Source organism: Ruegeria sp. D3 (assembly GCF_056534465.1).
Genome location: NZ_JBQFPK010000008.1, coordinates 1 through 57671 on the forward strand (window position 1 = coordinate 1; position 57671 = coordinate 57671).

A 57671-nucleotide genomic window follows, 5' to 3' on the forward strand; every position below is an offset into this window, starting at 1 on the left:
CTGCGGTCAGCGTGGTTTTACCATGGTCAACGTGGCCAATCGTGCCGATGTTGACGTGCGGTTTTGTACGCTCAAACTTTTCCTTTGCCATGATGGCCTCCTTTTTCGGTAATGAAGGGAGCCCGTGAACCGGACCCCCTCAAATCTTTGGTTATGCGTATTTCGCCTGGATCTCGTCCGAGATGTTCTGCGGAACCGGATCGTAGTGATCGAACTGCATGGTGAACTGGGCACGGCCCGACGACATCGAACGCAGAGTGTTGATGTAGCCGAACATGTTCGCCAGCGGAACGAACGCATCGATCGCGATCGCGTTGCCGCGCGGTTCCTGACCAGACACCTGGCCACGACGCGAGGTCAGGTCGCCGATAATACCGCCGGTATATTCTTCCGGGGTGATCACTTCGACCTTCATGATCGGTTCCAGCAGTTTCGCGCCAGCTTTGCGCATGCCTTCACGCATACACATACGGGCCGCGATTTCGAACGCCAGAACGCTCGAGTCAACGTCGTGGAACTTACCGTCCAGCAGGGCAACCTTGAAGTCGATCACGGGGAAGCCAGCCAGCGGGCCGCTATCCATGACCGAGTTGATGCCTTTTTCAACACCCGGGATGTATTCCTTCGGAACGGCACCACCAACGATGCGGCTTTCGAACGAATAACCTTCGCCTGGCTCGGTCGGCTGGATTTCCAGCTTAACTTCACCGAACTGACCCGAACCACCCGACTGTTTCTTGTGGGTGTAGGTGTGCTCGACCGGCATCGAGATGGTTTCACGATAGGCCACCTGCGGTGCACCAATGTTCGCTTCAACCTTGAACTCGCGCTTCAGACGGTCAACCAGGATGTCCAGGTGAAGTTCGCCCATGCCCTTCATGATGGTCTGACCGGATTCCAGGTCAGTTTCCACACGGAAGGACGGGTCTTCGGCGGCCAGACGGGCCAGACCCTGGGACATCTTCTCTTGGTCGCCCTTGGTTTTGGGCTCAACCGCGATCTCGATCACCGGATCGGGGAAGGTCATGGTTTCCAGAACGACCGGCTCTTTCGCGTCACACAGGGTGTCACCGGTGGTGGTGTCTTTCAGACCCGCCAGCGCGATGATGTCGCCTGCAAACGCTTCTTCTATCTCTTCCCGGTTGTTCGAGTGCATCATCATCATACGACCGATGCGCTCTTTTTTACCTTTGGTCGAGTTCAGGATCGAGTCACCCTTGTTCATGGTGCCCGAGTAGATCCGGGTGAAGGTCAGCGAGCCAACGAAGGGGTCGTTCATGATTTTGAACGCCAGACCCGAGAAGGCCATGTCGTCATCAGCACGACGGGCGATGTCACGAACTTCTTCCTCGTCGCCGGGTTTAAAGCCCATGTAATCAACAACGTCCAGCGGGCTGGGCAGATAGTCGATCACAGCGTTGAGCAGAGGCTGAACGCCTTTGTTCTTGAACGCCGAACCACCCAGAACCGGAACGAACGCGATGTCCAAAGTACCTTTGCGCAGCAGGGCGCGCAGGGTCGGAACGTCGGGCTCATTGCCTTCCAGGTATTCCATCATCGCGTCGTCGTCCATTTCGACGGCCGCTTCGATCATCTTGCCGCGCCATTCGTCAGCCATGTCTTTCAGGCTGTCGCGGATCGGCGCTTTGATCCAGCTTGCGCCCAGATCTTCGCCCTGCCACAGCCACTCTTCCATGGTGACCAGATCGATCAGACCTTCCAGCTCGGACTCGGCGCCGATCGGAATGCCAACCGGAACAGCGCGTGCGCCGGTGCGCTCTTCGATCATGCGAACGCAGTTGAAGAAGTCTGCGCCGATCTTGTCCATTTTGTTGACGAAAACCATACGCGGAACCTTGTAGCGGTCAGCCTGACGCCACACAGTTTCGGTCTGGGGCTCAACACCAGCGTTTGCGTCCAGAACGCAGACGGCACCGTCGAGAACCGCCAGCGAGCGCTCAACTTCGATGGTGAAGTCAACGTGGCCGGGGGTGTCGATGATGTTCAGGCGGTGCTTGGGGGTATCGGCGGTTTTACCGTCCTCGGTGCGCTCCCAGAAAGTGGTGGTCGCAGCCGACGTGATGGTGATGCCGCGTTCCTGCTCCTGCTCCATCCAGTCCATGGTGGCTGCACCATCGTGCACCTCACCGATGTTGTGGGATTTACCAGTGTAATACAGGATACGCTCCGAGCAGGTGGTCTTACCTGCGTCGATGTGCGCCATGATACCGAAGTTACGGTATAGTTCGAGCGGATATTCGCGTGCCATTTTGGATAAGCCTCTGGATTACCAACGGTAGTGGCTGAAGGCTTTGTTCGCCTCGGCCATCTTGTGGGTGTCTTCGCGCTTCTTCACGGCAGTACCGCGGGACTGTACAGCGTCCAGCAGCTCACCGGCGAGGCGTTCTTCCATGGTGTTTTCGTTGCGGCCACGGGCGGCGGTGATCAGCCAGCGGATGGCCAGTGCTTCGCGGCGCTCGGGGCGGACTTCGACCGGAACCTGATAGGTTGCACCACCAACCCGGCGCGAGCGAACCTCGACCGACGGTTTGATGTTGTCGAGCGCTTCGTGGAACACTTCGACAGGTGCGCGCTTGATCTTGTTCTCAACGCGATCAAACGCGTTGTAGACGATGCGCTCTGCGACCGACTTCTTGCCGTCGATCATCAGGTTGTTCATGAATTTGGTCAGAACCTTGTCGCCAAATTTGGCGTCAGGCAGGACTTCGCGTTTTTCGGCGGCGTGACGACGTGACATATCAGCCTCTCCTTCTTACTTGGGACGCTTCGCGCCGTATTTCGAACGGCGTTGCTTACGATCTTTGACGCCCTGAGTATCCAGAACACCGCGCAGGATGTGGTAACGCACACCGGGAAGGTCTTTTACACGGCCGCCACGGATCAGAACAACCGAGTGTTCCTGCAGGTTGTGGCTTTCACCGGGGATGTACGAGATGACCTCGAACCCGTTGGTCAGGCGCACCTTGGCAACCTTACGCATAGCCGAGTTCGGCTTTTTCGGTGTGGTGGTGTACACACGGGTGCAGACGCCGCGTTTCTGCGGGCACTGCTCCAGGTGCATGGACTTCGAGCGTTTTACTTTGGGCTGCCGCGGCTTGCGGATCAGCTGTTGAATAGTTGGCATTCCGGTTTCTTCCCCGTTTTGCAACACACATGACATGCACGCGCATTGCGTGCGGTTAAACTTTGCTGCACTCATGCGTCCACAAGCGCAAAACCCGCGAGCGTTCCCATTCCGAGGTGAACGTCGCGGTTGGTTATCAGAGGACGCGAACTGCAAAATTGTCCGGGTCTTGACCAGTCCATTACTGAGATCGGTTTTGGGGCGGCCCCCGGTACCGAGATGGGCGCGTAATAGGGGGAGTCGGCGCAAGTGTCAACAGTACACCGGACCCACCGCACGACAGGCCGCTTTGCGCTCATATACCCGGTCCGATTGTCGGCCGCCAGTGCTGCTAACCATTGCGGGCTCTGGGGCGCAGGGGCATAGTCGGGCGCAACGCCACGCACCACGGATGACCCATGCAAATCATCGGCCTGTGCCGCTTTTCCTACCCCGCCCATGGCGGCTTTCAGGTCGAACATGACACGACCGAGGAACGGCGCGCCTATCTCTACCACCCTACCCGGCTGGAAGAGAGGTTTCGCCTGTTCGAAACCACCACCCTGCCCTGTCTGCGCGAACAGACGGATGAGGATTTCCAATTGTTCATCGTGATCGGGGATTGCCTGCCGAAACCCGCATTTGATCGGCTGCACGACCTGACCGCAGGCATGAAACAGGTGCAGATCATCGCCCGTCGTCCCATGCGCCACCGCCGGGTGATGAAAGAGATCCTGAACGCTGCGCGTCACGATCCCAACGCGCCCTGCATCCAGTTCCGTCATGATGATGACGACGCCGTGTCGGTGGATTTCGTCGAACGGCTACGAATCGCCGCTGACGAAGGCGGCGCGCTGATGCGCAACCACAAAACGGTCGCCATCGACTATAACCAAGGGTTCCTGGCGCGGTTCGGGCCCGAGGGCATTCACGCCGCGCAGGTGTTTCAACCGCTGCTGGGGATCGGGTTTGCCATGTACGTTCGGGGCGGAAGCGATCTGACAATCATGAATTTCGGGCATCACCGGATCGGAAACTACATGCCGGTGATCAGCTATCCCGATGCGCCGATGTGGGTGCGCACACTAAATTCGTTCAACGATTCACCTCATGCCCGCAAAAGCAACACCCAGCTTGCCCCCCTGACCCTCGAACAAGAGGGCGAGTTCATCGCCCGCTTTGCCATCGATCAGGACGCCGTGCGGAAAGTTCACTCGGCTGAATGAGCCGCGCGTTCGCGGAATAGAGTAAACAGCCCGGCGCCCACGACCAAAACGGCGCCAGCCATAGTGACGGCATCAGGCCAATCTCCGAATACGACCCAGCCCAACGCAAGCGCCCACAGCAGACTGGAATAACGGAAAGGAGCGATGAAACCCACATCGCCCTCACGCATGACCATGACGCTGCACAGATACCCGATCAGCACAAACACCGCAGCGCAGGCGATCATCACCCCCGCGTCGAATGGGACAGGTTGCCAGCCCGTGGTCGCAGAGGCGATCCCGGCCGACACCGTAATGGTAACCGATGTCGCCAGCGTCACCGTCAGCGAAGGCACATGAACGGACATGCGCCGCGTGAACAGATCCCTCACAGTGACGGACAATACCGCAATCAGAGCGTAGATGGCATAGATGCTGAAACCTTCGGGGCCCGGCCGGACGATCAGCAGCATGCCAGTAAAGCCCAACCCGATAGCCACGATCCGCCGCCAACCGATTTTCTCCCGAAAGAACAGCACCGCGCCCAAAGTCACTGTCAGTGGTAGCGCCTGCAACACAGCGGTCACATTGGCCAATGGCATGTGCAACAACGCAGTCAAAAAGAAGAACGTGGCCGACAACTCGGCTAGACAACGCGCGGCGATCAGCCATTTGTCGTGGCGTGGAAAGTTCAGATGCAAAGCCCCCAAATGCCGCGCCAACAGATAGACCAGCACTGTCGCCAAAGCCCCGCGCATCGCCACCATCTGGAACAAAGGCACCTGCTCCCCTGCCAGCTTGATCAGCGTATCATTGATGGTAAAGCCCGCCATGCTGCCCATCATCAGCAGGGCGCCTTTTACGTTTGGAGACATGGAAACAGAACTCAGATATTTTCGTGTTCATTCGCGGGGATGACGCGCTGCAAGTCAATAGACGTGGCTGGAAAAGTGAATTGCAAATCGCGCCAATGTGTTGAACGGTTTGACCATTCTAAAGCCAATTTTCTGGAGACACTGTGTTTGAGAAGAATTCTCAAGGTTTTGGTCAGCGACCACATCGCTACCAAACCCGTGGTGATCAGCCGCAACCAAAGGCGCCCGTGACACAGTCGAAAACCCGCAGACCTCAGCCTGGCCCGACCCCTATCAGATTTGACTTAGTGTTTTGGGGCGCTCTCAGCTCGTTTGTTGTGTTTTTCCTATTTTTCAACCTTCAAGCAATTTCTGATCTGGCACCGGAATCCGTGAAAAACGGTGACACGCCGGGCGCGTTTGGAGTGCCTGCTGCCATATTGACCATTGTTTGGATCGCCGCCATTCCAGTCTTGTTTGTTCGCGGCGTCTATCGAAGTGCGCTAAGCGGAAAACTACTTCTTAATTGGTTTGCGACGGGCGCGTTTGTGGGGGTTGCGCTTGGCGTTCTGTTCCTGAATCTGAGCACTTGAACGCACATCTGTCGCATTGCCTGAGCCCACCGCGCGCCTTTTTTTGATACGATCGGCGCTCTGTTCGGCAAGACCACAACAACAAAAAAGGCCCCGCGTTTCCGCAGGGCCTGTTCTTTGTTCTGAAACCGCGTTTATTCGCGGCTTTCGGGGGCGTCAACCACGATGTCCAGCTCATCACCGACCATGTCGTCGTCAATAACCGGAGCAGCCAAAGCAGCGGCTGCTTCGGCCTCTTCCCGGCGCGCCTCGATGACGACGTTGTCGCGACCTTGGGCCACCTGACGCACGGCCTGCGTCGCGCCACCGGTACCAGCGGGGATCAGACGACCAACGATGACGTTTTCTTTCAGGCCAACCAGCTTGTCCTTCTTGCCCTGAACCGAAGCCTCGGTCAGCACACGGGTGGTTTCCTGGAACGACGCCGCCGAGATGAACGAACGCGTTTGCAGCGAGGCTTTGGTGATCCCCAGAAGGATCGGCTCGCCCTGTGCCGGACGACCACCGCGGGCGATGGTCTTCTCGTTGGCCGCGTCGAACTCTTGCTTGTCGACATGTTCGCCTTTCAGCAGGGTGGTGTCGCCTGAATCCAGGATCTCCCACTTCTGCAGCATCTGGCGCACGATGACCTCGATGTGCTTGTCGTTGATCTTCACGCCCTGCAGACGATACACGTCCTGCACCTCGTCGATCATGTAATCCGCCAGCGCTTCGACACCCATGATGGACAGGATGTCATGCGGAGCCGGGTTACCGTCCATCAGGTACTCACCCTTCTGGATGAAGTCCCCTTCGGCGACCGGGATGTGCTTGCCCTTGGGCACCATGTATTCAATGGTCTCCAAGGACTCGTCAGCCGGTTCGATGCTGATGCGGCGCTTGTTCTTGTAGTCGCGGCCAAAGCGCACGTAACCATCGGCTTCTGCGATGATCGCGTGATCTTTCGGACGACGCGCTTCGAACAGTTCGGCCACACGCGGCAGACCACCGGTGATGTCCTTGGTCTTGGCACCTTCACGCGGGATACGCGCGACAACGTCACCAGCTTCGACAGTTTGACCATCTTCGACCGACAGGATCGCATCCACCGACATCGGATAGTGAACCGGGTTGCCCGCATCGTTGCGGACTGGTTCGCCATCTTCACCGACCAGAATGATCTCGGGCTTGAGGTCGCTGCCTTTGGGGGCGGCGCGCCAGTCGATCACGATCTTCTGGGTCATGCCGGTTGCATCGTCGGTCTCATCTCGGACAGCGATGCCCGAAACAAGGTCAACATATTTCGCGGTACCGGCTTTTTCGGCGATGATCGGCAGAGTGTAGGGATCCCATTCATACAGCTTGTCGCCGCGAGCAACCTTGTCGCCATCCTTGACGAACAGCTTGGAGCCGTAGCCCAGCTTGAAGCTGGCCCGCTCTTCGCCGTGTTCGTCGTTGATCACCAGCTTCATGTTCCGGCCCATGACCAGGCTTTCGCCTGCGGCATTGATCAGAATCTGCGGGTTCTCGAACGCGACAACACCTTCTTGGTTCGCTTCCTGGAACGACTGCTGACCACCTTGCGCAACGCCACCGATGTGGAAGGTCCGCATGGTCAGCTGTGTACCGGGTTCACCGATCGACTGCGCGGCGATGATGCCGACAGCCTCACCCGTGTTCACCATGGTACCGCGTGCAAGGTCACGGCCGTAGCAGGTGGCACAAACGCCTTCCTCGGACTCACAGGTCAGAGGCGAGCGGATGCGCATCGAGGCAACGCCAGCTTCGTCAATGGTGTCGGCCATGCGTTCGTCGATCAACTGACCGGCTGCAACCAGAACCTCATCGGTGCCCGGACGCAGAACGTCGTCGGCAGATACACGGCCCAGCACGCGCTCGGCCAGCGAGGCAACAACCTCACCGTCATTCACGGCGGCTTCGGCAGTGATCGCACGTTCGGTGCCACAGTCGATCTCACGAACGATACAGTCTTGCGCCACATCCACCAGACGACGGGTCAGGTAACCCGAGTTCGCCGTCTTCAGAGCGGTATCCGAAAGACCCTTACGGGCACCGTGGGTCGAGTTGAAGTACTCGAGAACGGTCAGACCTTCTTTAAAGTTCGAGATGATCGGCGTCTCGATGATGTCACCGTTCGGCTTGGCCATCAGGCCGCGCATACCGCCCAGCTGTTTCATCTGAGTGACCGAGCCACGCGCACCCGAGTGGGCCATCATGTAGACCGAGTTCGGTTCCTGCTCAGAGCCATCCGCTGCCCGATCCGACGACGAAATCGTCGACATCATGGCCTCGGTGACGCGGTCGTTACACTTCGACCAGGCATCGACAACTTTGTTGTACTTTTCGCCCTGAGTAATCAGGCCGTCCATGTACTGTTGTTCAAAGTCCTTCACCTGACCGCGGGTGTCATCAACAATGCCCCACTTGTCGTCCGGAATGACCATGTCGTCCTTACCGAACGAGATGCCCGCCTTGAACGCTTCTTTGAAGCCCATCGACATGATCTGGTCACAGAAGATAACCGACTCTTTCTGACCGCAATAGCGGTAGACGGTGTCGATCACCTGCTGCACTTCTTTTTTCCGCAGCAGACGGTTGACCAGCTCGAACGGTGCTTTGTTGTTCATCGGCAGCAATGCACCCAGACGCAGACGGCCCGGAGTGGTCTCGAAACGCTTCTGAACTTCGTTGCCTTCGTCGTCGATCTGCGTGATCCGCGCGGTGATCTTGGAGTGCAGGTGCACTTCGCCGGAATCCAGCGCGTGCTGAACTTCGTCGATCGAACCGAACACCTTGCCTTCGCCCGGCATGCCTTCGCGTTCCAGGGTCACATAGTAGAGACCCAGGATCATATCCTGCGACGGAACGATGATCGGCGCGCCGTTTGCAGGCGACAGAACGTTGTTCGTCGACATCATCAGAACACGCGCTTCCAACTGGGCCTCAAGGCTCAGCGGGACGTGAACGGCCATCTGGTCACCGTCGAAGTCGGCGTTAAAGGCCGAACAGACCAGCGGGTGCAGCTGGATGGCTTTACCTTCGATCAGAACGGGCTCGAACGCCTGAATGCCAAGACGGTGCAGCGTCGGCGCACGGTTCAGCATGACAGGGTGTTCGCGGATCACCTCGTCGAGGATATCCCACACTTCGGGACGCTCTTTCTCGACCAGTTTCTTCGCCTGTTTCACGGTCGAAGACAGACCTTTGGCTTCGAGGCGCGAGTAGATGAACGGCTTGAACAGCTCCAGCGCCATCTTCTTGGGCAGACCACACTGGTGCAGCTTGAGTTCCGGACCGGTCACAATGACCGAACGGCCCGAGAAGTCGACGCGCTTACCCAGAAGGTTCTGACGGAAGCGACCTTGCTTACCTTTCAGCATGTCCGACAGCGATTTCAGCGGACGCTTGTTGGCGCCGGTGATCACGCGGCCGCGACGGCCGTTGTCGAACAGAGCATCCACGGATTCCTGCAGCATCCGCTTTTCGTTGCGGACGATGATGTCAGGCGCGCGCAGTTCGATCAGACGCTTCAGACGGTTGTTCCGGTTGATGACGCGGCGATACAGATCGTTCAGATCCGAGGTCGCGAAACGGCCACCATCCAGCGGAACCAGCGGACGCAGTTCCGGCGGAATGACCGGGATCACAGTCATCACCATCCACTCGGGGCGGTTGCCCGACTCGAGGAAGGATTCAACAACCTTCAGACGCTTAATGATCTTCTTGGGCTTCAGCTCGCCGGTTGCTTCGGCCAGATCAGCGCGCAGCTGCTCGGCTTCGGCTTCCAGATCGATCTGGGCCAGCATCTCACGGATGGCTTCGGCACCGATATTGGCGGTGAACGCGTCCATGCCGTAAGCATCCTGCGCATCCATATACTCTTCTTCGGTCAGCATCTGGCCATAGGTAAGGTCAGTCAGACCGGGCTCGATGACGACGTAGTTTTCAAAGTACAGAACGCGTTCCAGATCGCGCAGCGTCATGTCCAGCATCAGACCGATACGGGACGGCAGCGACTTCAGGAACCAGATATGTGCAACAGGCGCAGCCAGTTCGATGTGGCCCATACGCTCGCGGCGGACTTTCTGCAGGGTGACTTCCACACCACATTTCTCGCAGACAACGCCGCGATACTTCATCCGCTTATATTTGCCGCACAGACATTCGTAGTCTTTGATCGGGCCAAAGATACGCGCGCAGAACAGGCCGTCACGTTCAGGCTTGAACGTCCGGTAGTTGATGGTTTCGGGTTTCTTGATCTCGCCATAGGACCAAGACAGAATCCGCTCGGGCGACGCCAACGAGACCTTGATCTCGTCAAAGACCTTCGGGGGCGTCAGCGGGTTGAACGGGTTGTTGGTGATTTCCTGGTTCATTTGTTACCTCAAATCTTGCGGAAGGGGGGACGGGAGAAAGGGCAGCGCCCTTACTCCTCAACCTCCGCATCCAGGAGTTCCATATTCAGGCCGAGGCCACGGACTTCTTTAACCAGAACGTTGAACGATTCCGGTACGCCCGCTTCAAAGTTATCCTCGCCCTTGACGATCGACTCATAGACCTTGGTCCGGCCGGCGACGTCATCCGATTTCACCGTCAGCATCTCTTGCAGGGTGTAGGCGGCGCCGTAAGCTTCCAGAGCCCAGACCTCCATCTCACCAAAGCGCTGACCACCGAACTGCGCCTTACCACCCAGCGGCTGCTGGGTTACCAGGCTGTACGGCCCGGTCGAACGCGCGTGGATTTTGTCGTCCACAAGGTGGTGCAGTTTCAGCAGGTACTTGATGCCCACGGTGACCGGACGTGCAAATTGCTCACCGGTGCGACCGTCGAACAGAACCGACTGACCGCTTTCCGAGAAGCCCGCACGCACCAGCGCGTCGTTGACGTCCGCCTCTTTGGCACCGTCAAAGACCGGGGTTGCGATCGGAACACCGCGGGTCACGTTGCCCGCAGCCTCGATCAGGCCATCCTCGTCCAGACCGGTGATGCCTTCTTCGTAGACATTCTCGCCATAGGCCAGCTTCATCGCTTCGCGCACCGGGGTCAGATCGCCGGACCGGCGGTATTCACCCAGAGCCTCATCGATGTTCAGACCCAGACCGCGCGCGGCCCAACCCATGTGGGTTTCAAGGATCTGACCAACGTTCATACGCGAAGGCACACCCAGCGGGTTCAGACAGAAGTCAACCGGCGTACCATCGGCAAGGAACGGCATGTCTTCCATCGGAACAACCTTGGAGATCACACCTTTGTTCCCGTGACGACCGGCCATCTTGTCGCCCGGCTGCAGCTTACGCTTCACGGCGATGAAGACTTTGACCATCTTCATCACACCCGGGGGCAGGTCATCGCCACGGCGGACCTTTTCGACCTTGTCTTCGAAACGGGCGTCCAGAGCACGCTTTTGCACTTCGTACTGCTCGTTCAGAGCCTCGACGATCTGTGCGTCCTGCTCACCTTCCAGCGCCAGTTGCCACCACTGACCACGGGTCAGGGTTTCCAGCAGCTCCTCGGTGATCACCGAGCCCGGCTTGACGCCTTTCGGGCCTTTCACAGCGGTTTTACCCAGGATCAGGCCCTGCAGACGCGCATAGATGTTGCGGTCCAGGATCGCCAGCTCGTCGTCCCGGTCACGGGCCAGACGTTCGACTTCCTCACGCTCGATCTGCAGCGCACGCTCGTCTTTCTCGACGCCGTGACGGTTGAAGACGCGGACCTCAACAACCGTACCGTAATCGCCCGGCTTTACACGCAGCGAGGTGTCGCGCACGTCAGATGCTTTTTCACCAAAGATAGCGCGCAGCAGCTTTTCTTCCGGGGTCATCGGGCTTTCGCCCTTCGGAGTGATCTTGCCGACCAGAATATCGCCCGGCTCAACATCCGCACCGATGTAAACGATGCCCGCCTCGTCGAGGTTGCGCAGCGCTTCTTCACCGACGTTCGGGATGTCGCGAGTGATCTCTTCCGGGCCCAGCTTCGTGTCACGGGCGGCGACTTCGAATTCCTCGATATGGACCGAGGTAAAGACGTCGTCACGCGCGATACGTTCCGAGATCAGGATCGAGTCTTCGTAGTTGTAACCGTTCCACGGCATAAACGCGACGACCACGTTCTTACCAAGGGCCAGTTCACCCATATCGGTCGACGGACCGTCGGCAATGACTTCGCCCTTCTGGACGGTGTCACCCACCTTGATCAGCGGACGCTGGTTGATACAGGTGTTCTGGTTCGAACGCTGGAATTTGCGCAGACGATAGATGTCAACGCCAGCGTCGCCCAGTTCCAGATCCTCGGTCGCGCGGATAACGATACGCTGAGCATCAACCTGGTCGATGATACCGGCGCGTTTCGCCTGAATCGCAGCGCCTGAGTCGATCGCAACCTTTTCCTCGATCCCGGTACCGACCAGCGGCGCCTCGGCCCGCAGCAGCGGAACCGCCTGACGTTGCATGTTCGAGCCCATCAGAGCGCGGTTGGCGTCGTCATTTTCAAGGAACGGGATCAGCGATGCAGCGACCGAAACCAGCTGTTTCGGCGACACGTCGATCAGGTCAACATTCTCACGCGGGGCAAGCGTGTAGTCACCAGCCTGACGGGTCGAAACCAGATCGTTGATGAACTTGCCATCCGCATCCAGCGTCGCGTTCGCCTGCGCCACAGTGTGACGCATTTCCTCGGTCGCGGACATGTAGTGAACCTCATCGGTCACCTCAGCGTCTTTGACGACGCGGTACGGTGTTTCGATGAAGCCATACTTGTTCACGCGGGCAAAGGTGGCCAGCGAGTTGATCAGACCGATGTTCGGACCTTCGGGCGTTTCAATCGGGCACATCCGGCCATAGTGGGTCGGGTGCACGTCGCGCACCTCAAAGCCCGCACGCTCACGTGTTAGACCACCGGGGCCAAGCGCCGAGAGACGGCGTTTGTGGGTGACTTCCGACAGCGGGTTGGTCTGGTCCATGAACTGCGACAACTGCGACGAGCCGAAGAATTCACGAACAGCAGCAGCAGCCGGTTTCGCGTTGATCAGGTCCTGCGGCATGACGGTGTCGATCTCGACCGACGACATACGCTCTTTGATCGCGCGCTCCATGCGCAGCAGGCCAACGCGGTACTGGTTTTCCATCAGTTCGCCGACAGAACGCACACGACGGTTGCCCAGGTGGTCGATGTCGTCGATGTCACCTTTGCCGTCACGCAGTTCGACCAGCGCCTTGATGCAGGCCACGATGTCTTCGCGGCGCAGGGTGCGCAGCGTATCCGGCGCATCCAGGGCCAGACGCATGTTCATCTTCACACGGCCAACCGCGGACAGGTCATAACGCTCGCTGTCGAAGAACAGTGTGTCAAACAGAGCCGAGGCCGCTTCGACGGTGGGCGGCTCGCCGGGGCGCATGACGCGGTAGATGTCCATCAACGCAGTGTCGCGGCCCATGTTTTTGTCCTGCGCCATGGTATTGCGCATGTAAGGGCCGACATTGACGTTATCGATGTCCAGAACCGGGATGTCGGTGATACCGGCATCGATCAGTTCTTTGACGGTGCCACCGATCAGATCGCCGTCCTTGTCGTATTCAAGGGTCAGCTCATCACCGGCTTCGACATAAATCGCGCCGTTTTCTTCGTTGATGATGTCCTTGGCGACATATTTACCGACGATATTGTCGAAGGGCACCAGCAGGTCGGTGACCACGCCCTCTTCGATCAGTTTCTTGACCGCGCGCGGGGTAACTTTCTTGCCGGCTTCGGCAATCACTTCGCCCGATTTCGCGTCGATCAGATCGTATGTCGGACGGGTGCCGCGCACACGCTCGGGGAAGAATGGCGTGACCCAGCCTTTCTTCTTGTCCAGCTTGTAGGACACGGTGTTGTAATACGCGTCCATGATCGCTTCCTGATCCAGACCCAGCGCATAAAGCAGGGTTGTCACAGGCAGTTTACGGCGACGGTCGATACGGGCGAACACGATGTCCTTGGCGTCGAACTCAAAGTCCAGCCAGCTGCCGCGATACGGGATGATGCGGCAGGCGAACAGCAGTTTACCGGACGAGTGGGTCTTGCCCTTGTCGTGGTCAAAGAACACACCGGGCGAGCGGTGCATCTGGCTGACGATCACACGCTCGGTGCCGTTCACGATGAACGTGCCGTTCGGTGTCATCAGGGGCATATCGCCCATGAACACGTCCTGTTCTTTGATGTCTTTGACCGACTTCGCGCCGGTATCCTCATCGACATCAAACACGATCAGACGCAGAGTGACCTTCAGCGGCGCGCTGTAGGTCATGTCGCGCTGCATGCACTCTTCGACGTCGTATTTGGGTTTTTCCAGATCGTACTTCACGAACTCCAGCACGGAGGTTTCGTTGAAATCCTTGATCGGGAAAACCGACTGGAACACGCCTTTGATGCCTTCGCCGTCAGTGGGCTGTTCTGCATCGCCGGAGCGCAGGAAAAGATCATAAGAAGATTTCTGTACCTCAATGAGGTTCGGCATTTCCAACACTTCGCGGATTTTGCCGTAGTATTTACGAAGACGTTTCTGGCCAAGGAACGTTTGAGCCATGTCAGATGTCACCTTTCAAGTTCTCAGCGGGCAAAGACACCGTCGGGCCCCAGCATCCTGCACATTCGAGACGACACGTCCGGATCAATTCGTGGCCACCGTCCCGAAGGCGGCCTCCCGATCCGAAAACCGTGTCTTAGAAAACGCCCCACATCTTGAGGCCCTTTCTAAGACAGGTTCGGCTGGACCCGGATTTCTCCGGGCCCAGCCAAATTTTGCGGCGCATCAGCGATGCACCCGTCGGTTGGCTTAGGCCAGCTCGACTTCGGCGCCAGCTGCTTCCAGCTTGCCTTTGACTTCTTCGGCTTCGTCTTTCGACACGCCTTCTTTGATCTTGCCGCCAGCTTCGACCAGTTCTTTGGCTTCTTTCAGGCCCAGACCGGTGATGCCGCGAACTTCTTTGATCACGTTGATTTTCGAAGCGCCGGCGTTCTTCAGAACGACGTCGAATTCGGTTTTTTCTTCCTCAGCTGCGCCGCCGGCGTCGCCACCAGCTGCCATGACAACTGCGCCGCCTGCTGCGGGCTCGATGCCGTATTCGTCTTTGAGGATGGTTTTCAGTTCTTGTGCTTCCAGCAGGGTCAGACCCACGATGCTTTCTGCGAGTGCTTTCAGATCAGCCATTTTATCAGCTCTTTCCGTTTACAGTGTGTGTTCCAACGTCAGGGTGTTCACCCTACGCAGATCATTCAGTGCCAACCGCTTACGCAGCTTCCGCCTTCTCTTCGATGGTGGAAAGGATGCTTGCGATGTTGCTTGCAGGTGCGCCAATTGCACCGGCGATGTTCGAAGCAGGCGCGCCAAGCATACCCGCGATCGTAGCAATAAGCTCTTCACGCGACGGCATTTTCGACACGGCTGTAACACCAGCCCGGTCCAGAGCGTTCTCGCCCATTGCACCGCCAAGAATTTCGAACTTTTGGTTCTCTTTGGCGAAGTCCTCGGCCACCTTGGCTGCTGCCACGGGGTCCTCGGAATAGGTCAGAACGGTCATACCCGTCAGCAGGTCACCAATGCTTTCACATGGCTTTCCGTCGAGGGCGATTTTGGCGAGCCTGTTCTTGGCAACACGCACGGCACCACCCGCGTCACGAGCACGTGCGCGAAGGTCCTGCATCTCGGCAACTGTCAGACCGGCGTAATGGGCAACCACTACGACGCCAGAGCTTTCGAAGATTTGGCCGAGTTCCTCGACCACTTTCTCTTTCTGGGCTCTATCCACAGTTCTCTCCAAGTTTGGGATGTTGGACATCCCGGCTCATATTTGCAGAGGCCGAAACCCCTGCGTTCAGGTCCGTTGTTACGGGATTGGCCAAAATGCGCCCGAGGAATGCGACCCTCAGAATTCTTTGGTCTTACCCGTCTCAGGCAGGGAATTAAGACCTTTCGCAAGGTCACCCACCGTCTTGGACGAAACGAAATAAAGCGCACGACGAATCGCACGCTTTACTCCGCAAGTCTCTTTAGGGCAGATAGGCGGGGTTTCCAAGAGGTAAATCACATCAAATCGCTGCAATCCCTTCCCAGCGAGGCACCCTGTCCAAACTGTATTGTGCGGCATTGACATGTCATGCACGCTAAGGTCCTGTCTCGCGCACCCAAACCCCGGATAACACGCTGCAAATGCCGAAACTCTCCCCGCAAGAACACCGATTTGCGACAGGTTGCGTCAAAGAATTCTCTGCACATGGCAGGAACCTAAGCTTATCCGGGTTTGAATGCGTCTACCGATCGCATGATTTTGCTGACACCCGGTACCTACTGCGCCTGAGAACCGGTTCAGGGGAGTACGCCCTAAAGATTGATACAACCTCTCCGGAAACGGGTCGGTTGCAGAAGGAATATGACCTTCTGACGACCCTGTCGGCTTATTTCGAAGACACGCAGACTGTGCGGGTTGTTCGCCCTGTCCACATCTCACCCTCGCAGACGTTCTTCGTGACAGAGTATATCGACCGTCCAACCGCAGCGGATATTATTCACAGAAGCCCTGATGCGGATCAGGTCGCCCAGATTTATCGACGCGCCGGAGAATGGCTGCACCATTTGCACGCGTATCGCCCGCTACAGAAATACGGATTTCGACCGAAATGGATGCTCGACAACATTCAGGCCGCAGCGGCGCATGTCCCACAAGCGATTCAACACGAAAGCGCGGCAATGCTGGATGTGCTGACAAACGAAGCATGGAACCTCAGAGGCACTCTGGAAACGCAGGTGTTTTCACACGGTGATTTCCATGCACAGAACCTGATCGTCGGCCGAGGGCATATGATCGGTTTGGATTTCACCGAGGTCAGGGTGAAACTGGCCGCCTATGACATCGTGGACTTCCTGAAGTCCGATGTGTTTCGCGACGCTCCCCCTCAGGAAGTGGATCGCAGTGGCATTTTGAAAACAAACAAAGAGATGTTTTTCCGGCGTTACGAACACCCCATCCATATGGACATTCTGGACACCTGCATCCGAGGACGGTTGATTTTGGACTGGTTGGCACTGTGGCACTTAAACCATCGCTGCAGCCCGTTCGAGGAAGACAAACGGCACAGGCTGGGCAACCGACTGCGCATCACATTTCACGACAGTGTTGATTAACGCAACTTGCGCGCTGCTAACAACATTGTGTGATCGCAGCTGAAGAAATGGCTGGCAAAATCAGACCCAAGCAAATTAAATTGCGTACTGGATAAAGGTTTTGCCGGTTTCCAACCTAAAGCCTCCGCCTGGTTAACAAGTTTCTGTAAGGTTAAGTCGAGCACATGGTACTTCGCAGTTTTTTCGCTCAGGACAGCTCCAGCCTGATTGTGACCTCCAGTTCTTCTGGCGGTATCGTAGGCAACTCGATTATCAACAACTCGGATACTCCGGACGGGACCATCTTTTCCTTTTCTGGCGGCGGCGGGACGACCGTCACGCTGGACGACACCAGCGGCAGCCCGGATATTTTCAACGACGACCAGGCGGGCGGACATATCATCACGGATGGCGGCGGGATTGTCGCCGACGGTACGCCGGTCGAGTCAGAATCCATTATCGTCCTGCGCGCCCTGGACGGTGATGGCAACCCGGTCGGACCCGAAATCGAGGTCTACGTTTTTTCGCAAAACGGCGTCACCTCGGACGTTTGGGGATTTGCAACGTCTGCACCGCTGGACCCCGGAACATCCTATATCAAGGTTTCAGGATCTAACGCAGGCAGTTCGGCTTATGACGACTACATCCCCTGTTTTGGCCCAGGCACTCTGATCGCAACATCTGAAGGGGATGTCGATATCGCGCAACTCAGCCGTGGTCAGAACATCTGGACCCGCGATGCCGGTTTTCAGCCAATCATGTGGATCGACACGACCACAGTCCCCGGGCGCGGCGCCTTTGCACCTGTTGTGATTGAACAGGGGGCCATCGGAAACACCAAAAAACTTATTCTGTCACAGCAACATCGGGTTCTCGTCGCTTCGCCCGCGATAAGCATGCTGTTCGGGTCTTCTGAGGTTTTCGTTGCGGCCAAGCATCTTTGCAGCCTGCCGGGTGTTGAAATCCGCGAGATGGACAGGATCACCTACACGCATTTCATGTTCGACCAGCATCACATCGTTCGGTCGAACGGAGCGTTGACAGAAAGCTATTTCTTTGGCGAAAGCGCGAAACATGCCTTGTCCTTGGCGCAGCGAGCCGAGATTGTGGCCCTGTTCCCCTCGCTTGACCACGCAAGGGACGCCTTCCGTCACACTGCAGCCGCTACGATCAACGCCCGTGAAGCAGCAGTTCTAAGCGCGTATATGTGACCTGACAGGATGCAGGATGCCGCCAATCCCGGCATTTGCGCAACGCACCCGAACGCTGCATTGTCTGCAAATACGAATGCGGACGATTAATGCGAAGAGAAAAACCTTGGCATGTGGTGGAACTTTCAGGACTCGACCCTCGACAAAACAGCCTTGAAACTTTGGCCAGGTTTCGCCGCCCAGGCGGGGTTGTCGCGCCATGGCTGGAGGCTGACCAAACTGTCCCGCCGAGACGATCCGGAAAACTCTCGGATTGTTCTTCGCGCAAAACACAGGTCGGGTTTGTCTTACGCCTACAAGTTCCAGCTTAAACCCGAGTCGCAACAGGGGTTTGTCGCCCACCACATGCGCCAGGAACGAGCGTTTCATGCTCTGGGGGAAGACGCCACCCTGACCGCGCCCAAACCTATCCACGTGTCACAGGACGCTCAAACAAGCCTCTTTGAATACATAAGGGGTCACACCTTCGCTGAACTCGTCCGCAAGGCTGAGGGTCGGCCTGTCCAACAATTGGACCTTTTAAAACAAGCCGGGGTCTGGCTGGATGCCTATCACCGCACACAGATCGAAGAGCGGCGCATCTTTCAGCCCAAATATACGGTCTGCTACTATCAGGAGCTGGAAAAACAGATCACCGCAGGCATTGCAACCGTACCCGCACGGCAACTGTTTCTCGCCGGTATCCGACGGATCATCGAGCTGGCGCCACAGTTCGAAGGCCAGCAAACGATTTCGGCAATTCAGCACGGCGACTTTCACCTATTCAATCTGATACGAGACGACCAGCGGACACTCGGGCTTGACTTTTCCAGCGATCAAATGGCCCCGGTCGGACATGACATTTCAAAAGTCTTGCTGGATTTTACCACCCTGACCCGTTCTGCAAACGAGGTGGCGCCCGGCCGAGTCGTCCCCGAGGATGTCACTTCAGCTTTTTTCGAAGGGTATAAAATGGTCGGTCCAAATGATCCCAGCCTGGCTTTTCTTCTTTATCCACGCGTCTTGTCGACTTTGGCCCGCGTGCCACAGAAAAAGGCGCTGCGCACTGAGGCTAAACAAAGAACTCTGCGGCGGCTACGACCCTTTGCGAAAAGGGCTTTTCAGCCGGATCACTTTACAAATTGACACAAAAAATCCCGGGCAGTTCTCACCACCCGGGATCAAATCTTTGTAGTCGTGCGTAAAGGCTTATTCGCCCGCCGCAGCCGCCACATCCAGAGTCACGCCTGGGCCCATGGTCGAGCTCAGCGCGATTTTCTTCATGTAGGTGCCTTTGGCGCCCGACGGCTTGGCCTTGGCCACAGCCGAAACGAATGCGCGCACGTTTTCGGCCAGCTTGGCTTCGTCGAACGACGCTTTGCCAACGCCAGCGTGCACAACGCCGCCTTTTTCCGCCTTGAACTGAACTTCACCGCCCTTGGCTGCTTCCACGGCTGCTTTGACGTCCATGGTCACGGTGCCAACCTTGGGGTTCGGCATCAGGTTGCGGGGGCCCAGAACCTTACCCAGACGGCCAACGATGGGCATCATGTCCGGGGTGGCAATGCAGCGATCGAATTCGATGGTGCCGCCCTGAATGGTTTCCATCAGGTCCTCTGCGCCAACGATATCGGCGCCGGCTTCTTTCGCTTCGTCAGCCTTGGGGCCACGAGCGAATACCGCAACGCGCATCGCTTTACCGGTGCCGTTGGGCAGGCCAACAACGCCGCGAACCATCTGGTCAGCGTGACGGGTGTCAACGCCCAGGTTCATCGCGATTTCGATGGTCTCGTCGAATTTCGAGGTTGCGTTGGCTTTGACCAGGGCAACTGCGTCTTCGATCGACAGATTTTCCTTGCCGGCGACAGCTTCGCGCGCAGCGCGGGTGCGTTTACCAAGTTTTGCCATCTTACTTCACCTCGATGCCCATAGAGCGGGCCGAGCCCAGGATGATCTGCATTGCGCCTTCGACGTCGTTGGCGTTCAGATCTTTCATTTTGGCTTCGGCGATTTCACGAACCTGCTTCGAGGTCACGGTTGCCACGGTCTCACGACCTGGGTTTTCCGCGCCACGGGGGCGGTTACGCTTGCCAACCGGCTTCAGACCAGCTGCTTTTTTCAGGTAATAAGACGCGGGCGGCGTCTTGATGTCCATGGTGAAGGACTTGTCCTGATAATAGGTGATCACGGTGGGGCATGGGGCGCCGGGCTCCATGTCTGCAGTCTTGGCATTGAACGCCTTGCAGAATTCCATGATGTTGATGCCGCGCTGACCCAGCGCCGGACCAACTGGCGGCGACGGGTTCGCCTGACCTGCAGGAACCTGCAGCTTCATTGTACCAGCAAGCTTCTTGGCCATTTGGTTTTCCTTTCAACGTAGGTGAAACGCGTTCCACCCGGTTTATGTTGCGTGGTCCGATCCGGGATCGCGATCCCAACAACCTCCCACGAGAGAATCTCGCCCGAAGACGATAGAGGCGGCATTTACAGGGGAACGATGGGGTTGGCAAGTAGATGTCACCTTATTCCCAAGTGACCCTTTTTGTCTTGGTCCGACCTCAGTGTCAGTTAGAAAAGCCAAACAGAATAATTTACTTGAATACATAAGTTGCGCCAGAGAACAAGACGGGTATCTTGGAACTGCTTGATTGCAAAAGAGGTGATCGGGGATGGCATCATCTCGGCTTAACAAGGGGCTACTGATCTGCGTTTTCCTAGCGATGCTGCCGGGATGTGGCAGCAAGGCTCAGGATCAGGACGCCGCGTCCGAGACTACCGGCCAATCCAACGGGTCCAACAGTCCCGCGTCAACCGTCACGACGGGGATTGATCCTGCCAACTATGCCGGTCGGTTTCAGATAAAACTGACCAAGGAAGTTCCCCTGCGCGACATTCCCGTTCCTTTCACGGTTTACAGTGGCCTTGAAGAAGCCAGCCCCACAAGGTTGCAAATAAGGGCGTTCATGGACTTGCGCGGATTACAGGAAAAGGCGCCGCAGATTCTGACTGGCCCTCTGGAAGAAAGCTGCAAACGTCAGATCTATCTTGAGGTCCGCGATGTCACTGCCATAGGCGATACTGTAAAGGTCGAGGGTTCGGCCCGCGCTCAATTTACCAGGTGCAACCGGCGTGAAGAAGCTGGCATTCGTTATTTTGGGGCTACAGTCGATGCCGTTGCTGTCGCCAAGGCGGAAGTTAAAGGCCAGTGCCTGACATTCAGTATCGAAAATGTTGACCTCAACCCGCGTGGCTTTATCGGCGCCGTCAGCAATCTTTTTGGTTTGACCAACCGCATCAACGAAGCCGTGCTAGAAAAGGGTGGAGAGTTTTTGGCCGCAAACCCGGTCTGCCCGCCACTGCCCGAAGAATTCGCAGTTCTCGACCCAATCTACGAATCCGGCGGCACACGCGAAATTGCTCCGGGCGGGATGGGAGCCGCAGTTGTCGGATCGGCTGATGTCAGCGCCGAGACAATCGTCAAAGTCCTTGCGGGCCTAAAAGCGCTTGGTGTTTTGGAGTTTGCTGAATGAGACATTGGTTCATGATCTTGGTCTTGGCGGCAGCAGTTCCCGGCGTTCGCGCTCCTAGCGCTCAGCAGGTGAACTTTCTGATCGACGCTACCTTACCGGTGCGCGAAACAAAGCTCCCCTACACGCTGGACATGAAAATCACTGCCGCTGCCCCTACACGGATCGGGGTAAAAGCCCTTCTCGATCTCCGAGAGATACAAAAAACAGTGCCAGAGCAGTTGGCTGACAACGCGGTCATCGACAATTGCGGCCTGCAGGCCCGGCTGGATGACTTAAGCCTCAAAGCCCAAGACGACGCGATTGACTTGAATGGAGATGTAACCATCACAATCTTCGAATGCAGTCGAACCAGCGAGCGCGACTTTCAGCGGGGCGAACAAAAAAGAGCCATCCTGGCGAATATGTCCACCGCGGCGACCGTCGAGCTGCGCGACAATTGTGCTTATTTCAAACTCATTGATCTTACACTTACGGCCCCTGAAGAACAGCGCGAGCAACTTCTGAAGGACGACACTCTGGACTCAGTTAAGGAATTGATGCTGGCCGCTGTGGACCTTGTTTTGAACGAAACCCCATTGTGTCCGGAATTGCCAGTAGAACTCGCTTCACTCGATCCGGTTTACGAGAATGGCGGCCCGAAAGAAATCGGAGAAGGCGGGCTGGGTGTCTTTCTTGACGGATCCGTGGATTTCAGCCCGTCGACAATCCTCGACATTCTGACAGCCCTTCAACAAAATGAACTGATCCCAGGACCGCCATAGCTACACCGTTCTTTCCCTGCCATCGAAGTAGCCTGCCCCTTGCCTCCGGCCGCTAGAACTGGTTTGAAACAAAAAAACGCCGCGTTGCTCAAGGCATCGCGGCGCTTCGAATCTCGCAGCAGGTTAACTCAGCTCTGCTTGGTCACCTGCGTAAAGTCCAGCTCGACCGGGGTTTCGCGACCGAAGATCGAAACCGAAACCTTCAACTTCTGGTTCTCGTCGTCCACGCCTTCGACCATGCCGTCGAAATCCTCGAACGGGCCATCGTTGACCTTGACCTTCTCACCGACCTCGAAGGAGATCATCAGCTTGGGCGCTTCTTCGCCTTCCTGAACGCGGTTGAGGATCTGGTTCACCTCGGCATCACGCATCGGCATCGGACGGCCTTGCGGGCCCAGGAAGCCGGTGACGCGGTTGATCGAGTTCACTAGGTGATAGCCCTGATCCGACATCTCCATATGCACCAGCACATAGCCGGGCATGAAACGGCGTTCGGTGGTGACCTTTTTGCCCCGGCGCACTTCGATCACCTCTTCGGTGGGCACCAGCACTTCGTCGATATCGTCCTCAAGGCCGTGCTCTGCCACCGACGTGCGGATCTGTTCTGCGATCTTCTTTTCGAAATTCGAAAGAACGCTGACCGAGTACCACCGTTTCGCCATGAACCTGTCGTCCTTGTTTTTCTCAGGCAGCGGCAACGCGTGCCCGTGATTGAAATTCCATTACGTTACCCGGAATAAAAAGCGGCGCGCGGTCCGAATCGCCGCACGCCCATTCCGAATAGTTCCGCGTGACCTACAAGGACATCGCGTGCTGTGCAAGGGGGAAGCGGTGTTTCCACCCTGCCCGCGCGGGTTTAGCCGAACATGCCCAGGATCAGTTGCAGACCGCCACGAATGCCCAGATCGACCAGCGCAAAGAACACAGCGGTAAGGGCCGCCATGATGAACACCATGACCGTGGTCAGCAGAACCTCGCGACGCGTCGGCCAGACGACCTTTGCAACTTCGGCGCGGACTTGCTGAATGAACTGGATCGGATTCATGGTAGCCATTTGGCGGTGTTCTCTCTGCTAGCGGATGGGCCGGACATAACCGGGCATTGCGGCAATTTCAAGGGCTGTCAGGGCTTTGGCTTGTCGTCCCATTCATCGCTAAGGATGCGCCGCGCGTCGCCCTCGGGATCGTCATACTGGTTCGAGCGGACAGTATAGACAAACGCCACCAGCCCAACCCCTCCCAGAAACAGGGAAATCGGTATCAGATAGGCCAGAACTTCCATCGCTTTACCTTACCCGCAATGCGTTCAAAGACACGGTGATAGACGATGTCGACATCGCCAGTGCCGCAATCAGCGGCGTAGCCAGACCAACCACAGCCAACGGCACTGCGATGATATTATAGACGGTGGCGATGCGAAAGTTTTCGCGAATCCGTTTGGTTGCTTTGACTGCGGTGTCGCAGGCGTCGGCGATGGGTGACAGATCATTCCCCAGAAGCACAATGTCCGAGGCCACCCGCGCCGCATCCAGCGCCGAGGCCGGTGAGATCGACACATGCGCCGCCGCCAGCGCCGCCGTGTCGTTCAGCCCGTCGCCCACCATCAGCACGTGATGGCCCTGATCGCGCAGAGCCTCAACATGCGTGGCCTTGTCCTGCGGCAGGGCCTGCGCAATCCAGTTCTGAATCCCCAGCTTGCCCGCCAGCGCCTGAACCGCGCCTTGCGTATCGCCCGAGATCAGGATGACCTCTTTACCCGCATCACGCAGCGCCTGCACCGCCTCCACCGCGCCGGGGCGCAGAGCGTCCGAGAACAGGAATGCCGACGGCGCTTGCCCGGCGATTGCCAGCCATGCGGCGGTTTGATCGCCTTCTTCTGCGCCGGTCCATGCCGCCCGGCCCAAACGCACGCGTTGGCCACGATAGGTACCCTCAGTACCGTAGCCCGGAACCTCTGTGACCTCTTTCAGCGTGGCGGGCTTGATCCCTGCCTCGCGAGCGGCCTTGGTCAAAGCAACCGACAACGGGTGCGAGGACGCTTCGGCCAGTGCCAGCGCGACCTCAAGGTCGGATCTCGAATGATCGCCCAGATTGGTCAGTTCCGGAGTGCCAGAGGTCAGCGTGCCGGTCTTGTCGAAAACAACCGTATCAACCTCGGCCAGACGTTCCAGCGCGGTGGAGTGTTTGATCAGCATCCCTTTGCGGAACAACCGCCCCGAGGCCGCCGTGGTCACCGCAGGAACCGCCAGCCCCAGCGCACATGGGCAGGTGATGATCAGCACGGCGGCGGCGATGTTCAGCGCGGTACGGATATCGCCGGAATAGATATACCACCCTACAAAGCTGAGCGCCGACAGGATATGAACCCCCGGCGCATAAAGCTTGGCGGCCTTGTCGGCCAGCGAAGTATAGCGCGAGCGCCCCGATTCAGCGATGGCCACCAGATCGGCCATACGGTGCAGAGAAGTGTCCTCACCCACCGCCGTCGCGCGGATGGTCAGAGGGCCGGTCAGGTTGACCTCACCGGCGCTGACAGTCGTACCTGCCTCGGCAAAGACCGGCAGGGTTTCTCCGGTCAGCAGCGACCGGTCGAGCTCCGATTGACCCGAGACAATCTCGCCATCCACGGGCATCCGCCCGCCGGGGCGGATCAAGATCAGGTCGCCTACGCTCAGCGTGGCAACGGCGACCTCTTCCTCGATGCCATCCACGACCCGAATGGCGCGGGGGACTTCCAGCGCGGTCAGCTCCTCGGCCGCAGATCGGGCAGCAGCGCGAGTACGGTAATCCAGATAGCGTCCAGCCAGCAGGAAGAAGGTCAGCGTCAGGGCGGCGTCGAAATAGGCATGTTCACCGCTCAGCGCAGTTTCCCACAGCGATGTGACCAGCGCCAACAGGATCGCCAGTACGATTGGCACGTCCATATTCAGACGACGCACGCGCAAGGCCGACCAGGCATTCGCAAAGAAGGGCTGCGCAGAGAAAGCAACCGCAGGCAGCGCAATCGCCGCCGAAATCCAGTGGAACATGTCCCGAGTTGCATCCGCTGCCCCGGACCAGACCGAGACCGACAGCAGCATCACGTTCATCGAGGCAAACCCGGCCACCGCCAGCCGCATCAACAGATCCCGCCCCGCCTTGTCGGCTTGTGTGGCGGACAGGGCACCGGGGTCCAGCTCATGCGCCTCAAAGCCCGCGTTTTCCAGCACAGGGATCAGATCGGCGGCGCGCAGATCGGGCGCGGCTTTGATCATGGCGCGTTTCAGGGTCAGGTTGACGCGCGCATCCTCGACGCCGGGCGTGGCGTTCAGCGCACGCTCGACCGTCGCGATACAGGCCGAGCAATGGATACCTGGCAACGACAGCGCAATCTGCACGTCCTGAGGGATCGGCCGTGCCGGTTCTGCCGGGGCTGCGATACAACCCGGACAAGCCGCCGTACCGGAACTCATCTGCGCCACAGTCCCCTACCCCTTCACATAGAGCGGTACGCGCTGCGCGAATTCCGCTCCGCTATGGTCTTTGGCAACCAGACGAATGTTCCAGTTGCCCTTGCCCAGCGACGCGGGCGTTGCATAGGCGATGCCGTCAAAGGTGAAATCGGGAGCGAAATCCTCTTTGACATGAGTAGCCCGACCCACAACGGCCTGCAGCTCGGCCACCTGAACCGGCGCACCTGTCTTGTCGGTGATATGCAGGATCAACAAACCGCCGGAAACCTCTGCCCGAATTTCCCAACCCAGAGCCTGCTGTTCCTGCAGGCGTTCGTTGAACTCCTGACTGGCTACGTAGGAGTTTTTAACCTCAAGCCCCGGAAAGGTCTTCACAGCACTGTAGGCCAGCACCAGATTGACGGCGATGATCACGCTGAAGGCCCCAACAAACACGGCCAGCGCGTGTTTTCCGGTGAATTGACGTTCTGCCATCTTACTGCCCTCGTCCGTTGAAGGTCGTGTCTTTATAGGCGCGCTCACCGCTTTGCAGGTCTTCGACCCAAATGCGCACAGGCGTCACATCCTCTGCCGCTGGACCAGTCTCTTTACGCGCAACGATATAGACGCGCTCAAGCTGGGCAGTATCGGCTGTGACGTTCACTGTATCAAGATTCGTACCCTCAATCACGATCCGCATGGCCGGATCGCCGGTCAGCGACAATTTGAACAAGCGATCCTCGCCATGCTTATTGCGCAGCCGCACGTCGTAGGTGTTGCGGATCGTCCCGTCAGACAGGGTCACAAAGGTCGGGTTCCGCACAGGCGCGACGGTCAGGTCGATTTCCGAGCGGATGAACAACGCGAACAGCAGCGCAAAGCCCACCGCCGACCACATGGCCGTATACATGATGGTTCGCGGGCGCAGAATGTGCTTCCAGATGTTCTTGGGCGGCTGACCAGCGCGTTCGCGGGTCTCGTCGCTCAGCGCCATATAATCGATCAGACCGCGCGGTTTGCCGATCTTGGCCATCATGTCGTCACAGGCGTCAATGCAAAGCGCGCAGGTGATGCATTCCAACTGCTGGCCATCACGGATGTCGATCCCCACCGGGCAGACATTGACGCAGGCCATACAGTCGATGCAATCGCCAAGCTCGGAATCCGCCGTGCGCTTGCCTTTGCCGCGCGGCTCGCCCCGCCATTCGCGGTAGCCCACGACCAGAGTATCCTCGTCCATCATTGCGGCCTGAATGCGCGGCCACGGGCAGGCATAGATACAAATCTGTTCGCGCGCGAAGCCGCCAAACAAAAAGGTGGTGCCGGTCAGAATCAACACGGTCGTATAGGCCACGGGATGCGCATTCCCAGTCACCAGATCGCGCAGCAATGTGGGCGCATCGGCAAAGTAAAACACCCATGCCCCGCCGGTCGCGAGACCAATCAGGAGCCAAACCGCCCACTTCGTGACTCGCAGACGCGCCTTGCGCAAATCCATCTTTTCCTGCCGGTGCAGACGCAGACGCGCGTTGCGGTCGCCTTCGATCCAGCGTTCGACCAGAATGTAGAGGTCGGTCCACACCGTCTGTGGACAGGCATAACCGCACCACACGCGCCCTAAAGCCGAGGTGAAAAGGAAAAGGCCCAAACCGGCCATGATCAACAGACCGGCCACGAAATAGAACTCGTGCGGCCAGATCTCAATCCAGAAGAAATAGAACCGGCGGTTTGCCAGATCCAGCAGCACCGCCTGATCCGGCAGGCTGGGGCCACGGTCCCATCTGATCCACGGAGTGACGTAGTAGATCCCCAGAGTAACCGCGAGGATGATCCATTTCAGATTTCTGAACGGGCCGGATACACGACGGGGGAAAATAGGCTCCCTTGCAGCATATAGGCTGGGGGCGGGGTCGGAATCGCTCACGAGCTGGCTCCAGATTTGGCTTTATTTTTTGTGTCTTGTCCCAGATCACACAGATAAGCTCTTTGACATGGGTCAAAAGCGCATCGTGCAGACACCTTTTGTCACATGCGACCGGATTGCCGCCGCAGCCAGGACACGAAGGTTCTGACGGCCGGACGCATAGAGTTTTCAGTGGTTACAATATGATATCCGCTGTTGCCCGGCTGGCAGAACAGTTCGACCAGCCGTCCGTCGGCGATATCGGATTCGACAAAATGCCGCGCCGTCACCGTGACGCCCTGACCCGCGCGGAGCCCGTCAAGCAGCAGGTTTCCGGGCAATGCAATTCGCCCGGCACGGGGGCCGTGCTCTACTCCTTGTCCAGCAAGCCATGTCGTTGCTTCAGTGGTCCCGAACTCTTCCAGCCAAGGCAGCTGACTTAACTCGGCAGCAGTCCAGTCCGTCTTGTACCCCAGCAATGAAGGCGCGGCCACTATGGTAATCGGGCTTGGCAGTAAAAGCTCGGATGTCACTCCGGGCCAACCTCCCGCTCCATAACGGAGAGCCACATCCACCCCACCGGGCCCGAGAATCACAAGCTTTGGGGTAGGGTCCAACGCCAAATCAATATCCGGATGTTCCGCCTGAAAAGCCGGCAGCCTTGGCATCAACCACGATGCAGCGAAAGACGGGGTTAGAGAAACATGAACCGGTCGATCAAGGCCCGATTGCACCAGATCGGTCACTGCCGCGCCAATGGCACGAAACCCAAGGTGTAAAGCTTGGGCCAGATGCTCACCCTCGGGTGTTAGAACCATCGACTTGCCCGACCGGTCCAGAAGGCTGGTACCTAAGTGCTTTTCCAACGCCCGCAGCTGCTGGCTGATTGCAGCGTGGCTGACATTCAACATCGAACCCGCCTGCACCACATTGCCCGTTTCCGCAAAGGCAGAAAAAGCCCTGAGCGCCGCAAGGGGCGGCATCTTCATCCAATCCATCTGTAAGCCTTACTTACACACTGACAAGGTAATTGAGTCGCATTTTCGGGCCCACAGGGCAATCCTCAAATAAGCTACAAACAGCAAAGGAGTGCAAAAATGCTTTCGATCCTAGCGCGCAGTTTCATGACCGCGACCCAAAGCGTGGACCGCAATCAGCAAGAAAAGCAACACCGTCAGAATTGGTTGCCGGACGCGCATTGGTGGAAACAAAAAAGCGATGCGCGCGAAAAGGTGAGTCTAGACCACACCTTTTTTCGTCGGTAGTCTAAAAAGTCAGCACCGGCTGTTCTGGAAACGCGCGAACAGATGGAACAGCCGGTGCTTCAACCTTCGGACGGCGAACCGTCCGGAGGTATTCTTTTCGCCTTACTGACCACCACCCAGCTGGTGGACATAAGCGGTCACGGCGCGGATCTGCGCCTGAGTCAGGCGGTTTTCCCACGGAGGCATAACGCCGAAGCGGCTGTAGGTGACCGTCTCGGTCAAAGCCTCTTCACTGCCACCGTACAACCAAATCGCGTCGGTCAGGTTCGGCGCGCCCTGGAAGACATCGCCTTTGCCGTCTTCGCCGTGGCAGGCTGCGCAATTGTCTTCGAAGACAACCTTACCGGCTTCAGCCGCTGCGTCATCCGACTGGGCGTTCGTCAGGGACATCACATATTGAACGACCTGAGTGATCTCATCCTTTTCCAGAAGCTCGCCAAAGGCCGGCATCTCGGAATAGCGCGCATCGTCGCTTTCTTCATTCCGGATACCATAGGCAACGGTATATTCGATATCCTCAAGCGAACCGCCCCAAAGCCAGGCGTCATCCAGAAGGTTCGGGAAGCCGGTGGCCCCCTGCGCGCCCGAGCCGTGGCACTGCGCACACCAGGTGCGGAATACGGCACCACCCGAATTCACAGCGTATTGCTGCAATTCGGCGTCCGCCGAGATTTCCTCAAGCGGCGTTTCCACCAGCCGCGCATTCCAAGGCGCGTTGGCTTCTTCGAAGGACACGATATCCTGCTGCACTTCCCCGCGCGAGGACCAGCCAACAACACCAGCGGTTGCCGATTGAACCAGCGGCCATGCCGGATACACGATGGTGTAGATCACGCCCCAGAAGATACAGGCGTAAAAAGTCCACAGCCACCAGCGAGGCATCGGATTGTCGAATTCTTCGATACCGTCCCAGCTGTGACCCGTGGTATTCGGATCTCCCGGCTGTTTATCAGGTGTCTTGCTCATGGCCGCGCCTCCTTGGATTCGGCGGGTTTGTCTTGATGCCGGAAGGGGATGTTGGCGGTGTCGTTGTATTCCTTGCTGGAACCAGGGCGGAAAACCCACACCACGATGCCAATGAAGAAAGTGAACAACAGCAGCAGCATCCAGCTATCCGCGAACTGTCTGAGGAGTGTGTATTCTTCCATAACGCCCTCCTTAGCGGCTTGCGTCCGGGGTGAAGGTCGAGAAATCGACCAGCGTGCCCAGCATCTGAAGATAAGCCACCAACGCATCCGCTTCGGTCAGTTCTGGCTGACCGTCGAAGTTGCGCACGCTGACCTTGTCGCCATAGCGCTCAAGCAGCCCGTCATAGTCGCTGTCGGGATCGGCCTGCGCGCGGAAGTCAGCCTCGGCATTGGCCAGCATGTCTTCGGTGTAAGGCGTGCCGACAACGGCGTTCGCCTGCATGATGTCACCGATATACTTGCCGTCCAGCTTGCGGTTTTCGAGGAAGCCGTATTTCGGCATCACCGATTCTGGAACAACCGACTGCGGATCACGCAGGTGGTCCACATGCCACTGGTCCGAATAGCGGCCTCCCACACGGGCCAGATCAGGACCGGTCCGCTTGGAGCCCCACTGGAACGGGTGATCATACATCGATTCAGCCGCCAATGAGTAGTGGCCATAGCGTTCGACCTCGTCCCGCATGGGGCGGATCATCTGGCTGTGGCAGACATAGCAGCCTTCGCGAATGTAGATTTCACGCCCTGCCATTTCGAGAGGGGTGTAAGGGCGCATGCCCTCCACCTTCTCGATGGTGTTCTCAAGATAGAACAGCGGGGTGATCTGCACGATGCCACCGATGGTCACGACCAAAAAGCTGAATACCAGCAAGAGGGTCGCGTTGGTCTCGAGGATCTTATGTTTGTCGAGAATTGCCATTGCTCCGGCCCTCCTTATTCAGCCGGGACCGCCACGGACAGGCTGGCCTCTTTGGCCGGCGCTTTCCGCACAGTCATCCACAGGTTGTAGCACATGATCACGGCACCAGCGACGAACATCACGCCACCCAGAGCACGCACCACATACATCGGGAACTTAGCAGCCACGGTGTCAGCGAACGAGTTCACCAGGAAGCCGTTGGCATCCACTTCGCGCCACATCAGGCCTTCCATGATACCAGTGACCCACATCGACGCGGCGTACAGAACGATGCCGATCGTGGCGAGCCAGAAGTGCCAGCTGACCATCTGCAGTGAATACAGACGCTCGCGCTTCCACAGGACGGGAACCAGGAAGTACAGCGCACCAAAGGTGATCATGCCGTTCCAGCCCAGCGCGCCCGAGTGCACGTGACCAATGGTCCAGTCGGTGTAGTGAGACAGCGAGTTCACAGCGCGGATCGACATCATCGGACCCTCAAACGTGGACATACCGTAGAAGCCGACCGAGATTACCATCATACGGATCACTGGATCGGTGCGCAGCTTGTCCCATGCGCCCGAGAGCGTCATCAGACCGTTGATCATACCACCCCAGGACGGCATCCACAGCACGACCGAGAACACCATGCCCAGCGTCGAAGCCCAATCCGGCAGCGCGGTATAGTGCAGGTGGTGCGGACCGGCCCAGATATACAGGAAGATCAGTGCCCAGAAGTGGATGATCGACAGCTTGTAACTGAAAACCGGACGCTCGGCCTGTTTCGGGATGAAGTAATACATCATGCCCAGGAAACCTGCAGTCAGGAAGAAGCCCACAGCGTTGTGGCCGTACCACCACTGGATCATGGCGTCTTGCACGCCTGACCAGACGATGACCGATTTCGAACCCCAGATGCTGACCGGGATGGTGATGTTGTTCACCACGTGCAGCATTGCCACGGTCACGATAAAGGCCAGGTAGAACCAGTTGGCCACGTAGATATGCGGCTCTTTCCGCTTGATCACGGTGCCCAGATACACGGCCAGATAGGCGACCCAGACGATGGTCAGCCACAGGTCAACATACCATTCGGGTTCGGCATATTCTTTGGATTGCGTGCCACCCAGAACATAGCCGGTTGCAGCCAGAACGATGAACAGCTGATAGCCCCAGAACACGAACCACGCCAGATTGCCACCCCACAAGCGCGCGGCGCTGGTGCGTTGCACCACGTAGAATGAGGTCGCAATCAGTGCGTTACCACCAAATGCAAAAATCACTGCCGAGGTGTGCAGCGGACGCAAACGGCCAAAGTTCAGATAACCCTGCGCCCATTCAAAGTTCAGCGCCGGAAAGGCCAACTGGAACGCGATAAAGGTTCCTGCGACGAAACCGATCACCCCCCAAAAGGCGGTTGCGATCACGCCATAGCGGATCACCCCATCCATGTACTCACCGGAATGATCCACGAAAGTCTCTGGCTCATCCGTGTTTCTCAGCGTCCAGATGAACAAACCGCCGGCGATAAACATCACCAGAATTGCATGCACCTGATACGCCAAATCGCGTGCATAATTGGTTGCGATCGCGGCGAATACCGCAATCACACCAAGCACGATCAGCTTGATATAATTTGACATATTGCGTCCCTTTGCCATGCCCCGCGCGATTCTTTGGTGTCGCGAGACCCATTTGACTGGCTGCTGTTTTCTACGACAGCTGCTCAAACTGCTTTGATCTGTGTCAAGACAGAGCTCCGCATACTATGACAATGCTGAGGAAACGAATGGGCTGGAACATCGCAGGGAACCGGCCCGTAAGCACGAGGTCAACATGGCTTACAAATCTCTCCTCACTGTTATGACAGAAACCACGCAATCTGACTCGGCACTTGCACAGGTCGTGGCGCTGGCTGGGGCTCAGGACGCGCATGCTGAAGCACTGTGTCTTGGCGTCGACCGCAGCCAGACAGGGTATTACTATGCGGGCGCTAACGCTTTGATTCTTCAAGAAACCCTAAACCGGGCCAATGCTGAAGCCGAAGAGATTCTGGCATTCGCAAAAGACTTCTTTACCAAGTCAGGAGTGCGATGGTCTGCCGAATCCGGTGTTGCGCAAATCGCCGATTTGGGGCGACATGTTGCGCATCGCGCCCGGTTTTCCGACCTTGTCGTTTTGCCGCAGCCCTACGGTGAAAACCGCGGCGTCGAAGCGGAACCCATTGTCGAAGCCGCGATGTTCGAAGGGCACACCCCTGTGTTAATTGTTCCGGACTCGGCTAAAATCTTCAGCAAGCCCGGCACCATTTTGATCGGCTGGAATGAAAGTGTCGAGGCCATGCGCGCCATTCGCCGGGCTTTGCCTTTCCTTATTGCGGCAACCCAAGTGCGTATCGTTGTAATTGACCCGCCTCGGCATGGCCCGGATCGTTCGGACCCCGGCGGGATGCTGTCACAGATGCTATCGCGCCATGGGGTCAAGTGTGAAATCGATGTTCTCAGCAAAACCATGCCACGGGTATCAGATATCCTGAACCGTCACGCTGTGGATACTCAGGCTGACATGATCGTCATGGGGGCTTACGGCCACTCGCGCTTCCGCGAAGCCATTCTTGGCGGCGCAACTCGCAACATGTTGGAACAATCCTCGGTTCCGGTCTTTCTGGCGCACTGAAAGGCGTCAGACCAGAAAGCCACCATCCGAGTCGTCACCCGCCTCTTCCATAAGGCGGCCCATATCGGGGATCGTCACGTGGCGCTTGCCTTCCAACAGGATGACCTCATCTTTTTTGAGCGCCGAGATCTGACGGCTGACCGTTTCCAGCGTCAGGCCAAGGTAATCGGCCATCGCCTCGCGGGTCAGCGGCAGGTCGAAGACGATGGGCCCCCCTTTTTGGTTGATTGAGGCATCGCGGCGCGCGATGATCGACAGCAGGCTCGCGATCTTCTCGCGCGCGGTCTTGCGCCCCAGCACCAGCATCCATTCGCGGGCCGCGTCCAGTTCGTCAAGCGTCATCTGCAGCAACCGATGCGCGATGTGCGGCGTGGTGTTCATCAGTTCTTCGAAAGGCTTTTTCCGGAAGCAACACATGACAACATCTGTGGTCGCCTGCACATCGTAAGGCGCCGATTCGCGCCCCGGGCGCCCGACGAAATCGCTTGGCAGCAACAGTCCGACCATCTGAGTGCGCCCGTCTTCCATCGTCTGCGTCAAAGACGCAATCCCCGACACGACCGAGCCAACAAAATTCATCTGATCGCCGGACCATATAACAGTCTGACCGGCCTCGAAACTGCGGTAATACTTAATGCTTTCAAGCTCTTCCAGCTCATCGGCATCACAATGGGCACACACGGCCCGATGTCGGATCGGGCAGTCTGCACAGTTCGTATGGTCGATCTTGAATGTGGGTGTCATGCGCGCTTCCACTTGATCTCTATCAAAGCATCTGTTCGTGGCGTCCTCTAACCGTACCGTTATGATAGTAAAACCACAACTGGCACGGCTTGGACTATTTGACGCGAAAGTCCCGCGTTACACAAGCTATCCCACCGCCCCCCACTTCAGCAATGACGTAGGGTCAGAGCTTTTTGGAGACTGGATTTCCGGCATCACACCCGGAAGCGAGATCTCGTTGTATATCCACGTTCCGTTCTGCCGCAGGCTATGCTGGTTCTGCGCATGCCGGACGCAAGGCACCCAAACGGACAATCCGGTCATCGCCTATGTGGATGTCCTCAAAGCCGAGCTGGACCTGCTGGCTGCGCGCTTGCCCCAGGGCGTGACCCTGTCTCGCCTGCATTGGGGCGGCGGTACACCGACCTTGCTGAACGCGGATCTGATGCGCGAACTGGCGGCGCGAATTCTGGACGTGGTGCCTTTGGGGCCGAATGCCGAATTCTCGGTCGAGATCGACCCCAACGAGATTGACGAGGCACGTTTGGATGCCTTGGCCGAGGCCGGGATGAACCGCGCCTCAATCGGGGTGCAGGATTTCGACGACGAGATACAGAGGACCATCGGCCGCATCCAAAGCTATGACACCACGCGCAAGGCCGTGGACATGATACGCGAACGCGGCATCACCAGCTTGAACGCCGATATCCTCTATGGTCTGCCGCATCAGACCAAGACCCGGATGACGGAAAGCGTGCAAAAACTGCTGTCGCTCAACCCCGATCGCGTGGCGCTGTACGGCTATGCGCATGTGCCGTGGATGGCAAAACGGCAGCAGATGATCCCCTCGGACGCGCTGCCTACTCCGGAACAGCGTCTGGATCTGTTCGATACCGCCCGCCGTCTGTTCATGTGGGACAATTACGCCGAGATCGGTATCGACCACTTCGCCACGCAGGAAGACGGCCTGACCCGCGCGTTGAACGCCGGTAAGCTCAAGCGCAATTTCCAGGGCTATACCGACGATCAGGCCGAGGTTCTGATTGGTATCGGGGCCAGCTCGATCTCGCGCTTTCCGCAGGGCTATGCGCAGAACGCGCCCGCCACGTCGGCTCATACCAAGGCCATCCGAGAGGGGCGATTCTCAACCTCGCGCGGACACCTGTTCAAAGGTCAGGACGTACTGCGCTCGCGCTTGATCGAGGCGTTGATGTGCGATTTTCAGATCAACACGGCCGAGATTCTGCGTGACCATGACATCACTGTCGCCGAATTGCAGGGCATGTACGCGGATGCCAATGTCGCCTTTGACGGGCTGCTGCGCATCACCGAGGATGGCCTTTACATCCCGCAAGAGGCCCGCGCCCTAACCCGCATGATCGCCCGCAGCTTTGACGCCTATGACCTGAGCAAGGCAGGCCACAGCTCGGCGATCTGACCTCTTTCCGGCGGGCCGGGTTCACGGCCTGCCGACCCCCAACCCGCACAGGGGCTTGACGCAGGCCTCTGGTTTTCTCCACACTCAGGGGGTGCAATCGCACCCCGAGGCAGGCGAATTCGCAGACAGCTTTTACCGACGCAACCGCGCCGGACAGCCCTTTTCGTGCAGGTATATCTGCAACCTGAAAGAGGGACAGCACCCATGCGCGTTTTCACCGTCCTCGGCCCCAGCCAATCGGGCAAAACCACTCTGGTCGAGGCCATCAGCCGCCTCGACGGGCGGCCCACCACATTCGACGTGTCCGGGACCGTGCATTTGCACGGTTTTTCTTACCTGGATGAACCCTGGTGCGCCATCGACGTCGACGGGGGCGGCGATAACCTGGCCTATGTTGGGCCAGCCATGGCGATCTCGGACGCAGCAGTCGTGGTCGTTCCACCTGATCCCAACGCGGCCGTCCTGTGTGCGCCCTATTTGCGTTTGGTGGAAGAGGCCGGTATCCCCTGTTTCCTGTTCATCAACCGCATGGACAGCCCCAGTGGCCGCATCCGCGACATCATCTCGGCGCTGCAGACCTATTGCACCCATCACATCGCCTTGCGACAGGTGCCAATCCGCGAAGGTGACACGATTGTTGGTGCGGTCGATCTGATTTCTGAACGGGCGTGGAAATACCAAGAGGGCCAGCCCTCGGCCCTGATCGAACTGCCGCAATCGGTTGAGGATCGCGAGCAAGAGGCCCGCACTGAACTGCTGGAAACGCTGTCGGATTTCGACGATCACCTGCTGGAACAATTGATCGAAGACAAACAGCCCCCCAGCGGTGAGATTTACGATCTGGCCGCGCAGGTCCTGCAGAACCACCAACTGATCCCGGCCTGTCTGGGCGCGGCCAGCCATGGCAACGGACTGACCCGCCTGATGAAAGCCCTACGGCATGAGGCCCCCGAGTTCGACATCGCTGCCGACCGGGACGAGGCTGCCGAGAACGCCCGCGCCATCGCAGGATTTGCGGATGTGAAAAAGCATATCGGCAAGATCGTCGTCCTGCGGGGCCTAGGTGACGGCGTCAAAGCGCATGAGGCATTGGGCGGTGAAACCGTCGGCAATCTGACCACGCTGGACGCCAAGACCCAGATCGCGGACCTGCCCGCCGGGCAGATCGGACTGGCGGTGAAATCCGATCACCTGAACCCCGGCAATATCTATGACAGCAAAGGCGCGACACCGCTGCCCGAATGGGCCTCGTCGCACCCGGCGGGGCACCGTCAGGTCGTCTCACCCGCGCATGAGCGCGACGACGTGCGCCTGTCCAACGCCCTCTCGCGTCTGGTCGAGATCGACCCCGGCCTGCATCTGGGACAAGACGACCTGAGCGGCCACGCCGTTCTAGGTTCGCAAGGTCCGCAGCATATGCGCCGCGTGACGGCGAAGCTGGCCGAGGATTTCGGGATCGAGATCGCCACCGACACCGTCGAAACAGCCTATCGCGAGACGATCCGCGCACCCGTCGAACATCGCCACCGTCACCGCAAGCAATCGGGCGGCGCAGGGCAGTTTGCCGACGTGGTGATCTCAGTCGCGCCAATGCCACGCGGGGCGGGGTTCCAGTTCGAAGAGGTGGTCAAAGGCGGCGCGGTCCCGCGCAACTATATCCCCTCGGTCGAACATGGGGCCAAAGACGCGCTGGAACAGGGGCCCGAAGGCTTTCCCGTGGTTGATGTAAAAGTCACGCTGAGCGATGGCAAGCACCACAACGTCGACAGTTCCGATTATGCCTTCCGCACGGCAGGCAAGAACGCAGTCCGCGAGGCGCTGCCCCAAGCCAAGCCCGTGGTGCTGCAACCGATCCTGAGTGCGGAGATTCACTTGCCCTCGGATTTCGTGGGAGATCTGGTGCCCACAATCAGTTCACTACAGGGGCAAGTTCTTGGGTTTGAGGGCAATCCAAACGCCTCGGGTTGGGAAATATTCAATGCCCAGCTTCCCGCCGTAGCGCAGGATGATCTGCACCGCACCCTGGCCAGCGCCACGCGCGGCACCGGCTGGGTCAAGCTGAGCTTTGATCACTATGAGGAACTGCGCGGCCCGGTGCCAAAACCGGCCGCCAAGGAGAAAGCCAGCGCGTAAACAAGGAGCGGGCTGGGATCAGCCCGCCGCCGCAATCAGCTCGCGGGTATAGTCCGTCTGCGCGTTCTCGAACAAATCCTTAGCCGTGCCCATCTCGACCACATCGCCGTTGCGCATGACGATCACGTTGTGGGACATGGCGCGTACGACCTTCAGGTCGTGGCTGATGAACAGATAGGCCAGCCCGTATTTCCGCTGCAGATCGCGCAACAGATCAACGATCTGAACTTGAACCGTCATGTCCAGCGCGCTGGTCGGTTCGTCTAGAACCAACAGCTTGGGCCGCAGCACCATGGCGCGCGCGATGGCGATCCGTTGACGCTGCCCGCCTGAGAATTCGTGGGGATATCGGTCCATTGCGGCGGGGTCGAGGCCCACTTCGGTCATCACCTCGGCCACCAGATCACGCGGCGCGCGGTGCGGGTCGACCTTATGAATGGCCAGCCCCTCGGCAATGATCTGCATACAGGTCATCCGAGGGCTGAGGCTGCCAAACGGGTCTTGAAACACGATCTGCATATCCTTGCGCAGCCGTCGCAATTCCCGCGTGGACCAGCGGCGCACATCTTGATCGCGGAAAGTAATCCCGCCCTCGGACGCGATCAGCCGCATGATCGCCAGCGCCAGCGTCGTCTTACCCGAGCCGCTTTCGCCGACGATCCCCAGCGTCTCACCCGCGCGTACCCTGAGCGTGGCGTCATTAACCGCCTTCACATGCCCAACGGTGCGTTTCAGAAATCCGCGCTGGATCGGGAACCAGACCTTCAGGTGATCTGTCCGTGCAACCTCTTCGGCATCCGACGCCACCGGATCAGGCTGGCCCGAGGGCTCGGCGCCCAGCAGTTTGCGCGTATAGGGGTGTTGGGGGTTGTCAAAAATCTCGGTCGTGACGCCGGTCTCGACAATCTCACCGTCTTTCATCACGCAGACCCGGTCGGCTATGCGGCGCACGATGCCAAGGTCATGGGTGATGAACAGCATCCCCATGTCTTCGGATTTCTGCAGCTCGGCCAGCAGTTCAAGGATTTGCGCCTGAATGGTCACGTCCAGAGCCGTTGTGGGTTCATCCGCGATCAGAATATCGGGCTTGTTGGCCAGCGCCATGGCGATCATCACACGTTGCCGCTGTCCGCCTGACAACTGATGCGGATAGCTGTCCAGCCGGTCACGCGGATCACGGATGCCCACCTTGGTCAGCAGTTCCACAACCCGGTCTCGTGCAGCATCCCCAGTAACGCCCTGATGCAGCGCCAGCGATTCCGCCATCTGTTTCTGAATCGTATGCAACGGGTTCAGCGAGGTCATCGGCTCTTGGAAGATAAAGCTGATGTCGTTTCCACGAACATCCATCAACTTGCCCTCTGACGCTCCGATCATTTCATCGCCGTCATACTTGACCGAACCTTCAACGATCGCACTGTCGCCCAGCAACGACACCGTGGACAGCGCTGTCACCGATTTGCCCGACCCGGATTCGCCCACCAAAGCCACGGTTTCCCCACGATCAACGGTAAAGGACACGCCCTTGACCGCCGCCGAAACCTGACCGTCCTGCTTGAACGAGACCTTCAGGTTGTTCACATCCAAAAGGCTCATGAGAAGGTCTTTCTGGGATCAAACGCATCGCGGACGCCTTCGAAGATGAAGACCAAAAGCGAAAGCATGATGGCAAAGGTGAAAAACGCGGTAAAGGCCAACCACGGGGCCTGCAGGTTCTGTTTCGCCTGCAAGGTCAGCTCGCCCAGTGATGGGGCCGAGGACGGCAGGCCGAAGCCAAGGAAATCCAGCGAGGCCAGACCGCCAATTGTACCCGTCACGATGAACGGCATGAAGGTCAGCGTCGCCACCATGGCATTGGGCAGCATATGACGGAACATGATCGTCATGTTGCCCACGCCCAGCGCCCGTGCGGCGCGCACGTATTCCAAGTTTCGCGCCCGCAGGAATTCAGCCCGGACGACACCGACCAAGCCCGTCCAACTGAACAGGATCATCAGGATCACCAGCAGCCAGAAACTTCGCCCCAACACCGCAAACATGATGATGATGACATAGAGCGAGGGCGTCGCTGACCAGATCTCAATCACACGCTGAAATATCAGGTCCAGCCAACCGCCAAAGAAGCCCTGAATGGCCCCCGCAAAGATACCGACAATGCTGGCAGCGCCAGTTACCATTAGCGTGAACAGAATGGACAAACGGAAACCATAAATCACCCGCGCCAGCACATCGCGCTTGGTATCATCGGTGCCCAGCAGGTTCTGCCCATTGGGCGGCAGCGGCGCGGCACCTGCACGATCCACGCTGGTGTTGAAGGAATAGGGGATCAGCGGCCAGATTGCCCAGCCGCGTTCGAACCCGTCAGCTTCATAGGTGCCGGCCTCGATCTGTTCGATGATGCCTTCGGGGTCGTCGAAACAGTCTTCAATCCCGCCGCTGTCGATCAGGCACATGACCTCGGGGTCGCGATAGATCGCCTCGGTCTGGAAATCTCCTCCGAACTCCGTTTCGGCGTAGAAATTGAAGATCGGCGTGTAGAATTCGCCCCGGTACTTCAAAAGGATCGGCTTGTCATTGGCGATGAACTCGGCAAACAGCGACAGGCCGAACAGGATCGAAAAGATGATCAGTGACCAGAAGGCCCTGCCATTGCGGCGGAAGTTGCGCCAGCGGCGCTGATTGAGCGGAGAAAGAGCCATTTACCCCTCGCGCTTTTCAAAGTCGATGCGCGGGTCGACCAGCACATACATCAGGTCACTGATGATGCCCACAACCAGCCCCATCAGGCCAAAGATAAACAAGGTGCCAAAGATCACCGGATAATCGCGTGCCACGGCGGCCTCAAAACCAAGTCTGCCCAGACCATCCAGCGAGAAGATCGTCTCGATAATGATCGAGCCACCAAAGAACACACCGATGAACACGGCTGGAAAACCGGCGATCACGATTAGCATCGCGTTGCGGAAAACATGGCCATACAGCACCTTCCGCTCGCTCAGTCCCTTGGCGCGGGCGGTCATGACGTATTGCTTTTTGATCTCGTCCAGAAACGAGTTCTTGGTCAGCAGCGTCAGCGTCGCAAAAGCCGAAATCGTAAGGGCTATGATCGGCAAAGCGATGTGCCAGAAATAGTCCGTAATCTTTCCGAACAGGCTAAGGCTGTCCCAATTGTCCGAGGTCAGCCCCCGCAGCGGGAATATCTGCCAGTAGGACCCACCTGCAAAAAGTACCAACAACAGGATCGCGAACAGGAAACCGGGTATGGCATAGGCAACAATAATCGCCCCGCTGGTCACGGTATCAAACCGCGATCCGTCCTTGACGGCCTTGCGAATGCCCAGCGGGATCGAGACCAGATAGGCAATCAGGGTCGACCAAAGACCCAGCGAGATCGACACAGGCATCTTTTCCAACACCAGATCGATCACACTGATCGACCGGAAATAGCTCTCGCCAAAATCTAATGTCAGGTAGTTGCCCATCATAGTCAGAAACCGCTCGACCGGCGGTTTGTCGAACCCAAACTCTTTCTCAAGCTCGGCGATGAATTCAGGCGGAAGGCCGCGGGCGCCGACGTATTTGTCGTCAAAGGCCCCTCCGGCGGGTTCAGAGGCCGCTCCGGCGTCACCACTGCCTGCAAAACCGGCAAAGACGTCACCCTGCCCTTCGATTTGAGCAATGATCTGTTCGATCGGTCCACCGGGCACGAACTGAACCAGCGTGAAATTGACAATCATGATGCCCAGAAGGGTCGGAATAACCAGCAGCAGGCGTCTTAGAATATAGGCGCCCATGTTAACGCAGTGCGCCTTTTGCCTTCAGGTTAGCCTCTTTTTCAGGGTTTACCCACCAAAGATCCAGATAACCGAGCGTGAAAGGCGGCAGGTTTTCAGGGTATTCGTACATGTCGTAGTAAGCCGTCCAGTAGTCCGCGACATAACCGTCAGGGATGATAAAGAACTCATACCTCAGGACACGGTCCAATGCCATAAGTGCTGCGTCTTGTTCTTCCTGATTTGTCGTATCGAAGGAGGATTCGATGACCGCGTCAACCAAAGGACTGGCCAAACCCGCTGGGTTGAACAGGCTAAAGGCGGCTTCTTCCGAACCGTACATCTGGCTAAGACCGCCGCCCGTCGACAAAAACGATCCATACCGGTTCGAATAAACCATGTCGTAGTCGCGTTCACGGCGGCGCAGTGTGAACTGTGACGGATCAACCTTCTCGGCCGAGGCATCCACGCCAATCGCCTGCAGGTTCTGAACGAAAGTCTCGATCATCGTGGCCGTCGATGTGGGAATGCTTGAGGCGTAAGGGATGTTAACCTTCAGCGTCTGCCCTTCAGCGTTGCGCCGCAGATTGCCGTCACCAACCGGCCAACCGGCCTCGTCCAGCAACTTCGACGCCTTGCGCAGATTTCGACGATCATTCAGGCGCGTCGAATTGGATTCATGAGTAACCAAGGCAGGTTCGCTCAGGACTTCGGCCGGCACAACGTCGCCCAGCGCCTCGAGGAAGGCAAGCTCAGCCCCTTCTGGTGCGCCTGTCGCTTCGAGATGAGTACCCTGCACAAACGAGCTGCGCGGTGAATTGAGACCGAACATCAGCGATTCATTGGCCCATTCGAAATTGAAGGCAAGCGCTATGGCTTTGCGGACATTCTTATCCTCGAACTGCGGCTTTCCCAGATTGAACACGAAACCCGATGGCGTCGGCGGGCTGCCATCCGTAATCTCATCACGAACGACCGACCCTTGGGTCAGCTTTGGAAAGTCATACCCCGAAGCCCAAAGCTTGGGGTCGCTTTCAATGCGCATTGTGTATTCCCCGGCCTTGAACCCTTCGAACGCGGCGGTCTGGTCGGCGAAATACTCGACCCGAATGGTGTCGTAGTTGTTGCGCCCGACATTGATCGGCAAATCCTGCCCCCAATAATCGTCGCGCCGCTTGTAAACGATGCGGCGGTTAATGTCATAGCTATCCAGCTTGTACGGCCCCGACCCAACTGCAACTTCAAGCCGCGGTTCGTCCAGGCGGCGGCTCTCATCGGCCTCGAACCACGCTTTTGAAAACACCGGTGTCGAGCCAACCGTTTCGATCAACCCACGCCGTGTCACTTCGGGACTAAACGTAAACTTGACCGTATGATCATCCAATGCTTCGGCACCGGTGACCATCCGGCCAACGGCCTGCGCATAAGATGGAAGACCCTGTTCGATAAACAGTCTGTGGCTATAGACCACATCTTCGGCAGTTACTGGTGATCCGTCCCAGAATGTTGCTTCGGGCCGGATGTGAAAGATCACATAGTTGCGGCCTTCGTCATATTCCATGCTTTCCGCAAGCAGGCCATAGTATTGACCCACACTATCCGAGGTGCTGTCGATCAACGAGTCATACTGCAGGGTCGTCAATGCACCGGCGCGCCCTTTGCGCGAATACGGGTTCAGAGAGTCGAACGTGCCTGATCCAGCCAGCGACAGCTCGCCACCCTTTGGGGCTTCGGGATTCACGTAACCCAGATGCGGATAATCCGCCGGGTAGTCCAGATTACCAAAATAAGAGTACCCATGGCTGCGCGTCACATTTTCTTCTGCGGCCCTGACGGCGCTGCTTGCCCCCATAACAAGCGCTATTCCCAATGCTACCGCCCAAGGTCGCATATTCGAAACGCGCAGTGCAGGCAGGAGGGGTGTCATGTGGCTCATCCTCTGGATCGTTGTCGTCTTTATTTTCGTACGCGAAGGCTAAAAGACCAGCGCTGACAGATTCAAGTTTAGAATGCGTGAGCGCTTTGTGAAGTTCTGTTTAGACAAAAAAAGCCGCTGCACAAAGCAGCGGCTTTCAATTTTTGGAATATCCAAGGACTGGATCAGTTGCCGATTGTCTGCAGATAGGCAATCAGGTCAGCGCGCTCTTGCGGTTTTTTCAAACCAGCAAAGCTCATCGAAGTGCCCGAGATGTAAGCACTTGGGCGCTCGAGGAATGCATCCAGTGCTTCTGGTGTCCAGTTGCCACCATGCGCTTGCATCGAAGCCGAATAGCCGGTGAAACCCTTGGCCGATGCAACAGGGCGGTCAACAACGGCGTAAAGGTAGGGTCCGGTTCCGTTGGCTCCGTCTTCCAGTTTGTGGCAAGCGGTGCATTTGCGGAAAACGCGTGCGCCTTTTTCCGGATCGGCGGCGGCCAGCAGGTCTTCGAACACCACTTCTTCGGCGTTGGCGCTTTCACCAGAGCTTTCGGTTTCAATGATGTAAGAGGCCGTCTCGCCATGACCATCGGCATGGTACAGGCCTTCGGCAGCCCATTTGGCCAGAAGCAGCACCAGGAAGGTGCCAAACAGGCCTGCGGCGGCCTTGGTAACTGTCATCGTGTCGAACATTGATCGCGAGTCCATTTAGCTGTCTTGGGGGTGTCTAAGGCTTCCCCTGACAAGAGGCAAGGTATAGACACCGCGACTAAACGCCCAATCTTGGAACTTGTTGCACGGAATCGACCAAATGACCAAACGTATCGCATTTCAGGGGGAACCCGGCGCCTATAGCCACGAGGCTTGCCGCAACGCGCGACCCGATATGGAGGCACTGCCCTGCCGTACCTTCGAGGATGTGATCGAATCGGTTCGGTCAGGTGAAGCCGAACTTGCGATGTTGCCGGTTGAGAATACGACCTACGGCCGAGTGGCCGATATTCACCGCTTGCTGCCCCATAGCGGGCTGCACATTATCGACGAGGCCTTCGTGCGGGTGCATATCAACTTGTTGGCCGTTCCGGGTGCGACGCTGGAGGATGTTACCGAGGCGCATTCCCATCTGGTCTTGCTACCACAATGCGCAGGCTTCCTGAAAAAACACGGCATCCGTGGCCGCGTCAGCCCAGACAATGCCCGCGCCGCGCGCGAAGTGTCCGAACAGGGCGAGGTTCACTCGGCGGCGTTGGCCAGCGAATTGGCCGGAGAGATCTACGGCTTGGACGTTCTGGCCCGCCATATCGAGGATAACGACGACAACACCACTCGTTTTCTGGTGATGTCACGCGAAGCGGACGACGCTCGGCGCGGCGAAAATGGGATGATCACCAGCTTCGTCTTTCAGGTCCGGAATATTCCGGCGGCGCTTTACAAGGCGATGGGCGGATTTGCGACCAACGGTATCAACATGACCAAACTGGAAAGCTATATGGTCGACGGATCCTTTACGGCGACCCAGTTCTACGCTGATATCGTGGGCCATCCAGATGACCGCAACGTGCGACTGGCGATGGACGAGCTGCAGCACTTTACCACCAATGTCGAAGTTCTGGGCGTTTACCCGGCAGCGCAACCGCGCGGTTAGTCAGGCAGATTAACGTTTGTTACCGGTACTTCAGCCGTGATGATATCGTTCTTCTATCTCTCTCGAGAACTCGCTGAGCCGTGATTGGAAACGTCGTTTGAAGCGTGACTTTCCCAGTCTGATAGACTGCAGGAACAGGCGTGCAGGCAATGATTTTGCAGCCAGACTCAGGTCCACACTCAACCGGGTTCGGCGTTGCGATAAGGCCAGGAAGTCAACCGTCGTCGTACCACTTACGCCCTTTCCTGCCGCGTTGAACTGCATCCTTGCTGGCGGATCACACTCGGTCATCTCGATAGAGACGCGACGCGGCTTGCCACGAAGCTTGAAATCCGCCTGCCATGTGGTGCCCGGCACAACACCCATGTGACCCGAAAGGCGTCTGACTTCGATCCCGCGACGCATTGCCATACGCTCGAAACGTTCAAAATCAGCGACCATTTCAAACACTGCGTTGATGGGTGCGTCGATATCTTCATGTGCTGTGAATTGCATGGTGTCCGAGGCTCTTACCTTTGATTCCCCAATATTCTGTCAATCCAGCGTATCCGCCAGCCAGTGCTGCAAAAGAAAATGCGCGATGGCACCCTTCCGCGCAGGCATCAATGTCGGATGTTCACCAGCAAAGGCCTGCATCATTTCCGACTTGCTGACCCAGATGGCATCTTCGATTTCAATCGGGTCGATTGTAATATCGCGTGACAGCGCCAGACCTGCACACCCAAACATCAGCGACGCGGGAAAGGGCCAGGGTTGGCTGGACAGATAAGTGACTGCTCCGACAGGTACTCCGGCCTCTTCCATCACTTCTCGGCGCACGGCGGCCTCGAGCGTTTCACCGGGTTCGACAAAGCCCGCAAGCAGGGAATACATCCCGTCCGGCCAACCTGGAGACCGCCCCATCAGCACCGAATCTCCATGCGTGATCAGCATGATGACAACCGGGTCCGTGCGCGGGAAATGCTGACCCCCGCAAGACGGACAGCTGCGCTGCCATCCCGCCTGCGCCAAATCACTGGCGGCACCGCAGCGGGCGCAGAAACGGTGCGTCTCGTGCCAGCCGATCACCGCCTTGGCAGTTGCCGCCAGCTCCGCATCCCGAGGGTTCAGACGGGTCATGATCCGACGCAATTCGACAAAAACATGCCCGATGGACAACGCGGGGTGCTGTTGCTGGGAACGGTCGAAGAATGCCCCAACCTCGGAGAGGTCCAGCCCCTCGGCGTCCCACCCCGAGATGTCCAAAGCGAACAGCGGAACGTGATCCGAAATACCTAGAAAGACTGGTTCTTCAACAATTCCGCCCGGTCCATTGCGCAACAGATCGTGCGTCAGCGGCAGCAACGCCAGCCGATCCAGAGCTTCGCCCTCGACCAGCACCTTACCGCGCCACAACATAAGGCATCTTGCATCCGGGTCGTTTGCGACTTGCGCAAGCCCCTCGGGATCGTTGCGCAGATGTGCTGCGCGATCCAGTCCCGACCCGCCAAACGTCACGGTTTCCGCGTATTTCATTGCAATCCCTTCAGGTTGTCGGCACAGGGCTGCCACGAGCGCCGGGTCGTTGCAACGACATTTCTGCTTCGTGGGAAATTGAGGAGACAATGTGATCAACTCAAACTCTGCCTTGAAACTTGCGTCAAATACTCTTTTTGTTGAGATAGGTTAACCAAAAACGTCTAAAAGTAGAGTATTGCAACATCCCCCTTCCTCTCTAAGCGCAACGATCAGGATTTTGGGAACCTCGGATCTACATATGAATGTGACCGGGTTTGACTATTATCGGGATGCGCCGGAACCCATGATTGGGTTTACCCGTACAGCCACACTGATCCGCCAAGCTCGAACCGAGGCCAAAGATGCCATGACCATCTTGCTGGATAACGGGGACTCACTACAGGGAACGCCCATTGGGGAATGGGCCGAAACACAAACCCAAACCCGTCATCCTCTGATGGAGGCTTTCGAAGCGCTGGATTACGATGCCATCGGATTGGGAAACCATGATTTCGGCTTCGGCTTGCAGGTTCTGGACCGTATCCTGCGCCAATCCCCCTGCCCTGTCTTATGCAGCAACGCGCACCGGTTGGACCGCCCCGGTGCTTGGAGCAGGCAGGCAGTGCTAAGCCGAACCATGAAAGCCGGAGACCGCGAATATCCGATCAAAATCGGCGTTTTTTCAGCCCTGCCGCCGCAAACTGCGAACTGGGAGGCGCACCGGCTTGAGCAAAAGGTCCGCATCGACGATATCCTGTCCACGGCACGACACGTGTCGCAAGAGCTGAAGGCCGCTGGGTGCGATCTTGTGATCGCGCTGGCGCATTCCGGGATTGGCACCGCCCAACCGGAGCCGAATCTGGAAAACGCCGTGATTCCCCTTGCGGCCATCGGACCGATCGATGCGATCATAGCGGGACATTCACATCTGACTTTGCCGGGCGCGTCGCATGAAAGGTTTGCGTTCGTGGACAGTGCCAAAGGTCAAGTGCACGGCAAGCCGGCTGTCATGCCGGGCAGCGCTGGGTCGCATCTTGGTGTGATTGACCTGACGATGAAACTTGGTGACGACGGAAAGTGGCAGGTAGAAACGCACCGTTCACACCTGAAGGCAATCGCACCCGACTTTGTTGGCGCTGAGGTTCCGGAAGACCCCGAACTGTCGCGGATTTTTGCCAAGGCGCACCGCGAAACTCGCGCGCAGTACAACACGCCCGTTGGACACACGTCGCATCATCTGCACAGCTATTTCAGCTTTTGCGCCTGGGATCGCGGTCTGGCGCTTGTGGCTGCCGCGCAAGCCGCAGCATTGCGGCAGCATGTGCAGGGAACTGCCAATGCGGGGCTACCCGTCTTGTCGGCAGTTGCACCGTCGAAATTCGGCGGTCGTGCAGGACCTCGGTTTTTCACCGATATCCCACCCGGGCAGATATGTACGCGCCATGTTGCCGACCTGAACGTGTTTCCGAACGAGATGCAGGCCGTCATTGTCTCGGGCACTGAAATCAAAGATTGGCTGGAAATGTCCGCTGGCGTGCTGAACCAGATGCGCCCGGGTGAACAATCGGACCTTGTGGATACGAATCGCGCCGGACATAATTTTGACGTGCTACACGGGTTAACTTACGCACTAGATCTAGCATCTCCGGCGCGGTTCGACACAGGTGGCGCAATACTTCATCCCAACAGCCATCGGGTTCGCGAATTGCGATTCAACGGCCGCCCTATCGACGCAGATCAGCGCTTTGTTGTCGCGTTGAACAACTATCGCGCCAACGGAGGCGGGAACTTCCCGTTTGCCGAAAACGCGACCCGAATTCCTCTGCCGGTCCTTCCGATTCAACATATTGTACGGGATTACCTGTCGGGCTTGTTACCGATGGACCCTTTGGAAGAGGCGCCCCAGCCTTTTCAGTTGTCACCCATACCCGGTGCCCATGCGCTTGTGAAAACCGGAGCGGCCGCTGACCAACATCTGGAAGAATTGGCACGCTATCGTGCCAAAGTCATCGGTCCGGATGCGAAAGGTTTCCTGAACATTCAGCTCTCCCTCTGACGGGTTGCCAAGCATGAACCAAATGCCTATATCCACCGTTGAGAGGTTGGCGCGGGCGAGCGCCTCGCCAACCTGGTCAGGTCCGGAAGGAAGCAGCCACAACGAGCCCCGCTTGGGTCGATGTCCAACCTCTCACTTCATCCCCGACAGTTTTGACCGGTTTAGACGCGCAGCACTTATGCGATCAAGCGCGGCCATAGGGACTCGTTGCGACGCGCGAACGCGCCGATATGGCCAATGTCCTTCAGTCCGAATTCCTGCGGTGACAGTACATGACGCCGAGCGCTGGAGCCGTACAGATCTGCCAACCGCCAAACGGCTTCGGGCGGAACCATCTGGTCGTCCTCGAAAGTGAACAGATCGACCGGTTTGCCTTTCTCTGCCCAGGTTGCGGCTGGTAGCGTTTTTCCGATTTCAGGCAGATAGTTTTGGGGCGCCGTGCACCACTTACGCCACTGCCAGTAAACCGGTGCAGGCAGGTCGGCCCCAAATCCCACTGCCTTTCCTGGCAGGTATCCAACGGTTTTTACTGCCAGCGGAACATGTCCATACCAGAACAAGGACGCCAGCGCGCGATAAGGCCAAGGGTGATCACTGATTGTCACCAGCCCCGAACACACACAGATCATGCGATCTATATGGTCGATATCAGGTTGTATTGGCCCCAGCATCCCTCCGACCGAGTGCCCTATGCTCCAGTGTTCTGCGTGTGGGTAACGCTGGCGCATTTCCGCTCTGGCGGCGGGCATGTCGGTCAGCGCCCAATCCGCCATCTTTACTCGCGATTCCTGCAGTAGTCCGGTCAGTGAGTGGCCAAAGTCACGATAGTCGTAGGTCAGGCAGGCGATCCCCTGATCCGCTGCCAGCCAATGCGCGAAATGCTGATAGTAATCCCTCGGGACACCGGTCGCACCATGTATAACCACGGCGACTTTGGGATCGGTCACGGGCCGGTACAGGCGTGCCGACAGCATTGCCGAACCGGCAGAAAACCGAAAATCCTCGGTCAGGACGGGGGGTGTATCATCCAGCATAGCGTTGCTCACCTGATCTGAACTGTTCGGTTCACCCCTTATCCCCACTTCTTTGGCCGGGCTGAGTCAAGGGCGCATCAAGATGACCAAACGTCCACTTTGCGCGCGCGCCCGCTTGACTCAAAGCCCGCTCAACCGCTAGCGATGGCGTGATGGTTCTTGTCCCGTGTCGGGACAAGATGAAAAGGGAACACGGTGCGGTTCTGCCCGGTCATGCCGGAACGATCCAATGCCGCGACTGCCCCCGCAACTGTAAGCGGTGAGCAATGCCGAAATACCACTGGCCCGCAAGGCTGGGAAGGTCGGCAACGCGATGACCCGCAAGTCAGGAGACCTGCCATCAAATCAAAACTGTAACTCGGGCGGGGTGTCCGGGCGGGATTGTCAGCGCGCTGTCACACCTGATCCATGCCCCGTTCCCCGCGCGGAGGGCGCATTATGATCTGGAAGACAAAAACGCACCAATTCAGTGCAACCCTATGTCAGAAAACCGGCAAGACCTGCCCGGCTTTAGCGCAGATGGCACGGGCTATTGTGCAAGCGATGGAATCCGCGGTGCCTGCCACGTCGGAAGAATTCGCATTGGACGGCAGCGGAGAGCTGGGCCATTGCCCACAGGGCTGCATCGCCCGATTCCGCGCCCAGAAAGATCAAATTCGCATCTTCTGCGGCACCAGCACGGACGCCTCGCTCGACGCGTTGGATGGTTATGCGGATATGCTGTTCGGCCCCGTTGCTGCGGCCCGTCCGGCCGGCCAGTTACCAGTACCGCCCTGTGCCATGCTTGAAGTGTCAGAGCTGGCCCCGGCGCAACCAGCACAGCCCCAGCAGCATCTGGCGCTGTAACTCAGTCCGGCGCGCAGGTTGCCCAACGCATCTGTCCGTCGGTTTCAACCGCACAGGGCCGCACGGCGCGCAGGCGGCGCAACGCCGCGTCGGAGGCGATGCCCTGTTCGACCATAAGCCGCAGGGCGATCATGCCCGACCGCCCGCACCCGCCCCGGCAATGCACCAGCACCCGCCCTCCACGCGCCAGAATTTGCGCGGCAGACTGGCTGATCCGGGGCCAAGCGGCCTCGGTGTCCGGCGACGGCGCGCCAAAATCTTCAATCGGCAGGTGCGTCCAGGTTATGCCCTCGGCGTGCAGGTCATCTCCCAGTTTTCCCGCCCCGGCCTGCTCCATCTCGGAGCTTGTGGTCATCGAAATCACAAGATCGGGCCGCCAGCGGCGAATGATATCCAAATCCCGCGCATACTCCCCCGCGCGCCCCGGCAGCGGCGACAGCGCGACGTGACCGGCCGCGACCTCGACCACGTGAATTGCAAATGGCTCCATCCCCGGCCTCCTTTTCACATAGCTTCTATGCTGTGCAAACTGACCTGCAAACCGAATTTCCCCCAAGGCGGCGGTGGACGCGGGCGGCGGGGGTCTCTACGCTGCATCGGAACCCGAATCCGACAGAGCAGATATGACCGACACGCCCAGCCCCGCCTATCAGGTTCTTGCCCGCAAATACCGCCCTGAAACCTTTGCCGATCTGGTCGGGCAGGAGGCCATGGTACGCACGCTGAAAAACGCGTTCGAGGCGGATCGGATCGCGCAGGCCTTTATCATGACCGGCATTCGCGGCACCGGCAAAACCACCACGGCCCGGATCATCGCCAAGGGCATGAACTGCATCGGCCCCGATGGCGAGGGCAAACCGACGACCGAACCCTGCGGCCAGTGCGAACATTGTGTGGCGATCATGGAAGGTCGCCATGTGGACGTGATGGAGATGGACGCCGCCAGCCGGACCGGTGTGAACGATATTCGCGAGATCATCGACAGCGTCCGCTACCGCGCGGCCTCGGCCCGCTATAAGATCTATATCATCGACGAGGTCCACATGCTGTCGACCAGCGCCTTCAACGCGCTGCTCAAGACGCTTGAGGAACCGCCCGAGCATGTGAAGTTTATCTTTGCCACCACCGAGATTCGCAAAGTGCCGGTGACGGTCCTGTCCCGATGTCAGCGCTTTGACCTGCGACGGATCGAGCCCGAGGACATGATCGGCCTGCTGCGCAAGATCGCCGATGCCGAAGGCGCACAGATCGCCGAAGACGCGATGGCACTAATCACCCGCGCCGCCGAGGGTTCAGCCCGCGATGCGACCTCTCTGCTGGATCAGGCGATTTCACACGGCGCCGGGGAAACCAGCGCCGATCAGGTGCGTGCGATGCTGGGTCTTGCCGACCGGGGCCGGGTGCTGGACCTGATGGACATGATCCTGCGTGGCGATGCCGCCGGGGCGCTGACCGAACTTGGCGCACAATATGCCGAAGGCGCCGACCCGCTGGCCGTGCTGCGCGATCTGGCCGAGATCACTCATTGGGTGTCGGTGGTAAAGATCACGCCGGATGCCGCTGAAGACCCGACCGTTTCCCCTGATGAACGCGCGCGGGGTCAGCAAATGGCCGAGGCCCTGCCGATGCGGGTCCTGACCCGCATGTGGCAGATGTTGTTGAAAGCGCTCGAGGAAGTCTCAGCCGCGCCCAACGCCATGATGGCCGCCGAGATGGTCGTTATCCGCCTGACCCATGTGTCTGACCTGCCCAGCCCAGAAGAACTGATCAAACGGTTGCAAGACGCGCCTCCCCCACCGCCAAACGGCGGGCCCGGCGGCGGAATGACCGCACCATCACACGCCGCGCAGGCCCCGGTGGCCTCCACTTATGCGCCGCCCATTCGCGGCGGGGCCGGAGCGCCCACGGCCGCACTGGCGCAGGATGTGCAAACGGCATTGGCCCGCTACCCGAGTTTTGAACATGTGGTCGAACTGATCCGCACCAACCGGGATGTGAAACTGCTGGTTGAGGTCGAAAACGGCGTCCGGTTGGTGTCTTACCAACCCGGTCGGATCGAGTTCACGCCAACAGACTCAGCCCCAACCGATCTGGCCGCCCGCATGGGTACCGCACTACAACGCTGGACCGGCAACCGCTGGGCGGTGACCATTGTGGCCAACGGCGAGGCGGCAACCATCGCCGAAATCCGAGATGCCGCCGATCTGGCGTTAAAGGCCGAGGCCGAACAGCACCCTCTGGTACAGGCGGTGCTGGCTCAATTCCCCAAAGCCAAGATCAAACGCATCGAAACTCCCGAAGAACGCGCCGCCAAGGTCGAAACCGAAGCCCTGCCCGAGGTCGAAGACGAATGGGACCCGTTCGAGGAGGACTAACCCTCCCGCGCCCGCCACGGGCCATCGGCTGACGCCGATACCCCTGAGCGACCTAGGGCCCGGCAGGCGGCGGGCGTTGCCCGCGCTCTGCCGGGCCCAACGGGAGGAGAGGTCTTGCAAAAGACCGCGACGACGGGCGGGAGGGCACTGCCCCCTTGTGCCGCACGGGCGCTGTCCGTATCTAGGCGACAAACCGATTAGCAGGAGAAAACGTAATGCTTAAAGGACTCGGCGGTCTGGGCGATATGGCCAAGATGATGAAATCCGCGCAGGATCTGCAGACTAAGATGACCGACATGCAGGAAGAACTGAACAATCTGATGGTTGTCGGCGAATCCGGTGCTGGACTGGTCAAAGCCACTGCCACCGCCAAGGGCGAACTCAAAGGTCTGGACATCGACCCCTCGATCTTCAACGGCGACGACAAAGAGGTCGTCGAAGACCTGATCCTCGCCGCTATCAAGGACGCGCAGACCAAAGCCGCCGAACGCGCGCAGGCCGAGATGGCCAAGCTGACCGAAAGCATGGGTTTGCCCGCAGACATCAAGCTGCCGTTCTGATAGACACTCCTGACGGTCCAAAGGCCGGGCACCCTGCCCGGCCCCTGTGCAGGGGTACGCGCGTTGAGTTCGAACAGCGACATCGACAATCTGATCGACCTGATGGCCAAACTGCCGGGGCTTGGGCCCCGCTCGGCCCGTCGCGCTGTGCTGCACCTGATCCGCAAACGAGCGCTGCTGCTGACACCCTTGTCGGATGCCATGCAGCAGGTCGCCATCACCGCCCGCGAATGCTTGAACTGCGGCAACGTGGGCACCACGGACATCTGTGACATCTGCGACGCCGAGGCCCGCGCCACCGGAGAGCTGTGCGTAGTCGAAGACGTCGCCGACCTCTGGGCGATGGAACGCGCAGGCGTGTTCAAAGGCCGCTATCACGTGCTGGGCGGGACACTCTCGGCACTGGACGGCGTCGGCCCGGACGAACTGCGCATCCCGCGCCTCAAAGATCGAGTCACTGCAGAAGGGATCACCGAGGTCATCCTCGCCCTGAACGCCACCGTCGATGGCCAGACCACAGCCCATTACATCGCCGACCAGCTAGAGGGTCAGGTGCGCCTGACCTCACTCGCTCAGGGTGTGCCGATTGGTGGCGAGTTGGATTATCTGGATGACGGAACGATCACGGCAGCGCTGCGGGCGCGCAAGGAGATCTAGCGAACCATACCAGACCTAAATAGCAGGTTAAGAGGTCAGGACAGCTCGCGCCTCGACAGGAAAACATCGGCCCATCTGCGGTCTGTACCGGATAGATAATGCATGCATTGTTCCGCGTCTGTCCGCTGCAGTCTTTTGTTCCTGCTACCCATGATATAAACAAAGTCAAACGCCTTCAGGACCGTGGCAAAGGCCTGGGCGTCGAATTCAGGCTTTGGTATCCGCCACCCTTCGAACACCGCCAAATCAACGCGCTGCCAGAATCCGAGTGGAAGTTCGCTCATCAGCACCTCATCCAAACCTTGGGTATCAGATTTCCAAATCAACCGTCGCTTTCGGGCCTCATCCCCCATGCAATCGTCAAGCAACTGCTCCGATATCTTGCGGATCGGGGCTTTGATCACGTGATGGTTTCTGCCCGCTACTGCATTCTCATTGAACGAAAAATTTCCTCCGTTCACATCGTCAGTAAAAAAGGTCAACTCACCATCTGTCGTTCCCAGACCGAAGTTATGGACCGTCGCAGTTGGCATCCCGCCGATATTTCGCTCAAGATGCTCGACATTGTCCGGGCTGGGTTCGAAACAGGAAGCGGAATGCACGTTCTGGTAATTGAGCAGCACCTGCCGCGTATAGAGCCCGACATTCGCCCCGACATCAATAAGATGGTAAGAGGCTGCATCGCAAACCTGACCAATGAAGCGTGTTTCGTTGAAATTCCACTCGTGCTGCTGCGCGACATGAGGAAAGATCGAGCCATCGGTTAGAAGCGAGATCTCGTCCCCCCGCTCAAACGTTCCACGAAGGGGGCTTTCCTCGGACAGCCGAATTTGCACCGAGGTGCAGGTACGTCGAAGAAAACGTATCTGTTGACGGTTCATCATGTGATCCTGAATAGTGAAAACATCTAATCTCGAACAACGGCCACCACCGGCATTACCCGATCGCGCACAAAATGGAACAATTGCGCCTGCTTCTCAAGATTTGATAGAAACGTTCGGCACATTTGGCGCTTTAGATGCGCCGGACTTTGGTATCAACTCGATTCCGAATGCGAGCGTCCGATATTCGACATATTTCAGGAGCTTAACCAATGCCTCGTCTTCTTGCTCTCTTGTTAACGGCAGTCACAACAACAACAGCGTTTGCACAAGACCTTATCGACAAGGGTTTCGTCGAGGGTTGGAACATCATGATGGACCCTGCGCTTGGGAATGGGTGCCTGATCCAGACGATTTATCAGGATCTCTCGGTCGTGCGTATCGGGTATGACGCGTTGGACAAACGCGGTTATTTCGCCGTCTACAACAAGGCCTGGGGCGAGATCGAACAGGGCGAGAGCTATCCGATCCGTTTTGAACTGGACGGCAAGAGTTTCGACGCCACCGCCATAGGCTTCAACCAACGCGACGTTCCCGGCGCGACGGTTTTCTTTACCGACCGCAGTTTCGTCGAGGCCATTGCGCAGAACAAGATAATGACTGTCTACAACCCCGAAGGTCAGACCGTGATGGCGATTGACCTGAAAGGCACAGCCAAAGCGCTGGACTATGCGCGGGATTGCCAGAACCGCAAACTCTAACGAATCGGATCAAACAGTGCGTCTTTGGCCGCGCAATCGCGGATCACGTCGCGACCGCAGGGAACAGGATCAAGATCGCGGGACAGGCAAAGGCGGACCTCTTCGATATAGCCCTGTTTGCAGGTGACGGTGATCATGTCGCGCTCTAGCGCAGGGTTTTCCTTTAGAAACGCCTCTTCCACCACCGAGGCGGGCAGTTTGACCGCCCCGTCCAGCTTGCGGAACACAGGCGGGCGGGTGACGCCCTCATAGGCCGCGCGCGACAAAGCGTAGTAGTCCGCTGCAGACAGGCCCGAACAGGTTCCGTGCTTCTTCCACTGGTGCCACGCCAGCCCAGAGGTGCCTTGAATATCCGCCATCTCGCGCGTCATCGCGCGCGACGGCGGCGCCTTGACCGTCGGGCAATAAGACGGCCAGCCTTGATGATATTGCGGCCAAAGCCCGTGCAGGATCCACCCATGATCATGCCGCGCATCGCATTGATCAGAGCCGCGCGCATCACCTTCGCGGGCACACCAGTTGGGCGACCAGCTCAGCGACAGGACGTAATAGTCGAAAACGCCCGCCTTCTCTCCATCGGCCAGTGCGACCAGCCCGCTGAACGCCCACATGACCAGCGCTAGAATCCCGTGACGCATTCGCCTCTTCCCTTCTTGCCTTTGCGCGACTATATAGGCCCGAAGTTCCCCGACAACGGAAACCTGCCCCAAGATCAAGGGGCCGCCGAATTCCGGCGACGGGACAGATGTATTTACAGGAGACGGGCTGATGGCAAAACCGCTTATGGCCAAAGCAACCGCCGTTTGGCTGGTGGACAACACCACGATCAGCTTCAAGCAGATCGCGGATTTCGTAGGAATGCACGAGCTTGAAGTGCAGGGTATCGCCGATGGTGACGTGGCCGCTGGCGTCAAAGGCTTTGACCCCATCGCCAACAACCAGCTGACTCAGGAAGAAATTGACTCGGCCCAGAACAACCCGCTGCACAAGCTGAAGCTCAAGTTCAACGCCGCTGCGGCAGGTGAGGAAAAGCGCCGTGGCCCGCGCTATACCCCGCTGTCCAAACGCCAGGACCGTCCGAACTCGATCCTGTGGCTGGTTAAGTTCCACCCCGAGCTGAGCGATGGACAGATCGCCAAGCTGGTCGGCACCACCAAGCCCACCATCCAGTCGATCCGCGAGCGCACGCATTGGAACATCGCCAACATGCAGCCGATCGACCCGGTTGCGTTGGGCTTGTGCAAACAGTCCGAGCTGGACGCGATTGTCCAAAAAGCCGCCGCGAAGAAGGCCGCCGAAGGTGGTGTCATGAGCGATGATGAGCGCCGCAAGCTGGTCTCGACCGAGCAGTCGCTGGAAATGGACGCCGCGCCGAAAATCCCGACCGCCATCGAGGGGCTCGAAACCTTCTCGCTGTCCGATGATCCGGTCGAGGAAAAAGACGATGAGCCGGTCATCGACGCCGATAGCTTCTTCAACCTGCCCAAAGGCGGCGGCGACGAGGAAGAAGACGAAGATCCGCGCTTCTGATACCCAATCAGCCCCGGTCCGAAACGGCCGGGGCTTTTTTGCCCGAGATACCTATGCTGAATGTCTTGTCTTCTGTATTCGGCCCGCACCGTGCGGTGTCGATCTATGCTTTTCTGAAAACATGGGGGCTGCTGATGGTGGCGATCGTCGGCACAGTCTCGGTCGCGGCAGCACTGCTGATACTCAACGATGACGGCGCGCATGAACACGACTCGTACCTGACGGTTGCGGTTCTGACGGCGACCCCGTTGAACGGGGACTTGAAACACGGCCTTATCGCGTCGGTTAAGCTGCCCGACGGGTCCACCATCTCGATCGACGAATCCAAGGAACACGTGGCGCGCACCGTCGGCGATACGGCCTGCGTCGAA

At 58.2% G+C, this 57671-nt stretch carries 53 protein-coding genes, 1 other RNA gene and 1 riboswitch (1 of these 55 running past the window's edge); of the genes, 20 read left to right on the plus strand and 34 right to left on the minus strand.

Annotated features, from left to right (window positions below; translation table 11 throughout):
* From ACR0DX_RS12620 to rpsL, 4 genes are all read right to left on the minus strand, one after another.
* On the minus strand, positions 1-91 hold a 91-nt coding region (locus tag ACR0DX_RS12620), incomplete at its 3' end, for a GTP-binding protein (protein ID WP_215675807.1).
* A gap of 60 nt (positions 92-151) precedes the next feature.
* On the minus strand, positions 152-2269 hold the full coding sequence (fusA, locus tag ACR0DX_RS12625) for an elongation factor G (RefSeq protein WP_480846333.1): 2118 nt from the start codon (positions 2267-2269) through the stop codon (positions 152-154).
* A gap of 18 nt (positions 2270-2287) precedes the next feature.
* Positions 2288-2758 (minus strand): 30S ribosomal protein S7, encoded by a 471-nt coding sequence (gene rpsG, locus ACR0DX_RS12630; protein WP_039529242.1) that lies wholly within the window; start codon positions 2756-2758, stop codon positions 2288-2290.
* 15 nt (positions 2759-2773) lie between these two features.
* Positions 2774-3145, minus strand: coding sequence for a 30S ribosomal protein S12 (rpsL, locus tag ACR0DX_RS12635; RefSeq protein ID WP_005621086.1), 372 nt, complete (start codon positions 3143-3145; stop codon positions 2774-2776).
* Positions 3146-3543: 398 nt separating this feature from the next.
* Here rpsL and ACR0DX_RS12640 point away from each other — a divergent pair, with 398 nt between their 5' ends.
* The gene (locus ACR0DX_RS12640; RefSeq protein WP_170355295.1) at positions 3544-4350 is read left to right on the plus strand and encodes a putative rhamnosyl transferase; all 807 of its coding nucleotides are present in this window, start codon (positions 3544-3546) and stop codon (positions 4348-4350) included.
* Here ACR0DX_RS12640 and ACR0DX_RS12645 read toward each other — a convergent pair.
* Positions 4335-5204 carry a DMT family transporter gene (locus tag ACR0DX_RS12645; RefSeq protein ID WP_480846335.1) on the minus strand — a complete coding sequence of 290 codons (870 nt, stop codon included), beginning with the start codon at positions 5202-5204 and terminating at the stop codon, positions 4335-4337. The two genes, ACR0DX_RS12640 and ACR0DX_RS12645, sit on opposite strands and share 16 nt — an antisense overlap.
* Before the next feature lie 143 nt (positions 5205-5347).
* Between ACR0DX_RS12645 and ACR0DX_RS12650 the strand changes: the two genes are divergently transcribed.
* Entirely contained in the window at positions 5348-5776 is a 429-nt protein-coding gene (locus ACR0DX_RS12650; protein ID WP_170355297.1) for a hypothetical protein, read from the plus strand.
* Positions 5777-5910: 134 nt separating this feature from the next.
* On the opposite strand, the gene rpoC is transcribed toward ACR0DX_RS12650, so the two are convergent.
* The 4 genes from rpoC to rplJ all read right to left on the minus strand — a co-directional run bounded on the left by rpoC (position 5911) and on the right by rplJ (position 15561).
* Positions 5911-10152, minus strand: a complete 4242-nt coding sequence (rpoC, locus tag ACR0DX_RS12655; RefSeq protein ID WP_170355298.1) for a DNA-directed RNA polymerase subunit beta' — start codon at positions 10150-10152, stop codon at positions 5911-5913.
* A gap of 50 nt (positions 10153-10202) precedes the next feature.
* The gene (gene rpoB / locus ACR0DX_RS12660; protein WP_170355299.1) at positions 10203-14339 is read right to left on the minus strand and encodes a DNA-directed RNA polymerase subunit beta; all 4137 of its coding nucleotides are present in this window, start codon (positions 14337-14339) and stop codon (positions 10203-10205) included.
* A gap of 249 nt (positions 14340-14588) precedes the next feature.
* Positions 14589-14963, minus strand: a complete 375-nt coding sequence (gene rplL / locus ACR0DX_RS12665) for a 50S ribosomal protein L7/L12 (RefSeq protein ID WP_037314964.1) — start codon at positions 14961-14963, stop codon at positions 14589-14591.
* A 79-nt stretch (positions 14964-15042) separates the two neighbouring features.
* Complete coding sequence (rplJ, locus tag ACR0DX_RS12670) at positions 15043-15561, minus strand: 50S ribosomal protein L10 (RefSeq protein WP_170355300.1); 519 nt, start codon at positions 15559-15561, stop codon at positions 15043-15045.
* A gap of 401 nt (positions 15562-15962) precedes the next feature.
* Between rplJ and ACR0DX_RS12675 the strand changes: the two genes are divergently transcribed.
* From ACR0DX_RS12675 to ACR0DX_RS12685, 3 genes are all read left to right on the plus strand, one after another.
* The gene (locus ACR0DX_RS12675) at positions 15963-16934 is read left to right on the plus strand and encodes an aminoglycoside phosphotransferase family protein (RefSeq protein ID WP_170355301.1); all 972 of its coding nucleotides are present in this window, start codon (positions 15963-15965) and stop codon (positions 16932-16934) included.
* Between the two features lie 164 nt (positions 16935-17098).
* Complete coding sequence (locus ACR0DX_RS12680) at positions 17099-18124, plus strand: Hint domain-containing protein (protein ID WP_170355302.1); 1026 nt, start codon at positions 17099-17101, stop codon at positions 18122-18124.
* Between the two features lie 111 nt (positions 18125-18235).
* On the plus strand, positions 18236-19249 hold the full coding sequence (locus ACR0DX_RS12685; RefSeq protein ID WP_170527410.1) for a phosphotransferase: 1014 nt from the start codon (positions 18236-18238) through the stop codon (positions 19247-19249).
* A gap of 63 nt (positions 19250-19312) precedes the next feature.
* Here the strand turns inward: ACR0DX_RS12685 and rplA are convergent, their stop codons facing one another.
* Both rplA and rplK read right to left on the minus strand, forming a co-directional pair.
* Entirely contained in the window at positions 19313-20011 is a 699-nt protein-coding gene (gene rplA / locus ACR0DX_RS12690) for a 50S ribosomal protein L1 (RefSeq protein ID WP_170355304.1), read from the minus strand.
* Between the two features lies 1 nt (position 20012).
* Complete coding sequence (gene rplK, locus ACR0DX_RS12695; protein WP_010440985.1) at positions 20013-20462, minus strand: 50S ribosomal protein L11; 450 nt, start codon at positions 20460-20462, stop codon at positions 20013-20015.
* Between the two features lie 310 nt (positions 20463-20772).
* On the opposite strand from rplK, the gene ACR0DX_RS12700 reads away from it, so the two are divergent.
* Together ACR0DX_RS12700 and ACR0DX_RS12705 are read left to right on the plus strand one after the other, a co-directional pair.
* Positions 20773-21633 carry a hypothetical protein gene (locus tag ACR0DX_RS12700; protein WP_170355305.1) on the plus strand — a complete coding sequence of 287 codons (861 nt, stop codon included), beginning with the start codon at positions 20773-20775 and terminating at the stop codon, positions 21631-21633.
* A 23-nt stretch (positions 21634-21656) separates the two neighbouring features.
* Positions 21657-22394 (plus strand): hypothetical protein, encoded by a 738-nt coding sequence (locus ACR0DX_RS12705; protein ID WP_170355306.1) that lies wholly within the window; start codon positions 21657-21659, stop codon positions 22392-22394.
* Positions 22395-22522: 128 nt separating this feature from the next.
* Here the strand turns inward: ACR0DX_RS12705 and nusG are convergent, their stop codons facing one another.
* The 11 genes from nusG to ccoN all read right to left on the minus strand — a co-directional run bounded on the left by nusG (position 22523) and on the right by ccoN (position 32501).
* Complete coding sequence (nusG, locus tag ACR0DX_RS12710) at positions 22523-23056, minus strand: transcription termination/antitermination protein NusG (RefSeq protein ID WP_170355307.1); 534 nt, start codon at positions 23054-23056, stop codon at positions 22523-22525.
* A gap of 194 nt (positions 23057-23250) precedes the next feature.
* Positions 23251-23448, minus strand: coding sequence for a preprotein translocase subunit SecE (secE, locus tag ACR0DX_RS12715; protein WP_170355308.1), 198 nt, complete (start codon positions 23446-23448; stop codon positions 23251-23253).
* A 68-nt stretch (positions 23449-23516) separates the two neighbouring features.
* Positions 23517-23675 carry a cbb3-type cytochrome oxidase assembly protein CcoS gene (gene ccoS, locus ACR0DX_RS12720; protein ID WP_170355309.1) on the minus strand — a complete coding sequence of 53 codons (159 nt, stop codon included), beginning with the start codon at positions 23673-23675 and terminating at the stop codon, positions 23517-23519.
* 4 nt (positions 23676-23679) lie between these two features.
* On the minus strand, positions 23680-25845 hold the full coding sequence (locus tag ACR0DX_RS12725) for a heavy metal translocating P-type ATPase (RefSeq protein ID WP_170355310.1): 2166 nt from the start codon (positions 25843-25845) through the stop codon (positions 23680-23682).
* A 15-nt stretch (positions 25846-25860) separates the two neighbouring features.
* The gene (locus tag ACR0DX_RS12730) at positions 25861-26319 is read right to left on the minus strand and encodes a FixH family protein (RefSeq protein ID WP_170355311.1); all 459 of its coding nucleotides are present in this window, start codon (positions 26317-26319) and stop codon (positions 25861-25863) included.
* 1 nt (position 26320) lies between these two features.
* Entirely contained in the window at positions 26321-27748 is a 1428-nt protein-coding gene (gene ccoG, locus ACR0DX_RS12735; RefSeq protein WP_170355312.1) for a cytochrome c oxidase accessory protein CcoG, read from the minus strand.
* A 101-nt stretch (positions 27749-27849) separates the two neighbouring features.
* The gene (locus ACR0DX_RS12740) at positions 27850-28725 is read right to left on the minus strand and encodes a LysR family transcriptional regulator (RefSeq protein ID WP_170355313.1); all 876 of its coding nucleotides are present in this window, start codon (positions 28723-28725) and stop codon (positions 27850-27852) included.
* Between the two features lie 369 nt (positions 28726-29094).
* Positions 29095-29958 carry a cytochrome-c oxidase, cbb3-type subunit III gene (ccoP, locus tag ACR0DX_RS12745; RefSeq protein WP_170355314.1) on the minus strand — a complete coding sequence of 288 codons (864 nt, stop codon included), beginning with the start codon at positions 29956-29958 and terminating at the stop codon, positions 29095-29097.
* Entirely contained in the window at positions 29955-30140 is a 186-nt protein-coding gene (locus tag ACR0DX_RS12750) for a cbb3-type cytochrome c oxidase subunit 3 (protein ID WP_170355315.1), read from the minus strand. Before ACR0DX_RS12750 ends, ccoP begins: the two co-directional genes overlap by 4 nt.
* A gap of 10 nt (positions 30141-30150) precedes the next feature.
* Positions 30151-30879: a cytochrome-c oxidase, cbb3-type subunit II gene (gene ccoO, locus ACR0DX_RS12755; protein WP_170355316.1), complete on the minus strand. Its 729-nt coding sequence runs from the start codon at positions 30877-30879 to the stop codon at positions 30151-30153.
* Positions 30880-30893: 14 nt separating this feature from the next.
* On the minus strand, positions 30894-32501 hold the full coding sequence (ccoN, locus tag ACR0DX_RS12760; RefSeq protein ID WP_170355317.1) for a cytochrome-c oxidase, cbb3-type subunit I: 1608 nt from the start codon (positions 32499-32501) through the stop codon (positions 30894-30896).
* 193 nt (positions 32502-32694) lie between these two features.
* Here ccoN and ACR0DX_RS12765 point away from each other — a divergent pair, with 193 nt between their 5' ends.
* Entirely contained in the window at positions 32695-33534 is an 840-nt protein-coding gene (locus ACR0DX_RS12765) for a universal stress protein (RefSeq protein WP_170724530.1), read from the plus strand.
* Positions 33535-33540: 6 nt separating this feature from the next.
* Here ACR0DX_RS12765 and fnrL read toward each other — a convergent pair whose 3' ends face one another.
* Complete coding sequence (fnrL, locus tag ACR0DX_RS12770; RefSeq protein ID WP_170355319.1) at positions 33541-34278, minus strand: transcriptional regulator FnrL; 738 nt, start codon at positions 34276-34278, stop codon at positions 33541-33543.
* A 61-nt stretch (positions 34279-34339) separates the two neighbouring features.
* On the opposite strand from fnrL, the gene hemN reads away from it, so the two are divergent.
* Positions 34340-35695: an oxygen-independent coproporphyrinogen III oxidase gene (hemN, locus tag ACR0DX_RS12775; protein WP_170355320.1), complete on the plus strand. Its 1356-nt coding sequence runs from the start codon at positions 34340-34342 to the stop codon at positions 35693-35695.
* 204 nt (positions 35696-35899) lie between these two features.
* Positions 35900-37828: an elongation factor G gene (locus ACR0DX_RS12780; protein ID WP_170355321.1), complete on the plus strand. Its 1929-nt coding sequence runs from the start codon at positions 35900-35902 to the stop codon at positions 37826-37828.
* Positions 37829-37846: 18 nt separating this feature from the next.
* Here the strand turns inward: ACR0DX_RS12780 and ACR0DX_RS12785 are convergent, their stop codons facing one another.
* The 5 genes from ACR0DX_RS12785 to ACR0DX_RS12805 form a co-directional block, all read right to left on the minus strand.
* A complete protein-coding gene (locus ACR0DX_RS12785; protein WP_480846346.1) occupies positions 37847-39424 on the minus strand; it encodes an ABC transporter ATP-binding protein in 1578 nt (525 codons plus the stop codon).
* The gene (locus ACR0DX_RS12790; protein ID WP_170355323.1) at positions 39421-40527 is read right to left on the minus strand and encodes an ABC transporter permease; all 1107 of its coding nucleotides are present in this window, start codon (positions 40525-40527) and stop codon (positions 39421-39423) included. The genes ACR0DX_RS12785 and ACR0DX_RS12790 overlap by 4 nt, the downstream gene beginning before the upstream one ends.
* Positions 40528-41622 carry a microcin C ABC transporter permease YejB gene (locus ACR0DX_RS12795; protein ID WP_170355324.1) on the minus strand — a complete coding sequence of 365 codons (1095 nt, stop codon included), beginning with the start codon at positions 41620-41622 and terminating at the stop codon, positions 40528-40530. It lies immediately after the preceding gene.
* Position 41623: 1 nt separating this feature from the next.
* Positions 41624-43528: an extracellular solute-binding protein gene (locus ACR0DX_RS12800; RefSeq protein ID WP_170355325.1), complete on the minus strand. Its 1905-nt coding sequence runs from the start codon at positions 43526-43528 to the stop codon at positions 41624-41626.
* 173 nt (positions 43529-43701) lie between these two features.
* Positions 43702-44211: a c-type cytochrome gene (locus ACR0DX_RS12805; RefSeq protein ID WP_170355522.1), complete on the minus strand. Its 510-nt coding sequence runs from the start codon at positions 44209-44211 to the stop codon at positions 43702-43704.
* 118 nt (positions 44212-44329) lie between these two features.
* On the opposite strand from ACR0DX_RS12805, the gene ACR0DX_RS12810 reads away from it, so the two are divergent.
* Positions 44330-45163 (plus strand): prephenate dehydratase, encoded by an 834-nt coding sequence (locus ACR0DX_RS12810; protein ID WP_170724532.1) that lies wholly within the window; start codon positions 44330-44332, stop codon positions 45161-45163.
* Between the two features lie 30 nt (positions 45164-45193).
* On the opposite strand, the gene ACR0DX_RS12815 is transcribed toward ACR0DX_RS12810, so the two are convergent.
* Both ACR0DX_RS12815 and nudC read right to left on the minus strand, forming a co-directional pair.
* Positions 45194-45658, minus strand: a complete 465-nt coding sequence (locus tag ACR0DX_RS12815; protein ID WP_170724534.1) for an SRPBCC family protein — start codon at positions 45656-45658, stop codon at positions 45194-45196.
* 39 nt (positions 45659-45697) lie between these two features.
* A complete protein-coding gene (nudC, locus tag ACR0DX_RS12820) occupies positions 45698-46678 on the minus strand; it encodes an NAD(+) diphosphatase (RefSeq protein WP_170724535.1) in 981 nt (326 codons plus the stop codon).
* A 178-nt stretch (positions 46679-46856) separates the two neighbouring features.
* Here nudC and ACR0DX_RS12825 point away from each other — a divergent pair, with 178 nt between their 5' ends.
* Together ACR0DX_RS12825 and ffs are read left to right on the plus strand one after the other, a co-directional pair.
* Positions 46857-48716 carry a bifunctional 2',3'-cyclic-nucleotide 2'-phosphodiesterase/3'-nucleotidase gene (locus tag ACR0DX_RS12825; protein WP_480846350.1) on the plus strand — a complete coding sequence of 620 codons (1860 nt, stop codon included), beginning with the start codon at positions 46857-46859 and terminating at the stop codon, positions 48714-48716.
* A gap of 39 nt (positions 48717-48755) precedes the next feature.
* An RNA gene (ffs, locus tag ACR0DX_RS12830) (signal recognition particle sRNA small type) lies at positions 48756-48854 on the plus strand.
* A gap of 38 nt (positions 48855-48892) precedes the next feature.
* Here ffs and ACR0DX_RS12835 read toward each other — a convergent pair.
* The gene (locus ACR0DX_RS12835; RefSeq protein ID WP_170355330.1) at positions 48893-49750 is read right to left on the minus strand and encodes an alpha/beta fold hydrolase; all 858 of its coding nucleotides are present in this window, start codon (positions 49748-49750) and stop codon (positions 48893-48895) included.
* 136 nt (positions 49751-49886) lie between these two features.
* Positions 49887-50106, plus strand: a riboswitch (cobalamin riboswitch).
* An 82-nt stretch (positions 50107-50188) separates the two neighbouring features.
* Here ACR0DX_RS12835 and ACR0DX_RS12840 point away from each other — a divergent pair.
* Positions 50189-50596 carry a hypothetical protein gene (locus tag ACR0DX_RS12840; RefSeq protein WP_170355331.1) on the plus strand — a complete coding sequence of 136 codons (408 nt, stop codon included), beginning with the start codon at positions 50189-50191 and terminating at the stop codon, positions 50594-50596.
* Position 50597: 1 nt separating this feature from the next.
* Here ACR0DX_RS12840 and ACR0DX_RS12845 read toward each other — a convergent pair whose 3' ends face one another.
* A complete protein-coding gene (locus ACR0DX_RS12845) occupies positions 50598-51086 on the minus strand; it encodes a dual specificity protein phosphatase family protein (RefSeq protein ID WP_170355332.1) in 489 nt (162 codons plus the stop codon).
* A 133-nt stretch (positions 51087-51219) separates the two neighbouring features.
* On the opposite strand from ACR0DX_RS12845, the gene ACR0DX_RS12850 reads away from it, so the two are divergent.
* From ACR0DX_RS12850 to recR, 3 genes are all read left to right on the plus strand, one after another.
* A complete protein-coding gene (locus tag ACR0DX_RS12850; protein WP_170355333.1) occupies positions 51220-52971 on the plus strand; it encodes a DNA polymerase III subunit gamma/tau in 1752 nt (583 codons plus the stop codon).
* Positions 52972-53186: 215 nt separating this feature from the next.
* Positions 53187-53531, plus strand: coding sequence for a YbaB/EbfC family nucleoid-associated protein (locus ACR0DX_RS12855; RefSeq protein ID WP_170355334.1), 345 nt, complete (start codon positions 53187-53189; stop codon positions 53529-53531).
* Positions 53532-53594: 63 nt separating this feature from the next.
* Positions 53595-54188 (plus strand): recombination mediator RecR, encoded by a 594-nt coding sequence (gene recR, locus ACR0DX_RS12860; RefSeq protein ID WP_170355335.1) that lies wholly within the window; start codon positions 53595-53597, stop codon positions 54186-54188.
* 35 nt (positions 54189-54223) lie between these two features.
* On the opposite strand, the gene ACR0DX_RS12865 is transcribed toward recR, so the two are convergent.
* Positions 54224-55069, minus strand: a complete 846-nt coding sequence (locus tag ACR0DX_RS12865) for an FkbM family methyltransferase (protein ID WP_170355336.1) — start codon at positions 55067-55069, stop codon at positions 54224-54226.
* 212 nt (positions 55070-55281) lie between these two features.
* Here ACR0DX_RS12865 and ACR0DX_RS12870 point away from each other — a divergent pair, with 212 nt between their 5' ends.
* Entirely contained in the window at positions 55282-55770 is a 489-nt protein-coding gene (locus ACR0DX_RS12870; RefSeq protein WP_170355337.1) for a hypothetical protein, read from the plus strand.
* Here ACR0DX_RS12870 and ACR0DX_RS12875 read toward each other — a convergent pair.
* Positions 55767-56408 (minus strand): ribonuclease T2 family protein, encoded by a 642-nt coding sequence (locus ACR0DX_RS12875; RefSeq protein WP_170355338.1) that lies wholly within the window; start codon positions 56406-56408, stop codon positions 55767-55769. The two genes, ACR0DX_RS12870 and ACR0DX_RS12875, sit on opposite strands and share 4 nt — an antisense overlap.
* 130 nt (positions 56409-56538) lie before the next feature.
* Here ACR0DX_RS12875 and ACR0DX_RS12880 point away from each other — a divergent pair, with 130 nt between their 5' ends.
* Both ACR0DX_RS12880 and ACR0DX_RS12885 read left to right on the plus strand, forming a co-directional pair.
* On the plus strand, positions 56539-57300 hold the full coding sequence (locus ACR0DX_RS12880; RefSeq protein WP_170724540.1) for a DUF1013 domain-containing protein: 762 nt from the start codon (positions 56539-56541) through the stop codon (positions 57298-57300).
* Between the two features lie 53 nt (positions 57301-57353).
* Positions 57354-57671, plus strand: partial view of a hypothetical protein gene (locus tag ACR0DX_RS12885; protein ID WP_170724542.1) — the 5' portion only. Its footprint extends 75 nt past the window's final position; 318 of the gene's 393 nt are visible here — the first part of the coding sequence; its start codon is at positions 57354-57356; its stop codon lies off the right edge, out of view.

Coding starts and splice junctions, on each gene's coding strand:
- fusA (WP_480846333.1), bottom strand. CDS start 2,269: ATGGCACGCGAATATCCGCTCGAACTATACCGTAACTTCGGTATCATG.
- rpsG (WP_039529242.1), bottom strand. CDS start 2,758: ATGTCACGTCGTCACGCCGCCGAAAAACGCGAAGTCCTGCCTGACGCC.
- rpsL (WP_005621086.1), bottom strand. CDS start 3,145: ATGCCAACTATTCAACAGCTGATCCGCAAGCCGCGGCAGCCCAAAGTA.
- ACR0DX_RS12640 (WP_170355295.1), top strand. CDS start 3,544: ATGCAAATCATCGGCCTGTGCCGCTTTTCCTACCCCGCCCATGGCGGC.
- ACR0DX_RS12645 (WP_480846335.1), bottom strand. CDS start 5,204: ATGTCTCCAAACGTAAAAGGCGCCCTGCTGATGATGGGCAGCATGGCG.
- rpoC (WP_170355298.1), bottom strand. CDS start 10,152: ATGAACCAGGAAATCACCAACAACCCGTTCAACCCGCTGACGCCCCCG.
- rpoB (WP_170355299.1), bottom strand. CDS start 14,339: ATGGCTCAAACGTTCCTTGGCCAGAAACGTCTTCGTAAATACTACGGC.
- rplL (WP_037314964.1), bottom strand. CDS start 14,963: ATGGCTGATCTGAAAGCACTCGCAGAAAGCATCGTGGGTCTGACCCTG.
- ACR0DX_RS12675 (WP_170355301.1), top strand. CDS start 15,963: ATGCCGAAACTCTCCCCGCAAGAACACCGATTTGCGACAGGTTGCGTC.
- ACR0DX_RS12680 (WP_170355302.1), top strand. CDS start 17,099: ATGGTACTTCGCAGTTTTTTCGCTCAGGACAGCTCCAGCCTGATTGTG.
- ACR0DX_RS12685 (WP_170527410.1), top strand. CDS start 18,236: ATGTGGTGGAACTTTCAGGACTCGACCCTCGACAAAACAGCCTTGAAA.
- rplA (WP_170355304.1), bottom strand. CDS start 20,011: ATGGCAAAACTTGGTAAACGCACCCGCGCTGCGCGCGAAGCTGTCGCC.
- rplK (WP_010440985.1), bottom strand. CDS start 20,462: ATGGCCAAGAAGCTTGCTGGTACAATGAAGCTGCAGGTTCCTGCAGGT.
- ACR0DX_RS12700 (WP_170355305.1), top strand. CDS start 20,773: ATGGCATCATCTCGGCTTAACAAGGGGCTACTGATCTGCGTTTTCCTA.
- nusG (WP_170355307.1), bottom strand. CDS start 23,056: ATGGCGAAACGGTGGTACTCGGTCAGCGTTCTTTCGAATTTCGAAAAG.
- secE (WP_170355308.1), bottom strand. CDS start 23,448: ATGGCTACCATGAATCCGATCCAGTTCATTCAGCAAGTCCGCGCCGAA.
- ccoS (WP_170355309.1), bottom strand. CDS start 23,675: ATGGAAGTTCTGGCCTATCTGATACCGATTTCCCTGTTTCTGGGAGGG.
- ACR0DX_RS12725 (WP_170355310.1), bottom strand. CDS start 25,845: ATGAGTTCCGGTACGGCGGCTTGTCCGGGTTGTATCGCAGCCCCGGCA.
- ACR0DX_RS12730 (WP_170355311.1), bottom strand. CDS start 26,319: ATGGCAGAACGTCAATTCACCGGAAAACACGCGCTGGCCGTGTTTGTT.
- ACR0DX_RS12740 (WP_170355313.1), bottom strand. CDS start 28,725: ATGGATTGGATGAAGATGCCGCCCCTTGCGGCGCTCAGGGCTTTTTCT.
- ccoP (WP_170355314.1), bottom strand. CDS start 29,958: ATGAGCAAGACACCTGATAAACAGCCGGGAGATCCGAATACCACGGGT.
- ACR0DX_RS12750 (WP_170355315.1), bottom strand. CDS start 30,140: ATGGAAGAATACACACTCCTCAGACAGTTCGCGGATAGCTGGATGCTG.
- ccoO (WP_170355316.1), bottom strand. CDS start 30,879: ATGGCAATTCTCGACAAACATAAGATCCTCGAGACCAACGCGACCCTC.
- ccoN (WP_170355317.1), bottom strand. CDS start 32,501: ATGTCAAATTATATCAAGCTGATCGTGCTTGGTGTGATTGCGGTATTC.
- ACR0DX_RS12765 (WP_170724530.1), top strand. CDS start 32,695: ATGGCTTACAAATCTCTCCTCACTGTTATGACAGAAACCACGCAATCT.
- fnrL (WP_170355319.1), bottom strand. CDS start 34,278: ATGACACCCACATTCAAGATCGACCATACGAACTGTGCAGACTGCCCG.
- hemN (WP_170355320.1), top strand. CDS start 34,340: ATGATAGTAAAACCACAACTGGCACGGCTTGGACTATTTGACGCGAAA.
- ACR0DX_RS12780 (WP_170355321.1), top strand. CDS start 35,900: ATGCGCGTTTTCACCGTCCTCGGCCCCAGCCAATCGGGCAAAACCACT.
- ACR0DX_RS12785 (WP_480846346.1), bottom strand. CDS start 39,424: ATGAGCCTTTTGGATGTGAACAACCTGAAGGTCTCGTTCAAGCAGGAC.
- ACR0DX_RS12790 (WP_170355323.1), bottom strand. CDS start 40,527: ATGGCTCTTTCTCCGCTCAATCAGCGCCGCTGGCGCAACTTCCGCCGC.
- ACR0DX_RS12795 (WP_170355324.1), bottom strand. CDS start 41,622: ATGGGCGCCTATATTCTAAGACGCCTGCTGCTGGTTATTCCGACCCTT.
- ACR0DX_RS12800 (WP_170355325.1), bottom strand. CDS start 43,528: ATGACACCCCTCCTGCCTGCACTGCGCGTTTCGAATATGCGACCTTGG.
- ACR0DX_RS12805 (WP_170355522.1), bottom strand. CDS start 44,211: ATGTTCGACACGATGACAGTTACCAAGGCCGCCGCAGGCCTGTTTGGC.
- ACR0DX_RS12810 (WP_170724532.1), top strand. CDS start 44,330: ATGACCAAACGTATCGCATTTCAGGGGGAACCCGGCGCCTATAGCCAC.
- ACR0DX_RS12815 (WP_170724534.1), bottom strand. CDS start 45,658: ATGCAATTCACAGCACATGAAGATATCGACGCACCCATCAACGCAGTG.
- nudC (WP_170724535.1), bottom strand. CDS start 46,678: ATGAAATACGCGGAAACCGTGACGTTTGGCGGGTCGGGACTGGATCGC.
- ACR0DX_RS12835 (WP_170355330.1), bottom strand. CDS start 49,750: ATGCTGGATGATACACCCCCCGTCCTGACCGAGGATTTTCGGTTTTCT.
- ACR0DX_RS12840 (WP_170355331.1), top strand. CDS start 50,189: ATGATCTGGAAGACAAAAACGCACCAATTCAGTGCAACCCTATGTCAG.
- ACR0DX_RS12845 (WP_170355332.1), bottom strand. CDS start 51,086: ATGGAGCCATTTGCAATTCACGTGGTCGAGGTCGCGGCCGGTCACGTC.
- ACR0DX_RS12850 (WP_170355333.1), top strand. CDS start 51,220: ATGACCGACACGCCCAGCCCCGCCTATCAGGTTCTTGCCCGCAAATAC.
- ACR0DX_RS12855 (WP_170355334.1), top strand. CDS start 53,187: ATGCTTAAAGGACTCGGCGGTCTGGGCGATATGGCCAAGATGATGAAA.
- ACR0DX_RS12865 (WP_170355336.1), bottom strand. CDS start 55,069: ATGAACCGTCAACAGATACGTTTTCTTCGACGTACCTGCACCTCGGTG.
- ACR0DX_RS12870 (WP_170355337.1), top strand. CDS start 55,282: ATGCCTCGTCTTCTTGCTCTCTTGTTAACGGCAGTCACAACAACAACA.
- ACR0DX_RS12875 (WP_170355338.1), bottom strand. CDS start 56,408: ATGCGTCACGGGATTCTAGCGCTGGTCATGTGGGCGTTCAGCGGGCTG.
- ACR0DX_RS12880 (WP_170724540.1), top strand. CDS start 56,539: ATGGCAAAACCGCTTATGGCCAAAGCAACCGCCGTTTGGCTGGTGGAC.